We start from the raw sequence: 57,513 nt of genomic DNA, 5'->3' as shown, positions 1-57,513 counted from the left end.
TGACGCGCGCGTCGCTCACCAACACGTTCGAAGTCGCCATGTCCGTAGCGAGGGCGCTGGGCCTCGAATGCCACTACCTGACCGCACCCATTTACTGTTCCAGCCCCGAGAGCCTCGAGGCGCTGCTACATAATGACGAGATCGCCGATGTGCTGGCGCGCACCGAAATCGCCGACGTTGCGCTGATAGCCTGCGGCGACCTTCACGAGCGTTCGCCAATTCCCTCCCTTCGAGTGGTGAAGGACAATCTCGACGAACTGGTGCGTCTCGGGGCGGTCGGCGAGACGCTTGGCTATTTCCTGCAGGCGGACGGTGCGCTCGTCGACCATCCGTTAAACAGGTCGGTCATGGCGCTCTCCCTGGAGGCGCTGCGTCAGAAGCCGGTATCCGTGCTGGCGTCCGGCGGCCTCTACAAGGCACCGATCATCCGAGCCACGCTCGCCGGCGGCTACGTGAACCACCTGGTTACCGACGAAGCCGTCGCACGGGTTCTACTCGGTGCTTAGGAGATCTGAGTCTTCAAAGAACTGATGCGGCGCACGGAATCGATGCAGACGTCTGACCGTCGTACCACCGCTGGGGTCGACTGGTCCGCGAGCCGGCCCGCAACGGGGCGCACTGCCGGCACTTGCGTAAACAAGTGCCGGCAAAAGGTCCCTTCGCGGGCGGATCAGGCCTGCTCCAGCCAGACGTTCTGCAGATCCATTTGGAAGGTCTGATGAACGCCGTAATTCTTCACCTTGGAGTTGGTGTGGCTGTAGAGTTTCTGCCAGAACGGCTGGATGATCACGCCTGAATCCTGCAGGATCGTCTCAAGATCCTTCATGATTTCCCGCCTCTTGGCCGGATCGCTGATCGAGAGGGCCTCCTTCAGCTTGGCATCGAAGGTCGGGTCGGAATAGGCGCTCTCATTCCAGGCCTCGCCGGTGCGGTAGCCCAGCGCGAGAATTTGGACTCCGAGCGGACGCATGTACCAGATGGTCATCGAATAGGGGTACTTCGTCCAGTCGTTCCAGAAGGTCGACCCCGGCAGCACCGTCCGTTTCACTTTGATGCCGGCCTCGCGAAGTTGCGCGGCAATGGCGTCGCCGGTGTTCTTCTGCCAATCGTCCTCGATCGTGATCAACTCGTGCTCGAAGTCGGCCTGGCCGGCTTCCTCCATGAGCTTCTTGGCGCCGGCCGCGTCCCGCGTTTTCTTCGGTAGCGGATAGTATTCGGGATGGATGGGGCTGACGTGATGGTTTTCGCCCACGTCGCCGCGTCCGTTATAGCCGAGTTGCAGCACGACGTTGTTGTCGACCGCCATCTGCAGGGCGTTGCGTACCCGCTTGTCCCCGTAGGGCTTGTGCGTGACGTTCGTGCGCGCAACCAGCGTCGTCGCCGTCGCTACCTCCGACTTTACGAGACCCAGATTGTCCAGCATGTCGATGAAATCGGCCGGCGTCTCGAAATTCAAATCGATCTCGCCCGACTCGAAGGCGTTGACGGTTGCGGAGAAATCAGTTCCGTAGTCGATGAACTCGACGGAATCGAGCAGGGCTTCCCCGCCCCACCACTTGCCGTTCTCGCGCCGCTTGACGACGGCCTTTGAGCCGACTTCATAGGAGACCAACTCGAATGGCCCGGTTCCGATCGGCTTGGTGATCGGGTCGTCGCCCGTGAAGCTCCTATGGACGACAAGCGCCGGATAATCCGTGAAGTTCGGAATAAGCGAAATGTCGGGCGCGTTCAGCTTGAGCTTGACCGTATGGTCGTCGACCTTGGTGATTGCCCCATCCTTAGCCTTGCCGGTCGCCTCGTCGATCAGTCCCCCGACGCGGGCTGCCATCGAGTTGCCGGAAACGTCCTTCTCGCACCAGCGGGTCAGGTTATGGACGACATCGTCAGCGGTGAAAGTATCGCCATTGGTCCAGGCAACGCCCTTGCGTACGTGGAGGACGTACTCCGTAGCGTCGTCGTTGACCTCCCAGCTCTCGAGCAGAACCGGCTCGAATGTAAACTCTCGCGTATAGCGGACCAGCGGTTCGAGCCAGGTACGCGTAACGTTGGCAAGCTCAACCCAGTCGTAGTTGCGGGGATCTTTCTGGCCCTTCACGGCCATGGCGACTCTCAACGCGCCGCCTTTGGTTCCTTCTTGTGCCAGCGCATTCGAGGGAGCCGCCAGTCCGATCATGCTGTAGGCCAGCGCCGTCGATGCACCCATCGCGCTTGCGATCGCAAGAAACTCCCGCCGGTCCATACGCCCATGCCGAGCGTCGGAAGCCATCTTTTCGATCGCGTCCGGTACGCGATCGCCGTTGCTTCTGAAAAATCCCATTTGTTCTCCTCCCTGTGATTCTTATGTTGAACTCACCCATGTTCCATGTCGAGCCAGGACAGGTCTCTGCAATTCCTCTGCTACCGAATGTCCTTTTAGATGGCGTGGATGTTGGGCGATGCGACAGCGTCGGCGATGCGAAGGAGCGTAGCAAGCTTCGGGCTGTCGGCCCAGAAACACCCCGCCGCCATTGACCCGCGCGTTGCTGCTCAATTGACAGTATCCGGCAGCCGCTCCTCGCGCCGCGCAACGAAATCCTTGAGAGCTTCGGCGATGCCCTCGTCCAGCTTTGGTTCCTCATAGTCGCCGAGCATGGCGCGGGCCTTCTCGCGGCCACGCGTATCATGGTCCTTCGCCCCTTCGGCATTCCATTGTTCGAAGGAGTTGAAGTCCATCATGCTCGGCATGAAGAAGGCCGACTCGAAATGGTCGAGCGTGTGTTGGGTGCCGAGGAAGTGGCCGGCAGGACCGACCTCGCGGATGGCCGCCAGCGCTTCCTTGAAATCGTCGAAGGACAGCCCGCCTGCATATTTGTACCAGCCGACAAGCTGTTCGCAGTCGGTGGCGAATTTCGAGTAGCCGCAGGTCAGGCCAGCCTCGAGCCACCCGGCCGAGTGCCAGATGTAGTTGGCGCCCGCCAGTATGGCGGCATGCATCAGCATGTTCGACTCGTAGCCTGCCTGGGCGTCGTTCAGCTTCGACCCGACATGGAAGCCGGACGTGCGCCACGGTAGCCGGTATTTTCGGGCCAGCGCGCCCATCAGATACATCATCTGCGCGGCTTCTGGCGTGCCCCCCATGGGCGCGCCCGTCTTCATGTCGACGGTGACCATGAATTGGCCGTAGATCTGCGGCGAGTCGGGGCGGACCAACTGGGTGAACGCGACGCCCGCCAACGCTTCCGCGTTGACTTGCGCAACCGCACCCACGGCGGATGCAGATGTCGACGCTCCGCACAATGCAAAGGGCGCGAGGATCAGCGGCTGGTTGTGACGCGCATACACTTTCATCGCGTCGAGCATGGTGGCGTCCCATACAAGCGGCGAATTGCAGTTCGTGATAGAGACCAGGACCGGATTGTCCTTCACGAACTCCTTGCCGAAGACGATGCCCGCCATCTCCATCGTGTCTTCCGCACGGTCCTTGGACGTCACGATGCCCATGAACGGCTTGTCGGAATATTTTAGCGCCGAATGGATGATGTGGAGGTGGCGCTTGGGTACGGGTATGTCCATCGGCTCGCATATGATCGAACTCGACGAATGCAGCGGCGGCGCCATGTAGGCGAGCTTGTGGAAATTATTGAGATCCGCCAGCGTTCCGTATCGCCGGTTGTTGTCGAGATCGCGCACATAGGGCGCGCCGTACATCGGGATGAAGATGGAGTTGTCTCCTCCCACGCGAACTGTACGCTCCGGATTGCGCGCGTGGAGGGTGAACTCGGATGGCACCTTTGAAACGAGTTCCATCAGGAGGGCGCGGTCGATCCGCACTCGAGTGTCCGTAACGTCGGCTCCGGCGGCCTTCCAGATGGCGATCGCTTCGTCATCGCGGAACTCGCACCCTACCTCTTCTAGGATGCTCAGTGATTCCTGGTGAATCAGTTCCACTGCCTCATCCGGGACCATCTGGTAGACTGGTATCTTCCGAACCAGTGTGGGAAACGACAGCGTAGGTGCGCCGCGCAGCGCCTTTCGTCCCAAGCGCCCGCCGCCGCGGCGGCCGCCAATCGCCTGACCCGATGCTGTACCCGTTTCCGACATACGATGCTCCTCCCTACTCCCAGGGAAGGAACGTCGGCGAGCAGCCCGTTTCAAGCGAAAAAGTCGCTCAGCTCGGTTGAGTTGTACTCAATCGTCCAAGGATAGGAGCCAGCTTTTCAAGATCGTTGCCTGTTGGCTCAGGGGCCGATGCGCACTCCAGGTCACGAAATAGGATTGGGGTGCCGCAATCTCGGCATCTGTAAGTTGGACGAGATCGCCTGACTTGATCAACGGCCGGACCAGACTGGCCCAGCCCAGCGCCACACCCTGGCCGCTGCGAGCAGCCTGCAAGGCAATGACGTAGCTGTTGAAGCGTCTCTCATTGAGCCGCCGATGCCGCGCGCCGACTCTTTGCAGGAAGTCCGCCCACGTAGTCCAGGACGAATCGATCCCTTCAACGGAAAGGAGTTGTAGCGCCGCCAGATCGTCCAGCGAGGTCACGCGGTGCTCTCGGACGAAATCCGGGCTTGCCACTGCGAATATGCGGTCGTCATAGAGCTTGGCCGATTCTTCGTCCGGCCACTCGCCGCTACCGTAGCGGAGGCGAAGATCGATGTCGGGGCGATCGAGGCCGCGTGCATGGTCAGAAATGACATGATCGACGACGATGTTCTGATGCCTGTTCCAGAACGCTCCCAGCCGCGGCATCAACCAGAGCTGGGCAAACGCCATGGTGCTGCCGATCGTTACGCCGGACTTTCCCCCTGACGTTCTGACCTGCCGAAGCGTAGCCGAGATGCGTTCAAACCCATCGCGCAGGGCCGCTGCCATCGTCTCGCCCTCGCGGGTCAGTTCGAGCGCCCGATGCCGCCGGATAAAGAGTTGGCAGCCGAGTTCCTCCTCGAGCGTCCGCACGTGTTTGGATATGGCCCCGGGCGTGACGTTCAATTCCTCGGCTGCCTTGGTAAGGCTCAGGTGTCGCGCGGCGGCTTCGAAGGCGGCGAGTGCGTTGAGCGAGGGGAGACTGTAATAGCGGCGCACCATGGGACTACCGGTTCGGCTGAAACTGACGGCTGACGATGAGCCGCAGTGCTCCTGGTCGATCGGCGGCCGCCCCGTGGCGTCGGATGCTGAGGGTCATTGGCATGCTCGTTTCGATCATTGGGCCCAGTACTTACTCGTCGTGCAACAATCGCCTTCTTCCGCCCCATGTGCCAGCCTAGTCGTGACAGCAACTACAAGGACGTGACGGTTCGCATGGCATCCATCGGCACAGTTGATCCAGGGGAGGGGGCCATGACGGCGCAGGTCTTCAAGCGGTTGTTCACGCCGGTGGCGCTACGGGGCAGGATGCTGCGGAACAGGATCGTGTTTGGCGCCCATACCGCAAACATGGCGGTCGAGGGCCTGCCGACCGAACGGCACGCGGCCTATTATGCCGAGCGCGCCATCGGCGGAGCGGCAATGATCGTGGTGGAGCCGATGCCGGTGCATGCGGCCGCGGTGCTGACCCGCGGCAACTTCCGCCACTCCGACGACAGCGTCATTCCGCATTTCCGCAAGGTGACGGACGCGATCCGCAGCAACGGTGCGATCGCTATCCAGCAGCTTTATCATGTCGGCCAGCACAGCGACGCGGATAACTCGTTTCACGCGGGCTGGTCGCCCTCGGGCCTGCCGAGCTACCACGATTCCGACGGCTCGCACCGCATGACCGAGGCGGAGATCGAGGAAACGATCGATGGCTTCGTCCAGGCGGCGCGGCGCTGCCGCGAGGCTGGCTTCGACGGGGTTGAGGTCTGGGCGGCCTACCACTCGATGCTCGACCAGTTCTGGACGCCCTGGTCGAACCGGCGCGACGATCGCTGGGGCGGCAGCCTGGAAAACCGTACCCGCATGAGCCGTGAGGTCATGAGCCGCATCCGCAAGGAATGCGGAGAGGATTTCATCGTCGGCCTCGCGATCAATGACGAGCCGGAGGTCGAGGTCGCGCTCCAGCGGGAGGCGCTGGCCGAGATCATCGCCCTGCACGATCGCGATGCGCTGATGGACTACGTGACCTGCGGCTCCGGGAGCTATTTCGACTTCCACAAGCTGATGCCGACCTTCCTCTATCCGGAGAAGCTTGGCGCGGACCTTGCCAGCGTCCTGAAATCGGCCGTGAAACACGCGCTTGTGACCGCCGAAAGCCATATCCGGACGCCGGAGAACGCCGAGAGCGTGCTGAGCGAAGGCAAAGCCGATCTCGTCTCCATCGTGCGCGGACAGATCGCCGATCCGCATCTGGCCGCCAAGGCGGCCGCCGACCGGCCGCAGGACATTCGCGGCTGCCTGTCGTGCAACCAGATGTGCTGGGGCCGGCGCTCGCGCGACTACTGGATCAGTTGCGTCATCAACCCTTCGGCCGGGCGCGAATGGGAGTGGGGCGGCGACCGCTTCTCTCCGGCAGAGCGGCCAAAGCGCGTATTCGTCGTCGGCGGCGGGCCGGCGGGCCTCGAGGCGGCGCGCGTGGCGGCCGAGCGCGGACACCAAGTGGTGCTTGCCGAGGCCTCGGACCGGCCGGGCGGGCAGTTCCGGCTCGCCGGACTGCAGCCGCGCCGCGCCCAGATCGTCGATCTGATCGACTGGTACGAGCGCCAACTGAGCCAACTCGGGGTGGAGGTGCGCTATGGCGCGTACGTCGAGGCCGAGGACGTCGAGCGCGAAGGCGCCGACCATGTGATCGTCGCGACCGGTTCCCTGCCGCCCGAGGGTGCGTTTCAGAGAGCGCTGCCGCAATTCGATCAGATACCCGGGGGCGGGCGCGCACTGTCCGCGGAGGCCGTGATGGCCCGCGAAGCCAGGCCCGGAAAGCGCGTCATCGTGCTGGACGAGGGTGGCAACTGGAAAGGCTGCGGCACGGCCTGGAAGCTTGCCGAGGAGGGGCACGAGGTGACGCTCGTCACGCCCGACCCGCTGGTCGGCAAGGAACTCCAGCGCACGGCGGCGGATGTGCCGCTGCGGCGCAACTTGGCTCGGCTCGGCGTCCGGTTCGTCACCGAGAGCGCGATTGTCCATTGGGAAGGCGCAATCGCACGGGTGGCCTCGCTGCTCGATGGTAGCGAGAGGCAGATCGAGGCCGACGCGCTTGTCTTCGCCGCGACCAACATGGCCGAGGACAGCCTTGCTCTCGAACTCGCCGCGCGCGGCATTGCCTTCACTGCCATCGGCGATTGCACGGCAGCACGCCAGGCGGCCTATGCCATCCACGACGGGCGGAAGGCGGCGCTTGCACTTTAAAGCAACGGTGCGGATGTCCCCAGGGGCCTGCGGAACTGTGGCGCGGTGAGAGGCCGGCCGCTGAGCTAACCTGCGGGCGCGGCGGCCAGATCACGTTCCATCGAAACGGCTGCGCGCAGGGATTCACGGTCCCGTCCGACCGTCGCGACGGCAACCGTCTTTCCTCCTGACAGATAGCGCACGACAGCCTTTCCGGCCGCAAGGTCGCCCTCGATTTCCGTGGCGTCCCGGTTGCGGCCGTTCCCGACATACCTGATCGTCGTGTCGTAATGGGCGCTCCAGAAGAAGGGCGCATCCGAGAACGCCAGTCGCTCGCCCAGCATGTTGTAGGCCGCGACCTGTCCCTGCCGCTCGGCCACAACCCAATGCTCGATGCGCGTGCGCGCGCCGGTGATCCTGTCGGGCCACTCCGCCGCGTCTCCGGCGGCGAAGATTCCCGGGCTGCTGGTCTCCAGGCGCTCGTCGACCAGGATGCCGTCGGCGGTGGCGAGCCCGGCCTCGACGGCCAGGCTCTTGCGAGGCTTAACGCCGACGCCAATGATCACCAGGTCTGCCGGAAGCGCCTCGTTGCCTTCGAGTACGACGCGCCCCTCTTCAATGCTCGACACGGACTGCTGCAGGTGGAACCTCACGCTGTGGTCTTCATGGAGGCCACGGATAAAGCGACCCAGTTCGGGGCCGAGTACCTTCTCCAGGGGCTCACGATCCGGCGCGACAACATGGACCTCGATCTGCCGCGCCCGGAGCGACGCCGCAACTTCCAGCCCGATGAAGCCGGCGCCGATCACCACGGCGGTGCGGGCCGTCTTCGCCCGCTCGACGATGGCGCGACTGTCGGCCAGCGAACGCAGCGTGAAGACATGAGGCAGGTCCGCGCCGGGTAGCGGGAGCCTTACGGGTTCCGCACCCGGGGCTAGAAGGAGCCGATCGAACGCGAAGGATCGTCCGTCCTCCGTGAGAGCGATGCGCTGGTTAGGGTCGATTCGACTGACCGTCGTTGCGAGGTGCAGACCGATCTCCTTGCGTTCGTAGAATTTCGGCGAGCGCAGCGGAATCCATTCCTCGGGCGCGGAACCGGCGAGATAATCCTTCGAGAGGTTCGGCCTGTCGTAAGGGGCGTCGGAGTCGGCGCTCAAGATCGTGACGCTCCCGGCGAAGTTTCGTCGGCGCAGCATCTCGGCGGCGGCGAAGCCTGCCGCACCACCGCCCACGATCACGATGTCCTTGGGTTGCCCGGCTGCGTCTTGTGCGGAAGCGGGCGACGGTCGCTTCACCTTGCCGGTGACGAAGACGCGGTCGCCCCGTAGTTCGGTGGCCCAGCAATCGATCGGACTGAAAGCCGGCGCGCGAAGGGCCTCGCCGGTGCGGAGGCTGAAGCAGGCGTGGTGCCATGGGCACCGGACCGTATCGCCCTCCGCCAGGCCTTGGCCAAGGGGCCCGTTATAATGGGTGCAGGTGCCGCCGACGGCGAACACCTCGTCTTTGGAACGGACGAGGATCACGGTTTCCTCGCCGACATGGCCTTCGAGAATCTCACCGTCGCGAAGCATTTCCATCGCGACGCCTTGCGCCAGATCGGGCCCCACTGGCTCGGTCGATTTCCCACTCATGGTTCAATCTTCCTCGGATAGCGCCGGACTGCCCCCAGTATGCATTGGATGCAATGCGATGTGAAAGGTTCCCGTCCGGTGCCCGGTCACTTTGGCGGGAACTTCTGGGACGCTTGAGGTGCCGCGGCCTGAAGCGGGATCGATGCCCAGACCAACGGTTCGGGAAGTCCAATCGCCGCAGAGGCGGACGTGAGAGGGAGCCCCGCGGATTCCATTGCGCGTTCGGGCGTTCCCTTCGCCGTTGCCGCACAGTCTTTACCGGAAATTAGCCGCTGCCAACCGTATTTGCGGCAGGGGGGACGTATGGATAGGTCATATCTGCTTTCGGCTATTCTGCCGCTTCTTTCGGCGACACTTTCAGTAACATTCTTCGTCCTGTGGCACCGCCAACAGGAACGAATGCATGTGTTCAATTGGACGCTGGCCTACGCTTGCGCGACGCTTGGCACGTCGCTCGACTTCGCGCGGATCGTTCTTGCGAATCCAACCCCGTTTTCGTTCGTGGCGAACTTACTGCTGGTGGGGGTAGCCTTTTTTGCAGTCCGCGGCGCTGTCCTGCGTTATGCCGGGCACTCTTTCGACCGGATTCTCATCCCTGTTTTCCTTGCCACGGTCGTCTGCGGGATCTGGTTTGTCTTCATCGATCCCAGCATCTTCGGACGTGGCGCGACATCCAGTGCCGGGGCCGCAGCCATGTTCCTGATTGGCGCGTGGACGATCGCGAAGGCCGCACGGCAAGATGCTATCGATCGCCTGCTCTTCGCGACCTTCGCGCTGACCGCCGCCACGCTGATCGCCCGCCCGATCGTGACCTATGTCTACGAAGGTCCCCTTCAGGCCGAGGCGGAGGTAGCGGGCTCGCTATGGGTGGTCAGTTTCAAGGTATTTGCGATGCTGAGCTGGTTCGCGACCGCGATCCTGTTCCTGCTTCGCATCACCACGGACGTCATGAAGGATCTCGCGGCGCAATCTTTGACCGATCCGCTGACCGGTATCCTCAACCGTCGCGGCTTCTTCATCGTCGCCGAACCGGTTTTGCGGGATGTCCGCCCCGGCCTTCCGGCAGTGCTACTGATCCTGGACATCGATCAGTTCAAGAGGGTCAACGACACCTTCGGCCATCTGACGGGCGACAACGTGATCCAGGGGCTCGCAAACCTTTTGCGGCAGGCTTCTAAGGATTCGGGCTGCATCATAGGGCGCCTTGGGGGCGAGGAGTTCGTTGCGTTGCTCCCAGCGACCAATCTCATTGCTGGGCGGGCATTCGCCGAAGGGCTCCGGGCCGCCTTTGCCGCCGGCTCTCACGAAGGCGTTCCATTCTCCCATACGGTTACGGTGAGCATAGGTGTGGCCGAGTCGCCAGGCGGGGAAAGCATAGATTCCGTGATCGAGCGTGCGGACGGCGCGCTCTACCGGGCCAAGCGAGAAGGAAGGAATCGTACCCATATCGCTTCGGACGAGGCCTCCCCGGGCGTCGTCCCTCAGGGCACGGCAACCGGAACATGTCGACAAGCGTCAATGGCATTCAGACAGTCGATGCCCTGACTGCATCCGCTTACTGTCATGTGCCTAGCCACGGTCGTGCCTGCGGGTGACCCAGGCGGCCTGAGCCCCAGACCAAAAGAACGAGGCCGGGATTTGCATCCCGGCCTCGTTTTGCAGAGTTCGCGGAACGTTATTCCGCCGCGACGATGTTGCCGCCTTCCCACTTGAACATTGAGAAGCTCGGCGAGGTCAGATCGCCGCTTTCGCCGTAGGTCAGGCTGCCGATTGCGGTGGCGATCGGCTCACCCGTCTTGAGCGCGGCGGTGACGGCCGCCGGATCATCGGATGCGCCGGCCTTCTCGATGCCAGCCTTGAGCACCTCGACCGCCGCGTAGGCGTTGAGCGTAAATGCCTCCGGCGGGATGCCCTTCTCGTTGAGGATCTTGACCGCCTCGGCTGAGGCCGGGTTCTTCAGGGCATCTGCGGCGTTGGTGAACAGCGTGCCGGCTGCCGCATCGTTGGCAATCGCCCAGTATTCGGTGTTCGACAGACCCTCGCCGCCGATGATCAGGGCGTTGACGCCGTGGTCGCGCAACTGGCGGGCGAGAAGGCCACCCTCGGGATGGTAGCCGCCGAAATAGATCACCTCGACGTTGTCGTCCTTGAGGCGCGTGATCAGCGCGGAATAATCCTTCTCGCCCGGGTTGAGCGAACTGTACTGCACTTCGGTCAAGCCGCCGGCGTTGATGGCGGCCTTGAAGGCGTCGGCCAGGCCTTTGCCGTATGTGCCCTTGTCATGGATGACGGCGACGCGCTTGTCCTTCAGATGCTGCAGTACATAGGCGGCAGCCACTTCGGCCTGCTGGTCGTCGCGACCGCAGGTGCGTAGAACATTGGTGAGGCCGCGGGTGGTCAGTTCAGGAGCGGTGGCCGTCGGGGTCACCATCAGGATGCCGTTTTCGGCAAACACGTCGGAGGCAGGGATGGCGACGCCTGACGTGACTGGACCGACGATATACTTCACGCCCTCGCCAACCAGGAGATTGGCGGACGAGACCCCTTGCTTGGGATCGCCGGCATCGTCGGTGAGCTTCAGCACGACCTTCTCGCCGAGGATACCGCCCTTCTGGTTGATGGCTTCCACGGCCGCTTGCGCGCCGTTCTTGACCTGGTCGCCGTAAGCCGCCACCGGACCGGTAACCGGTGCGACGAGGCCGATCGTGATATCGGCGTGCGCCGCCGAGCCAAATGCAAACAGCGCAACAAGCGAAGCGCCTGCAAGGACTTTCATGTTCATGGCTATCTCCTGTAACCTGTCGGCCCGAAAGCACGACGGAGCTCCGAGCAGGACGCCGAAAAAGCGCATTCCGGCTCTGGCACTTGTGCATCGCTCGATACCGAGTCGAGGCATGGTTCGGGCAATACTCTTCCCGCGACTCGGCTGCAATCGGCTCAGCAGCCGAGACCGGCGTTTGATGGGCGTCAGCTAGCCCGGCAACTTGGCCATCAAAGCCAGTAGGTACGTCTGGCAGACCAGAGCGGGCCTCTGGCGGCGCGCTCCCTCGTGCAGCAATCGTTCCCTTCTCGCCCGTGTATGTCGCCAGATGAAAACGGAAGAGCGCCTTCCCCAACTTGCCTAGGTTGCACCGCAAAAATGCGCTACTTCTGAGCTCCTACTGGTCAAAAAAGTATCATCCGTGCCGCGGTAATGTGGTGGCGCCACGTTTTCACAGGGGCTAACCTCGTTGACAATGAGCCGCCCGAAGACGCGGCCGAAGGCAAAGTGTGGGTGCTGCGGCGCTCACGGGAGGAAGCAAGGTGGAACCCGATCTGGAAGTTGTCCAGATTAGACCCGGCGAGTCGTTCGCGGCGTGGTCGCACGGATACCCGTTCCGCACGGTGCGGTGGCACTTCCATCCTGAATACGAGCTTCACCTCGTAGTGGCGACGCGCGGCCGCTATTTCGTCGGGGACTTCATCGGTGAGTTCGAGCCCGGCAATCTGGTCCTGACAGGTCCGAACCTGCCGCACAACTGGGTCAGCCACATACCGAAGGAAACGACCGTGCCGCTGCGCTGCCAGGTCGTCCAGTTCAGCGAACAATTTATTGCTGGCGTTCAGGCGGCATTGCCCGAACTCGCGGCTTTGCAGCCACTGCTCGAGCGGTCGCGCCGCGGCGTCCTATTCTCCGATGAGACCAGCCGGCAGGTCGCGCCACTCATGCAGGAACTGATGGATGCGCAGGGCGTGCGCCGCATCGAACTCTTCCTTTCGATGCTCGGACACCTGAGCCGCGGTCAGCATAAGGCCCTCGCCAGCGCCAGCTACCTGCCCGACCCCTCGGGTTACATGTCGGTCGGCATCAACAAGGCGCTGGCGTTTCTGCGCGAAAACCTCACCCAACCGTTCACCGAAGCAGAGCTTGCGGCGATCGCGGGCCAGTCGACCAGCGCGTTCTCCCGCGCCTTCCGCAAGCACACCGGCATGACGCTCGTGCAGTATGTGAAGCGGCTGCGCATCAACCTCGCCTGCCAGATCCTGATGAGCGACGAGCAGGCGGCCATCACCGACATCTGCTTCGAAGTGGGCTTCAACAATCTTTCGAATTTCAACAGGCAGTTCCGCGCCGAGAAGGGCATGACGCCGTCGCAGTTCCGCCTGCTGAGAATGGACGAGCAGAAAGATCGCGGCAGCCGTCGGCGGCCAAGTCCCGAGAAGACAGCAGAGATCGACGGAAAGACGAGTGCGGGCTTCGCGGCCCGCGACAAGGATCGCTTTGCCCAAACACGGCGTCGCACGCCGGGCACGGCGGAGGACGGGCAGGCCGGCACCGCCACAGGGCCGGGCTGAGGAAATGACACTCGATCGGAGGAACAAGAGCATGAAGACTTCACACAAGACATTCACTGCAATCGGGGCGCTTGCGCTGGCACTCATGAGCAGCGCGGCATGGGCGCAGGAGGATGCCACGGTGGCGTTTCTGATGCCGGACCAGGCATCGACTCGCTATGAGCAGCATGACTATCCGGGCTTCAAGGCAGAGATGGACAAGCTTTGCCCCAAGTGCACGGTTGTCTATCAGAACGCCAACGCCGACGTTGCGCTGCAGCAGCAGCAATTCAACTCGGTGATCGCCCAGGGCGCCAAGGTCATCGTGCTCGACCCGGTCGATTCTGCCGCGGCAGCCGGTCTCGTCACCCTGGCGCAGTCGCAGGGCATCAAGGTTATCGCCTATGACCGGCCGATCCCCAACAAGCCGGCCGACTACTACGTCTCGTTCGACAACGAAGGCATCGGCAAGGCGATCGCGGAATCGCTGGTCCAGCACATGAAGAAGTCGGGCGTGCCGGAAGGCTCTGGCGTGCTGCAGATCAACGGCTCGCCGACCGACGCCGCCGCAGGCCTGATCCGCGATGGCATCCACAAGGGCCTCGAAGGATCCGGCTTCAAGACCTTGGCCGAGTTCGACACGCCGGACTGGGCGCCGCCGAAGGCGCAGGAATGGACCGCGGGCCAGATCACCCGCTTCGGCGCCGACATCAAGGGCGTCGTGGCCGCAAATGACGGCACGGGCGGCGGCGCCGTCGCCGCGTTCAAGGCCGCCGGCGTCAATCCGGTGCCTCCGGTGACCGGCAACGACGCGACGATCGCCGCGCTGCAATTGATCATTTCCGGCGACCAGTACAACACCATCTCCAAGCCTTCGGAGATCGTGGCCGCTGCCGCTGCCAATGTCGCGGTGAAGTTCCTGAAGGGCGAGACGCCGGAAGCGAAGACGACGCTCTACGACACGCCGTCCGAGTTGTTCGTGCCGGCGGTCGTCACGTCCGAGAACATCAAGGCGGAGATCTTCGACAAGGGCATCCAGAAGCCCGAGGAAATCTGCACCGGCGAGTATGCCGAGGGCTGCAAGAAGCTCGGCATCACTCAGTAGCCTCATCCGAGGTCTAGTCCGGCCGGAGCCTTCCGGCCGGGCTATTGGCACTAGCGAGGACAGGACCCACGGGATGACCGAAGGAACCGGGAAGGCCCCCGCAAGCGGAAAGCCGATCCTCAGCCTGCGCAACGTCAGCAAGAAGTTCGGAGCGGTCTCGGCCCTCACCGACATCGACCTGGACGTGCATGCGGGCGAGGTGGTCGCGCTGGTCGGCGACAATGGCGCCGGCAAGTCCACCCTGATCAAGATACTGGCGGGCGTGCATCAGCCGACTTCGGGCACCATCGAGTTCGACGGCCGGGAGGTGACGCTCAGCAATCCCGGTACTGCGCTGAACATGGGCATTGCGACGGTCTTCCAGGACCTTGCGCTTTGCGAGAACCTCGATGTCGTCGCCAATCTGTTCCTCGGCCACGAACTGTCTCCGTACCGGCTGGACGAGGTCCAGATGGAGGTGCGCGCCTGGACGCTGCTGAAGGAACTGGCGGCGCGCATACCATCCGTGCGCGAGCCGATCGCGTCTCTCTCGGGCGGCCAGCGGCAGACCGTGGCGATCGCGCGTTCACTGCTCCTCAGCCCCAAGATCATCATGCTGGACGAGCCGACGGCGGCGCTCGGCGTGGCCCAGACGGCGGAGGTCCTCAACCTGGTCGATCGGGTTCGGGACCGCGGTCTCGGCGTCATCGTCATCAGTCACAACATGGAGGACGTTCGGGCGGTCGCCGACCGCATCGTCGTCCTGCGGCTCGGCCGCAACAACGGCATCTTTACGCCTGAGACCTCCAACCAGGAACTAGTCGCCGCCATCATGGGGGCGACAGAGAACGCGGTCTCGCGCCGACAGGATAGCAAATCCGTCCACGAGCAGGCCCTGGAGCAGCACCCATGAGCAGCAAAGACGGTGCAGCCACGCCCGCGCTCGACCGCAGCGACGTGCGCGTACGGCATGAAGAGGGATTGGTCGACCTGTTCTGGAGCTTCGTCGATCGGGTGCGATCGGGCGATCTCGGCATGCTGCCGGTTTTCGTCGGCCTGGTGCTGATATCCGTCGTCTTCTCCAGCCTCAACCCGGTCTTCCTGGCTCCGAACAACCTCGTCAACCTTCTCTTCGACTGCGCCACGGTCGGCGTCATATCGCTGGGCATCGTCTGCGTGCTGATGCTCGGCGAGATCGACCTCTCCGTCGGCTCCATGAGCGGCTTTGCCTCCGCCCTGGTCGGGGTACTGTGGGTCAACAGCGGCTGGCCGGTGGCCGGTGCGATCCTCGCGGCGATCGGTTCCGGCATGGTCGTCGGCTTCGTCTACGCATTCCTCTACAACAGGCTGGGCATGCCGAGCTTCATCGCCTCGCTCGCAGGCCTGCTCGCCATCCTCGGCATGCAACTCTACATCCTCGGCCCGACGGGCTCGATAAACCTGCCCTATGCCTCGGCGCTGGTTTCGTTCGGGCAGATCCTGATCATGCCCGCCTGGCTGTCGCACACGCTGGCGCTGATTCCCGGCCTGGTCCTGGTCCTGTCCGGATTTTCCGTGATGCGCCGCCGGCGCGCGGCCGGCCTGACCGCCGCCCCGATGACCTTCCTCGTGGTCAAGGCGCTGGCCCTGACCGCCCTCCTGGAGTTCGGGGTCTACTATCTCAACCTCGGCCGCGGCGTGCCGTGGATGTTCGGCTTCTTCGTCCTTCTGGTCGTAATCCTCGACTACGCCCTGACGCGGACGAAATGGGGCAGGTCCATGTTTGCCGTCGGCGGCAACCGCGAGGCGGCGCGCCGCTCGGGCATCAACATCCGGCGCATCTACACCTCGGCCTTCGTGCTGTGCTCGACCTTGGCGGCGGTCGGGGGCGTTCTGTCGGCGGCCCGGCTGGCGACGTCCAGCCAGCAGGCGGGTACCGGCGACGTGAACCTGAACGCGATCGCCGCTGCGGTCATCGGCGGAACCAGCTTGTTCGGCGGTCGGGGCAGCGCCTATTCCGCGCTGCTCGGAATCATCGTCATCCAGGCGATCTCGAACGGACTGACGCTGCTCAACCTGTCGTCGTCGCTACGCTACATGATCACCGGCGCGGTCCTGGCCATCGCGGTGATCGTCGACTCGCTGGCCCGACGCTCCCGCGTCAGCCACGGGCGTGCCTGATTTAGTCTAGTGCATTGGAGTTCTGGAATGTCCGCTTCCCTCGAAGGTAAGGTCGCTGCTGTCACCGGCGCGGCATCCGGCATCGGCCTCGAATGCGCGCGACACATGCTGGCCGCAGGGGCGAGTGTGGTGCTGATTGACCGCGCCGGGGATCGCCTCGAGGCGCTTTGCGCGGAACTGGGCCCGAAAGCGTTTCCTCTGGTGCTGGACCTCATGGACGGCCCGCAAGTCTCCGGCATGCTGCCGCGAATCCTGGAGATGGCCGGAGGGCTGGACATCTTCCACGCCAATGCCGGCGCGTATGTTGGTGGGGCGGTCGCGGAAGGCGATCCCGATGTCTGGGACAAGGTTCTCAACCTGAATGTGAACGCCGCGTTCCGATGCGTGCACGCGGTGCTGCCGCACATGATCGCTCAGAAATCGGGCGACATCGTCTTCACCAGTTCGATCGCCGGCGTCGTGCCCGTGGTCTGGGAGCCGATCTACACGGCGTCCAAGTTTGCCGTACAGGCTTTCGTGCATTCGACCCGCCGCCAGGTCTCCCAGCACGGGGTGAGGGTGGGCGCTGTGCTTCCGGGGCCTGTGGTGACGGCGCTCCTCGACGACTGGCCCAAGTCCAAGATGGATGAAGCGCTGGCCAATGGCAGCCTGATGCAGCCGAATGAGGTCGCGGAATGCGTGCTGTTCATGCTAACGCGTCCGCGCAACGTGGTGGTGCGGGACCTCGTCATCCTGCCCAACAGCGTCGACCTGTGAGGCTTCCATGGCCAACTACTTCATAGGCGTCGACGTCGGCACGGGTAGTGCGCGAGCGGGCGTATTCGACGCAGCCGGCGGCATGGTCGCCTCGGCGAAGGCCGACATCCGCCTCTGGCGCGAGGCCGGCGACATAGCGGAGCAATCCAGCAACGACGTCTGGCGTGCGGTCTGCGCCTGCGTTCGCGACGCGGTGGCCGCGGCCGGCATTTCGCCTCGTTCGGTGGCTGGCCTCGGCTTCGACGCGACATGCTCGCTGGTCGTGCTGGGCGAGGGCGGCGCGCCGATTGCGGTCGGCGCTTCAGGTGACCCAGAGCGCAACATCATAGTCTGGATGGACCACCGCGCGATCGACCAGGCCCAGCGTATCAACGCCAGTTCGCAGCCGGTGCTGAGCTATGTCGGGGGCACCATCTCGCCCGAGATGGAGACGCCGAAGCTGCTTTGGCTGGCCGAAAACATGCCTCGGACATGCGCCTCGGCATGGCAGTTCTTTGACCTGACCGATTTCCTGACCTGGCGGTGCACGGGAAGCCTGGCGCGCTCCGTCTGCACGGTCACCTGCAAGTGGACCTATCTGGCGCATGAGCAGCGCTGGGACGAGGCCTATTTCCGGGCCGTCGGCCTCGGGGCGCTCGCCGACGAGCGGTTTGAGCGGATCGGCACCGAAATCGTGCCCGGCGGCACGCCGCTCGGAGCCGGCCTGACGGCACAAGCCGCAGCAGAGCTCGGCTTGGAGCCGGGGACGCCTGTGGCGGCCGGCCTGATCGACGCACATGCCGGCGGCATCGGCACGGTCGGGGCGCGCGGCGGACCCGGCGATGTGTTGACCCGCATGGCCTATGTCTTCGGCACCTCGGCCTGTTCCATGACGACGACACGAGAAGCCGCGTTCGTGCAGGGTGTCTGGGGACCCTATTTCTCTGCTATGGTCCCGGGGCTCTGGCTCAACGAAGGCGGACAGTCGGCGGCTGGGGCCGCGATCGACCATCTGGTGCGGATGCATCCCGCAGCGGGCGAGGCAGAGCGCCTAGCCGACGAGCAGGGTGTCAGCCTCGGCGCATGGCTGGCCGAGAGGGCGGCCGAAAGCGGCGGAGCGGCGGCCGTCGAGCGGCTGGTTGGCGCCTTGCACGTCGTTCCCGAGTTCCTCGGCAACCGAGCGCCCTTTGCCGATCCGACCACGAAGGCGCTGATCGCCGGCATCGGCATGGATGCCAGTATCGAGAGCCTCGTCGGCCTCTATCTCGCGGGGCTCTGCGGGCTCGGCTACGGCGCGCGGCAGATCATCGACGCCCAGCGCGCGGCCGGCATCACCACCGACACCATCGTCATCAGCGGCGGCGCCGGGCAAAGCCCCCTCGTCAGGCAGGTGCTGGCCGATGCGACGGGGCTGGCGGTCGCTGCCTCGACATCACCCGAGCCGGTGCTGCTCGGCTCGGCGATACTGGCCGCGGTCGCGGCTGGGCACTATGGCGACGTCACGACCGCGATGTCGGCAATGTCCGAACTCGGGGAAGTCTATAGGCCCAATCCTGCTGTCGCGAACTGGCACGACAAGCGCTTCACCGCGTTTGGGAAGCTGCAGGCGATCGGCCGAGAAATAGCAAGTTGATCGCCCTTCGCGAGCCGGTGCATGACATATTGAGCCGACTTGCTCCGAATGGCTGCATCGGGCTCAATCGAACTGCTGTGCTCCTTCCCTACGACTGCAGAGAGTAGGGAAGGAGCCGTTCGCCAACCCGCTGTTCATGTCCGCTCTTGGGCGCGGAGCGGCGACGTGTGGCGGCTCTGCGCCTAAGCGCCTTTGTCTGATCGGCGGAGCGGATAGGCATCCGCTTCGGGTGCATTCGCCCAGCTCTGCAGGGTCTGGCCTCCGTCGAGCAGCCAGTCGACGCCGGTGACGTGACGGGCATCGTCCGAGGCCAGGAAGGCGACCGCTGCCGCCACGTCCTCCGGCTGCCCGATCCGGCGAAGCGGGATGCGGTCGGCGAAGCGCTCGATGCCCTGGCGATAGGCATCCAGGTCGGCAGCAGGCACGCCGAGCGTCGTCTCGATCACCCCCGGGCAGATGGCGTTCACGCGAATGCCGTAGGGCGCGGCGTCCAGTGCAGCGATGCGGGTGAGGCCGACCACGCCGTGCTTGGTCGCGGCATAGCCCGCCCCGCCGGCCAGCACGTCCCAGCCCGCCATGGACGAGCCCGTATTGACGATTGCGCCGGCCACTTTGTGTTCGATCATCGAACGCAACGTTGCCCTCAGGACGAGGAACATGCCGCGCAGATTGATCCGCACAATGGCATCCCAGTCATCGATCGCAAGTTCATATACCGGAGCGACCACGCCGGAGATGCCGGCATTGTTGAACAGGACGTCGATGCGCCCGAAATGCTCGACCGCCCGGGAAACAGCGTCGGCCGCCTGCCGCTCGTCGCCGACATCGGCCTCGATCGCGATCGACCCGGCGCCAAGCTCGGCCACGATGCGCGAGCCCGCCGCCAGATCGCGATCGACCACAGCGAGACTGGCGCCTTCCTCCGCAAAGCGCCTCGCTGCTGCGGAGCCGATGGCGCCGCCGCCACCAGTCACCAGAACGATCTTGTCCTTGAAGCGTGCAGTCATGCCATTTCCTCGTTCGCATAGTCCCGCCACGAATGGCGCGGCACGAAGCCGAGCTCTTCCTGTGCGAGACGGGTGCTTATCAAGCCGGTGAACGCGTCCAGCGGCTGCAGCAGGGGTACTCCCGGCAGGCCACGCTCCAACGCGGAGGCGGTTTCCTCTTCGAGATAGGTGTCCGCCGCCGAAAGGTAGGCGCGCAAATGACTCTCGCCCGGCCAGTCGAGCGCCAAGCGGAAGCCCTCGGCGGCATCGCGAACGTCGATGTAGCTCCACAGGTCACGCACTGCATCGGTAGTCTTGCTACGCGGGCCGATCTGCGCGGCGAAGGTTTCGGGCGACTGCACCCAGGGCAGGCGCAGTGAAACCGCGGACAGGCCGCCCCCGCGCACCGCCGCCTCGACGATCTCCTCGCCGAGCCATTTCGACAAGCCGTACGGGTCCTGAGCGTGGGTGGGATGCTTTTCGTCTACCGGCAGCGATTGCGGAGGAACGAAAGGCTCGCCGAACGGATAGCCGAGAACGCTGAATGAGGAGGCGTATACCAGGCGCGGAATCCGTGCCAGCCGTGTCGCCTCGACCACATTGAAGGCGGCGCTTACATTGGTGTGGAAGACGTCGCCCGCCGTGCGCCCGGTCGGCCGCGGGATTGCCGCGATATGAACCACAGCCTCGGCGTCCCTCACCAGTTCGAAGGCGGCGGCAAGGTCGGTCAGATCGGCCGTCACATGCGACCACCCGTCGAAGCCGGGTGGCGGGGGGCTGACGTCCACGCCGCGAACCGCATGGCCGGACCGCACCAGATGCCCGGCGACATGGCGCCCTAGAAAGCCGCTCGAACCGGTGACAATGACTCGCATGTACGATCCTTAAGTTCGTCCGGCAGCCACGCCGGGGGAGGGGGATTGTTTGTGCTCAAACAATTCTCACCCGGAAAGCCGGCTTGTCAACAGAGCTGCTCGGTGATCGCCTCCGACGGATGCAACGCGGGATTGACTTCTATCGCATATGGTTTTTGTATGAGTTCAAACAATCTCCAAATCGAGGTGAAGCAGTGACCGACGACGTGTTCTCCGCTCATCGCAATGCCGAGACGATCCATCTCGATGCGCGCCGCGCGGCGGTGATCGTGGTCGACATGGTCAACGACTTCTGCAAGCCCGGCGGCGCGATGGTGCTGCCCGGCTGCGAATCACTCGTCGAGCCGCAACTCGCGATCATCGAGGCTGCTCGCGCCAGCGGCGCACCGGTGGTGTGGGTGCATGACGAACACCGTCGCAACATGCGCCGGGACCGCGAATGGCTGAAGCGCACGCCGCATTGCGTCGAGGGCAGTTGGGGAACCGAGATCATCGAGGAACTGGGCGCCCGCGACGACGAGATCCATCTCGTCAAGCGTCGCTACTCGGCCTTCTTCGCAACCGATCTCGACCTGACACTGAAGGACATGATGGTCGACCAACTCATCGTCATGGGCGTGGTGACCAACATCTGCGTCCGCTCGACGGTGCATGACGGTTTCTTCCTGGGCTACGAGATCGCGGTGCCGCGCGATGCCTGCGCAGCCACCGGCCCGCGCGAACAGGAGAGCTCGCTTTACGACATCGCGACCCATTTCGGCGTTGTCAGCGATGCCCGTTCGGTTGCACGGGCCCTGCGCGAAGGCGTCGAGGTCGTCAATCTTGAAATGGCTGCCTGACCCGTCTTGAAGGATTGGCTCATCCTGTGACTGATTCGTCATCTGAACCCGGCCCACCTCTTGCTGAGGGCGCCTCTGTCGCCTCCGAAGAGCGGACCGGCCATGCGGAGGAGCCGATGTTCGACCGGAAGGCGCAGGAAGCCGCCTATCGGGAGAGCGGCTATGATCTCGCAAACCATCCCGCCCATCTGGTGCGCCGCGTCCACCAGCGCGCCACGCTCTGCTTCCAGCAGGTCATGGCGGGCGAATCCCTGTCGCCGACCCAGTTCGCGGCATTGGCCACGCTCCTCAAGGTGGGCGAGATATCGCAAAACCATCTCGGCCGGCTGACGGCCATGGATCCCTCGACCATCAGCCTGGTGGTACGAAAACTGCTGAAGGAAAAGCTGGTCTATCGCAGCAGTTCCGACACCGACCAGAGGCTGACGATCCTCCGGCTCACGGACAAGGGAGCCCGCTACACGATAGACAGGCTGGGGCGCAGCGCGGAGGTGGGCCAGCGGCTCCTCGCGCCGCTTAACAAGGCGGAGCAGGCGATGCTGCTCGACCTTCTCGGTCGTATCGCCGACCGCGACGTCGACCCGGCTTAGCGGGTCTCCCCGACTTTATTCAGGAAATTCACAGGCAGGAGCCGCTCATGGCAGAACCAGCAACCGCCGGCTCGACGGCCGGCAGGCTCGCGATCCGGAACATCGGATTGCTGCTCAGCGGCGACATCAGCCGGCCGATTCTCGATGCCGACGCGATCCTCGTCGAGGACGGCATTATCCGTGCGGTCGGCAAGGAGGGTTCGATCGAATTCGGCACGGTCGACCGCGAGATCGACGCGCAGGGCTGCGCGGTCACGCCGGGCCTGATCGACAACCACGTGCATACGGTGGCCGGTGACTGGACACCCCGCCAGAACCAGATCGGCTGGATCGAGTCGACGCTGCATGGCGGCGTCACCACCATGATATCGGCCGGCGAGGCGCACTATCCCGGACGGCCGAGGGATGTCGTCGGTATCAAGGCACTGGCGATCGCCGCCCAACGCTCGTTCGCTACGTTCCGGCCGGGCGGCATGAAGATCATCGCCGGCGCGCTAATCCTGGAGCCGGGGCTGACCGAGCGCGATTTCGGCGAACTGGCTGAAGCTGGCATCACCATCATCGGCGAGGTCGGTCTCGGCGGCGTCAAGGACGGTCCGACCGGCCGCCAGATGATTGCCTGGGCTCGCTCGCACGGCATGACCTCCATGACCCATACCGGCGGCCCGTCGATCCCAGGCTCGGGCCGGATCGGCGCCGACGTCGTGATCGAAGTCGACGCCGACGTGGTGGCACATGTGAACGGCGGCCCGACCGCGCTGCCGTTCGATGAGTTGCGCCGCATCACGGAGGAAAGCAGTCGCGCACTGGAGATCGTGCATAACGGCAACCTGCGTGCCGGCCTCTATGTGCTGGACCTCGCCAAGCAGCGCGGTGAACTCGCACGTGTCCTCCTGGGAACGGACGGACCGGCCGGTTCCGGCGTGCAGCCGCTCGGCATCCTGCGCATGATCACTATGCTGGCTTCGCTATGCGACGTCTCGGTGGAGACGGCGTTCTGCTTTGCGACCGGCAACACCGCCCGCGTGCGCGGCCTCAAAGACCGGGGCATCGTCGAAGCTGGCCGCGCGGCCGACCTCGTCTTCATGGACCGCGCCGCCGGCGGCGCGGGGGAGACGTTCCTGGAAAGCCTTGCGCTCGGCAACCTGCCGGGCATCGGCATGGTGATGGTCGACGGGGTGCCGCGCACGGCACGCAGCCGCAACACGCCGCCTGCCGACAAAGTGCCCGTTATTGTGAAAGGGTGTGCCGGCGACGGCTTCGGGGAGGTCGGCCTCCGATCTCCCGAGGCTGGAGGCTGAAAGGATACTATCGGCCATAATCTTTGACCGACGGTGCCGCCCCTCATCTGCCTGCCGGCAGTTTCTCCCCGCATGCGGGGAGAAGGGGTTGGTCGCTACACCAAAGCCTACCTCTCCCCGTTCTTCGCGGGGTGAGGGCCAGGATTGTCGGTGAATGCTTGCTGCCGTTGGTATGAAATGCCGTGAGTGAGTGCCGGCGGGCTGGCTCAGGTCAGCCCGTCTTCGCCCTTGACCTGATCCAGGCGTAGGCCGCCGACGCGCGGATGGGGACGGCCGCCATCGGTGACCGCAATCGCCACGGCGATCTCGTCCTCGCGCGGGGCGTCGGGCACGATCACTTCCATGCCGTCGAAATGGCTGCGCACCTTGGCGGCATCCTTGTGGCCGAGGGGAATATCGAAGGGGACGCCCGGCCCCCCGCGCTTCTTGGAAGACGGAATCAGCGCTGCTCCCTTGCCCAAGACGACCCGGAATGGCGCGCCGAGTTTCGGGTGCAGGATGGCCGCGGCGTGCTCGAGTTCGCCTTCGGCGCCCACCGCAGCGGCCTTGCCGAAACTGTGGACCGATTCACCAGCAATGCCGAGAGCTTCGACCGCGCGCCGCGGGAGCAGGGCGCCCAACTCCTCGCCGACCGACATCAGTTCGGAGAGGTCGTCGACGTAAGCGCCAGCATACGGATTGCGGATCACCGCGATCGCTGCGGCGCGACGAACCGGCGTTTCCACCGGTTTGCCGCCTTCGATCAGCGTCTCCTCGACGATCGTCACGATTCGGCGAATCTCGGCGCTCATCGCAAACCATCCTCGCCCTTGATCTCCGAGGCCTGGAGGCCGCCGGCGCGGTTGTGGATGCGCGGCCCGGTGGTCATGGCGAGGATCACGACGATCTCGTTGGCGCGCGGCGCGTCGTTGATGCCGACCTCGATCGCGTCGAAATGGCTGCGGACGTAGGACGCATTGATATGCGTGATCGGAATGTCGATTCGAATCCCAGGCCCGCCGACCTTCTTGGTCGAGGGAACAATGGCCTTGGCATCGCCCAGCACTTCCCGCATCGCGTAGCCGCCCGGATTGTGCCAGAGCGCGCCGTGTTCGAGTTCGCCAGCCGTACCGACGACGGCGCCCTTTCCATAGCCCTCTATGACGCTGACATCGTCGCCCAGCGCCTTCAACAGCCGCTGCGCCATCTCGAGCCCGAGCGGCCGCAGGTCATCCATGAAGGGCTGGATATCCTCGACGTAGCGGCCCGCGAACGGATTCTCGACTACGGCGAGGACGGCACCACGCCTTTGCGGCTGTGCCGGAGGCGGTCCGTTCTCGTGCAGCACCTCATCCACGACGGTAACGAATTTCCGTACTCGAACTTCGGCCATGGCGTCTCTCAGGCTCCCGAAACAAAATCAATGTTTGTTTGAATACAAACAATCCTCTGCACGTTCGCCTGTCAAGGTCGCTCGCGACAACCGAAGCCCATCGAGCGAGGTATCCAGCCATGCTGGCCGACCACTTATTGGTTCGAGCGCGGGCCCCCTATAAATGGAATCGAACTAGGGGCGTTTCCGGCGTCATTGTTGACGAGAGGGCCGCAAGTAAGGGGGTAATGACCATTATCGGTTCGGCAAAAGTTACCGCCACTGTCGGTTGATGTGTCCCGGCGCGCCTGAGTGCCGTCGACTTGGGCCGAACCCTCGACCGCGCGATACGCTACGGAAGAGAGAGAAAGTGTCGCGCCTGTTCGTACTCCAGCGGAGCGGATTGACAGCCCCCCAAGGTCGCTCATAAAGTTGTTTGACCATCAACAATCTGAAACCGGTTGGAAAGCCGGGCTGCATGGAGAGGGGTTCAGTTTTGTTCAGGAATTTCGTCAACGGTCTAATGGCTGGCGCTGCGCTGCTCGGCTCGGTGACCGTAGCTTCGGCGCAGGACAAGGTTTCGGTTGCCGCCATCTCCGGCTACTTCGCCCAGGGCTTCGGCATCTCCATCGTCAACGGCCTCAACAAGGCCAAGGACGAGTTCGGCATCGACCTCAAGCTGGTCGACACCGGCAACCGCGCGCTCGATTATGAAGAGCAGTTCGCCAATCTTGCCAAGGACGGCCAATACGACCTCATCTTCGTCATGGGCTGGGAGTTGGTCGACGCCCTTCAGAAGGCAAGCGCCGCCTATCCGAACCAGCGCTTCATCTTCATTGACGGCGTCCTCGATAGCCCGAACCTGATTTACGCCAGTTTCGCTGAAGAGCAGGGTTCCTTCATCGCGGGCGCTACGGCAGCCTTGATCGAGGCCAAGGGCTCGGATTTCGAGAAGGTAGGCGACGGCAAGGCGATCGGCTTCGTCGGCGGCCGTGACATCCCCGTGATCCGCAACTTCCTCGGCGGCTACGAGCAGGGCGCCAAGGCGGCTGCTCCCGACATCAAGGTGAACTCCGTCTTCGCCGGCACCTTCGACGATCCGGCCAAGGGCAGCGAGCTCGCCATGGCGCTCTACGGCCAGGGCAACGACATCGTCTACAATGTCGCCGGCCCGACCGGCGAGGGCGTGATGCAGGCGAGCGCGGCTGCTGACAAATATTCGATCGGTGTCGACATCGACATGTGTGGCACGGCCCCTGGCAATGTGCTCGGCTCCATGCTGAAGCGCGGTGACATCGCCGTCTACACGCTGGTCAAGGATGAGGTGGAAGGCCGCAAGATCACGCCGGGCACCCGCACCTTCGACCTTGCTTCCGGCGGCGTCGAATTCAAGGTCTGTGACGACATTGCGCCGAACATCCCAGACGACGTGACCGCCAAGGTCGAGGAGCTCAAGAAGGGCGTTCTCGACGGGTCTATCCAGGTCACCAAGGCGAAATAGGGCGTTCTGCGCCCTGACCCGCGCCGGCCCACCTCCCAAGCGGCGCGGGTCCTGTTCTCAGCAAGGAGGCTTTCCTTGGATCCCGTTTCACGCCCGGCCACCGAGCCGGCCGCGGACTACGCGGTCGAGTTGCTCGGCATCACCAAGCGCTTTGGCGCCTTCACCGCCAATGAGGGGGTCGACCTCAGGGTCCGGCGGGCCGGCATCCACGCGATCATCGGCGAGAATGGCGCCGGCAAGACCACGCTGATGAACGTCCTGTTCGGGCTGCTGCAGCCTGACGAGGGTGAGATCCGCGTCGACGGAAAGCCTGTCGTCGTGACCGATCCGTCCGTCGCCATCCGCGCCGGGCTCGGCATGGTGCACCAGCACTTCAAGCTCGTACCTTCGCTCACCGTTGCCGAGAATGTCTTCCTCGGAATGGAGATCCGCAGGAACGGGCTGATCGACCATCGCGCCCAGGAAGAGAAGACCCGTGAGCTCTCGGAGCGCTTCGGGCTCGCCGTCGATCCTACCGAGCGTGTTGGATTGCTGTCAGTGGGCATTGAACAGCGGATCGAGATCCTCAAGGTGCTGGTGCGCGGGGCACGAACCGTGATCCTCGACGAGCCGACCGCAGTGCTCACGCCACAGGAAAGCCGCGAGCTCTTCTCCACCCTGCGCGGCTTTACCCAGGACGGGATGACCGTGATCTTCATCTCCCACCATCTCGAAGAGGTGATGGAAGTGTCGGATACCGTCACCGTGCTGCGGCGCGGCAAGGCGGTTGCGACACGGCCGACCTCCGAACTCACCAAGGCCGAGATGGTGCGCCTCATGGTCGACCGCGACGTCAGTTTCGAACGGCCGGCGCGCGCCGCGACTGCAGGACAGAATATCCTTTCAGTGCGCGGCCTTTGGGCGCGCGACGACCGCCGCCATCCGGCGCTGCGCGACGTGAGCTTCGACGTACGCGCCGGCGAGATCGTCGGCATCGCCGGCGTCGCGGGCAACGGCCAGACCGAGCTCGCCGAGGTGCTTTCTGGCCTGCGTCCGGCGAGCCACGGCAGCGCTTCCCTCAACGGCCAGGACATCGTCACCTTGTCGCCGGCCGGCGTGCGCGCTGCCGGCCTCGCCCATGTGCCGGGCGATCGCATGGTTCGCGGCGTCGACGGCAACGCATCCATCTCAGCCAATCTGATCATGGGCCGCCAGAACCGCGCCCCTTGGAAGAAAGGCCCGAGGCTCGACTGGAAGGCCGCGGCGAACGAAGCCGCCAAGATGATCCAGCGATTCGACATCCGGGCGAGGGGGCCTGGCGATACGGTGCGCCGGCTCTCGGGAGGCAACATCCAGAAGGTGGTGCTGGCCCGCGAATTCACCAACGAGGCGCCGTTTCTTCTCATCGACCAGCCGACGCGTGGCGTCGACATCGGCGCGCAGGAAGCCATCCATGACGAAATCATGCGTCAGCGCGCCAAAGGCGTCGCAATCCTTGTCATCTCCGTCCAGCTCGATGAACTCATGAAGCTCGCCGACCGAATTCTTGTGATGTTCAACGGCCGGATCATGGGTTCGGTCGACGGCGACACCGCCGACGAGGACCAGATCGGCCTGATGATGGCCGGCATACCCCAGGGCTCGGTGGAGGCCGCTGCATGAGCCTCCGCCTTCGCGCCATACTCGGCCAGGTGATCGCCGTCGCCTTCGCACTTGCCCTCGGTTCGATCGTTATCCTGCTGATCGATGAAAGCCCCATCCGCGTCTTTACGACCCTCCTGCGCGGCGCCTTTGGCGACCCGGGCAAGGTCGCCGGGACACTCCTTCAAAGCACGCCGATCCTGATCAGTGGCGTCGCCGCGTGCATCGCGCTGCGCGGCGGCATGTTCAATGTCGGCGTCGAGGGTCAGCTCTTTCTTGGCGGCTTCGCGGCGGCCGTCGTCGGCTTCGGGCTCGACCTGCCGACCGGCCTGCACATGCTGGTCGGGCTTGCTGCGGCGATCCTCGCCGGCGCGGTCTGGGTGGCGATCCCGGCCTATTTCCGGGTGCGTTTCAACACCAACGAGGTGGTGTCCACGATTCTGTCGAATTACGTCGCGATCCTGCTCACCTCCTATTTCACGATCTTCCTGTTCAAGCGTCCTGGCGGCTGGTCCGAGACGCCGCCGATCCTGACATCGGCCCATCTGCCGGAGCTCTTCGACTTCTCGCGGCTGAACTGGGGGCTGGTGATCGGCCTGGTGCTGGCGCTCCTCACCGCCTGGTATTTCCGAAACACGCCGGGCGGATACTCGGTCTCGATGACCGGCTCGGCGCCGCGCTTCGCCGAGTATGGCGGCGTGGACATCAAGAAGCGCGGCTTCTGGGTGCTCATCGCGTCCGGTGCGGTCGGCGGGCTCGCCGGCGGCGTCGAGACGCTCGGCGTCCACCACCGCTTCATGGAAGGCTTCGCGCCGGGCTTCGGCTTCGACGGCTTGATCGCCGCGCTGCTCGCCAATGGCTCTCCGATCGGCACGATCCTGACGGCTCTGTTCTTCGGTGCGCTACGCTCGGGTTCGCTGCTGCTCGAAACGGACACAGCCGCCTCGCGCGAGATCATAACGGTGATCCAAGCGCTTATCATCCTGAGCGTCTCGGCTCAGGTTCTCCTGCGTCGCCGCGGCGACGCACAAGGCGGAGAGCGTCGATGGAAGTTCTGACAAGCCTCTTCAACGTCGCGCTGCTCGTCGCGATGCTGCGCACCACCGCGCCGATCCTTCTCGTCGCGATGGGCGGCTCGTTCACGACGAAGGCCGGCATCTTCAACATTGGCCTGGAAGGCCAGATGCTGGTCGGCGCCTTCTTCGCTGTGCTCGGCTCGATCTGGACCGGCTCAGCCTGGGGCGGCGTTCTTTGCGGCGTCGCGGCGGCACTCGTTTTTGCGCTGATCTTCGCGCTCCTCGTCGTCACCTTCCGTGCCAACGAGGTTGTGGTCGGCCTTGCGCTCAACATCTTGGCGGGCGGCATGACCATCTCGCTGATGAAGGCCGTCTTCGGCACGCGCGGGTCGATCGTCGGCCAGGGCATCGTCGGCCTGCCCAAGGTTCAGATCCCGTTTGCGCGCGAGATGCTGGGTTCCTGGGCGCCGCTGATCTCGGGTTATACGCCTCTCGTTTATGTCGCCTTCCTGGCGGTGCCGCTGCTTGTCCTCTTCTATCGCCGCACGAGGCTCGGCCTGCATATCCGCGTCGTCGGCGAGAAGCCGGAGGCGGCCGAGGCGCTCGGCATCTCCATCACCCGCATCCGCTACACGTCCTCGCTGCTCTGCGGCCTGCTCGCCGGGTTGGCGGGCGCGCATCTGTCGCTCGGCTACATCACCATGTTCACCGAGAACATGTCCTCAGGTCGCGGTTTCATGGCGGTGGCGATCCTGATCTTCTCCAACGGCGATCCGTTGCGCGTGCTTGCGGGCTGTCTGCTGTTCGGTTTCGCCGACGCCTTCTCGCTGCGGCTGCAGACCTTCGGCTACCCGTCCTACCTGATCCTCGCCGTGCCATATCTGGTGGCACTTGCCGCGCTGTTTGCGCTTTCCTACCGGGCCCGGCCCAAGCTGATCCGCGAGACGGCCGAAACCATGCGCCGCTTCCTGAGCGCCGAGCCCGACAAACCCTCCAATCCCCGCCCTCAGTGACGAGTATCCATGGAACGCATCATTCTTGACGTGGACTCGGCAGGCGACGACATCCTTGCCGTCCTGTTTGCCGCTGCCCACCCTGACATCAAGCTCGAAGCCGTGACCACGGTGACCGGCGCCGCCGGTCCCATCGAGCAGGTCACAGACGTCGTGTTGAACACACTGTCCGTTGCCGGCCGGGACGACATCCCGGTCCATGCCGGGGGGTGGCGCCCGATTGTCGGCAATTCCAAGGAGGACATGGAAGCGCCGGTGCACTTCGAGAAGCGGCTCACTGCCCGCTTCGGTGAGCGGCTGAAGAAGTTCAACCCGCCCGCGCCCGCGCCGAAGCGCCCCGCGACATCCGGTCATGCGGTCGACGTGATCCTGCGCACCGTGCTCGACAATCCCGGCGAGATCACCCTGGTCACAACCGGCCCGGCCACCAATGCCGCGATGGCCTTTCTCCAGGAGCCGAAGCTCGCCGGTGCGCTGAAGCGCATGCTGGTGCTTGGCGGCAACTTCGTCACGCCCGGCAACATCACGCCGCTCTCCGAATACAACATCTGGGCGGACCCGGAGGCCGCGCGGATCGTCCTGAACGCCGAGGTCGACAAGATCCTCGTCCCGCTCGACATCTGCGAAGACAATCGCGTCGCCGACTCCATGCTGACGCGCGACGACATCTCCGACATGCAGGCCGCCGCGAAGAACAATCCGGTTGTCGACATGATCGCCGACACTTTCCCGATCTATATCGACATCTGGCGCGAGTTCTTCGATCTCGTCGGCTTCCCGATGGACGACGTGATCACGCTGGCGCTCGCCATCCAGCCCGATCTGGTCGGCACCACCCCACCGCTGTTCGCCGACGTGGTGATCGAAAAGGGCGTGGCGCGCGGACAGACGGTTGCTCATCGCGGTCGTCAGTTGCTTCCCGTCAGCGGCCCGAAGACCACGCGCATCGCCCAGACGCTGGACGGCAAGCGCTTCCTGAAGATGTTCAAGGACACGATGGCGCTCTACGAGCGCGGGAACTGACCCATGCCCACACCTATTCTTTTTGACTGCGACCCCGGCCACGACGATGCGATAGCCCTCGTCATGGCGCATCGTTCTCCCGACATCGAACTGCTCGGCGTCACCACCACCTGCGGCAATGCCGAACTCGAGAAGACCACGACGAACGCGCTGCGGATCCTCGACTACCTTGGTGCGAACGTGCCGGTCGCGGCCGGCTGCCACCGCCCGCTTGCCCGTCCGCTCGTGCTCGGCACGGCCGATGGCCCGAGCGGTCTGGAAGGCTCGCCATATCTGCCGCAGGCGACGAGCCGGCCGATAGCTCAGCATGCGGTCGATTTCCTGGCGGAGAAGCTGCGCGCCAGCCCCGAGCCGCTCACCGTCGTTGCCACCGGGCCGCTCTGCAACATCGGCCTGATGATCCTGAAGCACCCCGACGTGCTGCCGAAGATCAAGCAACTAATCTGGATGGGCGGCGCGTTCTATCGCAAGAGCGAGATCATCACGCCGACCGAGTTCAATGCCTACTGCGATCCGGAAGCACTGAAGATCGTGCTCGACAGCGGCGTCGATATCCTCATGGTCGGGCTCGACGTGACCATGCAGGTTCTGATCGAGAAGGAGCAGTTCGACGAACTCGCCACCATCGACACGCCTCTCGGCCGCCTCGTGAACGACTGGCTGCGCTTCTATGAGAAGCTCCACCGCAACTCGATGGGCGTGGGCGGCGCGATGCACGATCCGCTGGCACTGGCGCTCGTCATCGACCCGACGCTGGTGCGGACCCGTCCCGCCCATATCGGCGTCGATCTCGGCGGCACCTACGCCTTCGGCGCGACCGTGGCCGACTTCTGGGGCGAACGCGGCGAGAAGGACAACGCCAAGATTGCCTATGAGGTGGATGCCGACAGGTTCTTCAAGCTGATGTTCGATCTGCTGCGCGATTGAACTAGGACGCGGTACGGCCGCCCCCAAATTCCGTCGCTACCCCGGCCAGTAATAGCGGCCGGGGTGGTCACCCGAGGCAGACTCTGTCGACGTATCCGTAACATAGTGCTGTTCAGCGGCGCCTGCGCCAGTTCCGGCATCGCTCCTCCCAAAGCGGACGAGAGACGCTTCTAAGAGCGTACAGCGATTCCCTGTGCCCCCAATTCTCCATCGGTTCGGGAAGGCGACGTCTCCGGACATTTCCCCCTTTCTACGGCAGGCGGAGAGATTATTTCCTGACTGTTGGCTGCGGCAGAAAACGGTCCTTTGCCGAGCGCGCGTGGATTGGCGAGATTGCCGGCGAGCGTCGCGATGCCGAAGCTCTCAATGCAAAGGAAAGGTCCCATGTCTGAACCCAAGAACCCGCTGTCGACCATCTCTTCAGCGGTGATCACAAGAAGAGCCGGCCTTTCCGCCCTGTTGGCTTCGGTCGTGGCCCTGGGCTTCCTTTTCGAACCCGCGATGGCGCAGGACAAGACCTCGGTGAAGGTAGGCATCATGAGCGGCGAGGACGAGGATGTCTGGCGCGTCGTGGCGCAGGAGGCGGCGAAGCGCGGGCTGACCGTCGAGCCGGTCGTGTTCAACGACTACACGCAGCCCAACGAAGCGCTGGAGCGGGGCGAGATCGACGCGAACGCTTTCCAGCACGGACCCTACCTGGAGAACCAGATTGAGCAACATGGCTATCACATCGTGGTGGCCGGCTACACCGCCATCTGGCCGATCGGGCTGTATTCGAAAAAGCACGCAAAGACCGCCGAATTGCCGGAGGGCGCCACGATCGGCGTGCCGAACGACCCGTCGAACGAGGGCAGGGCGCTGCTCCTGCTGCAGACCGAGGGGATCATCAAGCTGAAGGACGGCACCGGAATCCTCGCAACGATCGCCGACATCGAGGAGAGCCCGAACAAGGTCGAGATCAAGGAACTCGACGCCGGCATTGTCGGTCGCTCGATCGACGACCTCGATGCGGCAGTGGTGAACACCGACTGGGCTCTGAAGGCTGGGCTCACACCGGAGAACCGCATTGCCCAGGAGGCGGTCGCCGACAATCCGTACCGCAACTTCATCGCGGTCAAGGCCGAATCTGAGAACGAGCCTTGGGTGAAGAAACTGGTCGAATCCTACCAGAACGACGCCGTGAAGGCCGAATTCGACCGCGTCTACAAGGGAACCGGTCTGAGCGCCTACTAAGCGCGGTTTCGCGCAACCAGGGGAAATGCACCGGCTTGCCGAACCCGCGAGCCGGTGCAGCCGTTTGGTGCTCGATGCAGGCAACTGGACATTCTGGGGAATACATGGCCGAGGTTCTCGCAGCACGTTCTGCTGCGCCATCTGACGAGGTAGGTGCCGACGTCGGACCGGTCTTCGAGACGATGGACACGGTCTGCAGCGCGCCGGCGGAGGCGGTGGTCCGGCTCATCGAGCTGAAGCGCAAATTCGGCACGACGGCCGCCCTCGACGGCGTATCGCTGACCGTACGCAAGGGCGAGATCCTCGGCATCATCGGCCGCAGCGGTGCGGGCAAATCCACGTTGATTCGTTGTTTGAACGGGCTTGAGCGCCCGGATTCCGGTCAAGTCCTCGTCGAGGGGCGGGATCTCGCCCGGCTCAGCGAGCGAGAGCTGCAACCGCTGCGCCGGCGGATCGGCATGATCTTTCAGCATTTCAACCTGCTGTCGGCGAAAACGGTCGAGGACAATGTCGCGCTTCCCCTGAAGATAGAGGGAAGGGCAAAGCCCGAGCGCCGGCAGCGGGCGGCCGAGCTTCTGGACCTCGTCGGCCTTGCCGAGAAGGCGAAGGCCTATCCAGCTTCGCTTTCAGGCGGACAGAAGCAGCGCGTCGGCATCGCCAGGGCTCTCGCGGCCCGGCCCGCTCTCCTGTTGTCCGACGAGGCCACATCGGCGCTCGATCCGGAAACGACCGCCTCGATCCTTGCACTCCTCAAGGACATCAACCGGCGGCTTGGTCTCACTATCGTTCTCATCACCCACGAGATGGAAGTTGTTAGAACGATCGCTGATCGTATCGCCGTCATCGATGCCGGCCGGATCGTTGAGGAAGGCCCGGTGTGGAAGGTTTTTGCGGAGCCCCGCTCGGAGGTGACGCGCAGCCTTTTGGGCACGATCCGGCCACGTCTGCCGAGCGAGATCGCAGCCCGTCTCTCGCAACAGCCCGGCGGCGAGGCCATCCTGCGCGTCGAAGCTGCCGGGGAGGGGGCACGCCAGCCATTCCTGGCCGAACTCGCCACGGCCGCTGGCCTGCCATTCCGTCTGATCCATGGCGGCATGGATCATATCCAGGGCCAGCCGGTAGCGAGCCTCTTCCTTGCGGTGCCGGCACGCGATGCAGGAGCGGCCGGCCAGTTTCTGGATGCGCACGGTATAAAGACGGAGGTGCTCGGCTATGTCGCCGGTGATGCTTGATCTTTTCCTGCGCTCCATTTGGGAAACGCTGCTGATGACCGGGGCCTCCGGTATCATCTCGCTTGTTGCCGGCCTGCCGCTCGGCCTGGCGCTTGTCGCGACGGGCCGGGGCGGTATCGCGGAGAACGTCTGGGTCAACCGCGTCCTCGGCGCCATCATCAACGGCTTCCGCTCGGTGCCCTTCATCATCCTGCTGGTAGCGCTGATCCCGGTGACGCGGCTGATCGTCGGGACGTCCCTTGGCACGTGGGCGGCGGTCGTGCCGCTGTCGATCGCGGCCACGCCCTACTATGCGCGCATAGCGGAGGTGTCGCTTCGCGAAGTCGATCGAGGCCTGATCGAGGCGGCACGCGCCATGGGCGGCAACCGCTGGACTATCATCCGCGAGGTGCTGGTTCCGGAGGCCTTGCCGGGGCTCGTGGCCGGCTTCACCGTGACCCTGGTGACGCTGGTGGGCGCGTCCGCGATGGCCGGGGCGATCGGCGCCGGCGGGCTTGGCGATCTTGCCATCCGCTACGGATATCAGCGCTTCGAAACCACCGTGATGATTGCCGTCGTTGCCGTCCTGATCGTGCTGGTGTGCGGCATTCAGTGGATCGGCGACCGCATCGTCGCCACACTCGATCACCGAAAGGCCTAAAGCAATCGGTATCTGAAAGCGGCAGGCAGTGTTGACTGCCCTACATACCTTACGAGAGATTTCGCCATCGGTCCCGGAGATTGGTGCCATGAACGCATCTCATTCTGAAATGCAACGGCTCTCGACCTTCTCGCGCCTGCAGCCACCCTTTGCCTCGGTACTCAACCTGATCGGGCAAACCCCCGTGGTCGAGCTCACGAAATTCGACACCGGGCCGTGCCGCCTCTTCGTCAAGCTGGAGAGCCACAATCCGGGCGGCTCGATCAAGGATCGCATCGCGCTTTCCATGATCGCCGAAGCCGAGCGGCAGGGCAGGCTCGCGCCGGGTGGAACGATCGTCGAGGCGACGGCCGGCAATACCGGGCTCGGGCTCGCGCAGGTCGGCATCCCGAAGGGATACCGCATCGTGCTCGTCGTGCCCGACAAGATGTCGCGTGAGAAGGTGCAGCACCTGCGCGCTCTCGGCGCCGAGGTACGCCTGACGCGGTCGGATGTCGGCAAGGGCCACCCCGACTACTACCAGGACATGGCGGAGCGGATTGCGGCGGAAACGCCCGGCGCCTTCTACGTCAACCAGTTCGCCAATCCGGCCAATCCCTACGCCCACGAGACCACTACGGCCCCCGAGATCTGGGAGCAGCTCGGCCAGGATCTGGACGCAGTCGTGGTGGGCGTGGGCTCGGGCGGAACCCTCACCGGTCTCGGCCGCTTCTTCGCAAGCGTCTCGCCGAAGACCGAGATGATCCTCGCCGATCCAGTGGGATCAGTGCTCGCCCACTATGTGAAGACCGGCGAGTTGTTGGAGGCCGGAAGCTGGACCGTGGAAGGCATCGGCGAGGACTTCATCCCGCCCAATGCCGATCTCTCGCTGGTGAAAAAAGCCTATTCGATCCCGGACCGTCAAAGCATGGCGGCCGCCCGCGATCTCCTTTCGAGGGAAGGCATACTGGCCGGTTCCTCCTCCGGGACGCTGCTGGCCGCCGCCTTGCGCTACTGCCGGGAGCAAAGCACCCCGAAGCGCGTGCTGACATTTATCTGCGACTCCGGCAACAAGTACCTGTCCAAGGTCTTCGACGATTTCTGGCTGGCCGAACAGGGTCTGTCCGAGCGCGAGCAGCACAGGGATTTGCGCGACGTGGTCGCCCGCTCGCATCGGGAGGGCGGGACGGTCTTCGTCGGACCGGAGGAGACGTTGCTCAACGCCTATGGCCGCATGCGCCGGGCGGATGTCTCACAACTGCCGGTCCTCGATGACGGCAGGCTGGTGGGGATCATCGACGAAAGCGATATCCTCAAACGAGTGGAAGGCCCTTACGACAGCCGTTGGCAGCGCTTCAACGAGCCGGTTCGAAACGCCATGACCGAGGAGTTGCATACGCTGCAGGCCAGCCAGACGCTCGATGCGCTCCTGCCGGTCTTCGACCGTAACGAGGTGGCGATCATTTTCGACGAGGACGAGTTCATCGGCCTGATCACCCGCATCGATCTCATCAACCATTTGAGGCGCACCAGCAGATGACCATCACAGGGAAGAACCGACTCGCCTTCGCCACCAGGACCATCCATGGCGGCCAGAGCCTTGATCCGACTACTGGCGCCGTCATGGTGCCCATCTATGCGACGTCCACCTACGGCCAGGAGAGTCCCGGCGTCCATAAGGGTTTCGAATACGCGCGCAGCCAGAACCCCACCCGGTTCGCCTTCGAGCGCGCGGTGGCCGATCTGGAGAGCGGTGCCGCGGCCTTCGCCTTCGCCTCCGGCCTAGCCGCCATCGCCACGGTTCTGGAACTCCTGGATACCGGCGCACACATCGTCGCGACCGACGACATCTATGGCGGCACTTTCCGCCTCCTCGAAAGGGTGCGCAAGCGCTCGGCCGGCCTCAAGGTCGACTTCGCCGACTTTACCGATCTGGCCGCGGTGGAGGCCGCGATCCAGCCGGAAACCCGGATGCTCTGGGTCGAGACGCCGACCAATCCGCTGCTGAAGGTGGTCGATCTGGAAGCCATCGCGGCGCTGGCGAAGCGCCGGGACCTGATCACAGTGGCCGACAACACCTTCTGCAGCCCCTACATCCAGCGGCCGCTGGAACTCGGCTTCGACATCGTCGTGCACTCGACCACGAAATACCTGAACGGCCATTCCGACATGGTCGGCGGCGTGGCGGTGGTATGCGAGGAGGGCGATTTGCGGGACCGCCTGAAGTTCCTGCAGAACGCGGTCGGCGCCATTTCCGGGCCGTTCGACAGCTTCCTGGCCCTGCGCGGCATCAAGACCCTGGCACTGAGGATGGAGCGGCATTCGTCGAACGGCATGAGAATAGCGCGCTGGCTGGAAGGCCGCCGGGACGTGCGCCGCGTCATCTATCCGGGCCTGGAGAGCCATTCGCAGCATGAGATTGCCAAACGGCAGATGCATGCTTTCGGCGGCATGCTCTCCGTCGATCTCGACCGCGACCTCGCGGGGACCAAGCGATTCCTGGAGCGGACGCAACTGTTTACGCTGGCCGAAAGCCTGGGCGGCGTGGAAAGCCTCATCGAGCATCCCGCCCTGATGACCCACGGCTCCATTCCCCCGGCCAAGCGGGCGGCGGGTGGCATCTCGGACTCGCTGGTACGCATCTCCGCCGGCATCGAGGACGCGGACGACCTCATCGCGGATCTCGAGCAGGCGCTTGGCGGCTGAAGGGGCTCCTCGCCATTGATAGCCGTGGGCCAGTCGCCCGAGAGCTACAGGCGGCAACTCTAAACTGAATGTTGAAGAGTGATTCCCGTAAACGGCGCAACTTGCAGTTGTAATACTTATGGTATCCTAGCATATGCCAAGTAGCGTATAGATTCTTAACCGCAATTAATGCAATTTATCCACAGACTTTAAGCAGCTGGGCAAAAGTGGGTGGGGAGCTGCCGTATTGGCAACGCCGCCAGATCGCGGCGGGGTACGATCTACTCTCTTCAACATATTCTATGGAGTATGTGCGGCACTCAGCCAAATATATTCCGGAGCATGGCCGAGAGAAGTGCCAATCGGTCCCAGAAAAAACGAAAGCAACGTGGCGAGGGGGCAAAGGAGTGTGGGTAGATGGCTTACTTTCATACGTCAGATTCTTGGAGAGAGTCCGTCCAGCCGGTGAGCAGTGAGTTTCCGCTGGACCAGGGTACTTTGAGTTCACTCAGCCCTGGCGAACCTCTCGCGAGCAAGAGTCTCATCATAATCGTAGACAAGCGCGCCCTGGAGCGGGAATGCCTCGCTAGAGGGCTTGTCGAACACAATCCCAGCTTGGACATCACCGCAGTGGGATCCCTAGACGAATTGCGAAGCGTTCCGGCCGAGTTCGAAGCCACGGCGGTGCTGGTCGTGATCGTCGGGCGGAAGCTCACGGACAGCAGTGTTCGAGCCGAACTGGCGAGTTTTGTCTCCGATATGGGTTCTGTCCCGTTGATCGTGGTGGCGGATTCCGACGAGCCAAGCGAGATCCTGGCGGCGCTCGAGGCCGGCGCCCGCGGCTACATACCGACCAGCGTGAAAGTCAGGGTGGCCGCCGAGGCGATCGCTCTTGCCCGGGCCGGAGGGATCTTCGTTCCTGCCAGCAGCATCCTCGCCTTGCGCGAACTGATCCATGCGAGCGCGACCAGCGCGCGACCGCTGTCGGGCATGTTCACGGCGCGCGAGGCGGCGGTGGCGGAGGCCCTCCGAAGGGGCAAGGCCAACAAGATCATCGCCTACGAGCTCAGTCTTTGTGAGAGCACGGTCAAGGTTCACATTCGCAATATAATGAAGAAGCTCAAGGCGACGAACCGCACCGAGGTTGCTTACAAGCTGAGAGAAATGGTCCTTTAGCGCAGAGTCGCCTCCCAAGGACCATTCCGGTTTCGGGTTGAACCTTCATGCCGTGATTGTGAACGAGGCTGCTTTGCAGCCTCGTTCATGGGAAGGGCGCGATCCTGCGCAGGGTCTTCATCCACGCTCTCGCTTCTGATCCGGCTCTCATCGTCGAACAGGATTCCATCTGAGGCGAGGAAGCCGTAGGCCTCGCGGTAGACTGCGGGGTCCTCATCCCGCGAGATCTCTGGACCTTGCCGAAGATTGGGGAGATCGATCCGGCAAGTGCCACACTAGTCCGCGAACATTGTACCGCTTGTTCAACAGCAGTTCACTGACCAAGCCCAGCCTGGCCCGTGGCGCCGACGAAAGGAACGGCCTTGCCGTCGGTGAGACCATTCACTTGTGCCAGATCTCCGCGTCGACCATGTATCCGATGTCGCCGTCTTCGAACCGCACGCCGCGATATGCAGATTCCGCTGCCTTGAGGCCTGCAACAAGCTTGCAGACGGGGAGATGCGGCCCTAGCGCGTGGAGAGGTAATCCCAATTGGCCGCGGCCCGGTCGCTTGGGGGGCCAGATCCGAAGGCCGAAATAATTGGCGGCAGAGCGGTCGACCTCGCCGCTGAATTGCACCAGCAGAGCTTCCCCAGCGGTTTCGAAGATGTGGGCGAGAGCGTTGATGTTCATCGGCGGCCGTGCGGAAGGGCGCATCGCAGCGACAACGACGTCCCAGTCGCTGCGCGTCAGGAGCGACGGATGCGGAAAGACATTCACGGTGGCGCCGCGTGAACTGAGGGCGAGCTTGATGAACGGGGCCATGGGCGTGTCGCAGATGACGGCGATCAGACTGTCGCCGAGTGGGGCGCCCGCTTCCTCGATCAGCGTGCAGCACAGTTGCGCGAGCTCGTGATGCACGACCAACTGCGGATGATTGTAGTTGGGAGCGGCGATCTTGATGCCTGCGCCAATGCAGGCAGTTATATCCACCGCCCCTACCGCCAGTTCCCATGGCTCGGCCATGAGTGCGATAACCGCACGGGGAGACAGCAGTTCGATGATGGATCTCGAGATCGGCGCAATCTGTGCGCAATTGACCACGATATCGGCAGCCTGCCATTCCCAACTGGCCACGTGATCCACGATTTGAATGCGGTCCGCGACGCTCGCCGATCTGGCGAATCCCGCGGTCGCCTTGGCCGCCTCTGTACCGCCTGTCGGCTTGGCAAGCGCGACAACTTTCTGAGCACCTGCCATCACAGCCGCCGACGCGACAAAAGCCTGCTGTCCCTCGCCCGCTCCCGCGACCACGGCAAGCCCGGAAAGATCAAGGCGCAGGGCAATTATCTGCTCCCGGATGATCTGCAGCGTCGCGCCTTCGATGTCACCGACCTGCGGTCGGCTCGATCTGGCATTCGCCTTGGTTAAGCCTGGCTCCTCCATTGCCTGCTCCGATCTGCTCCCGCACCCTTCCCGCGCGGCGGACATAAGCCAGTAGAGCCCGTTTCATCCGGGCTGCCATCATGGCAATCGGGTGGGGGTAACCTTCTGGGGCGGATGAGTTCAACAGCCGAAAGGACTATGTGTTAGGTCCAACCCTGCCGGCGCATTGATCGAACGGGTGACACGCCTGCATTCGCGCGCTCCTCTGCTCGGTCAATGCGTCGTCCGCCGGGGGTGGCATCAACCGGTGTTGGACCTCCCGCGGTGCTCTCTACATTCTCGCAGAACCAGCGATAGGCATCTTTGAGGCCTGTTGGGAGAGCGATTTTCGGATGCCATCCCATCTTGAACAGGCGGCTCACGTCCATGAGCTTGCGCGGCGTCCCATCGGGCTTTGAGGGGTCGTTGCGGATCTCGCCTTCGAAGCCAACCACGGACGCCACCAAGGTCGCGAGTTCGAGGATCGAGATATCCTCGCCCGAACCGACATTCACATGCCCGTCACCCGAGTACGACTTGAGGAGATGTACAATCGCGTCGGCGGCGTCGTCGACGTGGAGAAACTCCCGGCGCGGTTTTCCCGATCCCCAGATCGTCAGATGCTTTTCCCCGGCATTCTTCGCCTCATGCGCCTTGCGCAGCAGCGCGGGAACGACGTGGCTCTTCTGAAGATCGTAGTTGTCGCCGGGCCCATAGAGATTGGTCGGCATGGCGGAAATGTAGTCTACACCGTGCTGACGGCGGTAGGCCTGGCAGAGCTTCAGGCCAGCGATCTTGGCGATGGCGTACCATTCATTGGTCGGCTCTAGTTCTCCAGTCAGAAGCGCCTCCTCCGGAATCGGCTGCGGCGCGAGTTTCGGATAGATGCAGGATGAACCGAGAAAGATCAGCTTCTCGACCTCGCTGCGGAATGCGCCTTCGATGACATTGGTCTCGATGACGAGGTTGTCGTAGAGGAAATTGGCCGGATAGGTGTCGTTCGCCAGGATGCCGCCGACCTTGGCTGCAGCGAGTACCACCGCATCCGGCCTGCGATCTGCAAGCCAGCGGCGGACGCCGGCCTGGTCGCGCAGATCCAGTTCATCGCGGGAGACCACAAGGATCTCGCAATTTTCCGTCTCCAGCCGCCGCACGACGGCGGAACCGACCATGCCGCGATGACCGGCTACGAAGACACGTTTGTTTTGCAGCGGATAGGCGCTTTCCATGCCTTGCCCTCCGTCAGGCCGAGCGGTCGTTGCGCCACGCCTCGCGTTTGGCAAGTTCGATATCGGAGCTCACCATTTCCGCGACGAGTTCACGGAAGCTCGTCTGATGCCGCCAGCCGAGCTTGGCTCTGGCCTTGGATGCATCGCCGATCAACGTGTCGACCTCGGTGGGGCGGAAGTAGCGCGGGTCGACCCGCACCAGAACCTTCCCGGTCCTGCTGTCGCGCCCGACTTCGTCGACGCCGGTGCCTTCCCAGACGATGGTGCGGCCAGCTTCCGAAAAGGCAAGTTCCACAAATTCGCGTACGGGGTGCGTCTCTCCAGTAGCCAGAACAAAGTCGTCCGGTTCGTGATGCTGCAGGATGCGCCACATGCCCTCGACGTAATCGCGGGCGTGACCCCAGTCGCGCCTGGCGTCGAGATTGCCGAGATAGAGCGTTTCCTGCAGCCCGCTTCTAATCCCCGCGACAGCGCGCGTGATCTTGCGCGTCACGAAGGTCTCGCCGCGTGTCGGCCCCTCATGGTTGAAGAGGATGCCATTCGACGCGAACATGCCATAGGCCTCACGGTAATTAACCGTGATCCAGTAGGCATACAGCTTCGCCGCCGCATAGGGCGAGCGCGGATAGAACGGCGTCGTTTCCCTCTGGGGCGCTTCCTGAACCTTGCCGTAGAGTTCCGAAGTCGAGGCCTGATAGAAGCGCACGGTCCTTTCCATGCCTAGGATGCGGATCGCCTCGAGCAGGCGCAGCGTTCCGAGCGCGTCGGAATTGCCGGTATATTCCGGGGTCTCGAAGCTCACCGCCACATGGCTCTGGGCTGCGAGGTTGTAGATTTCCGTCGGCTGCGTCTCCTGGACGAGCCGGATCAGATTGGTCGAATCCGTCAGGTCGCCGTAATGCAGGAAGAACCGGACCTCCTTATCGTGCGGATCAACATAGATGCCGTCGATCCGCTCCGTGTTGAAGGAAGAGGAACGACGCTTCACGCCGTGGACGATATAGCCTTTGCGGAGCAGCAGCCGAGCGAGGTAGGCTCCGTCCTGTCCCGTAACGCCCGTGATCAGCGCTGTTTTTTCCGCCATCAATCTCGTTCCGATTTTTTACGGGCAAGACTTTTCTCGTGTCTTTGGGCGGCACGCGCGTTCGGGTGCAACACGGTCAAGGAGCCGTTATCGAAGTCACGCAGATAGGCACGGCCGCTTCTCAAACCGGCCAGCCCATGGGCAGAGGGCAACTGATAATGGGGACCGTATACGAGGCGCCAGGCTGAACTCGCAGGAATGTTCCCCAGCATTTGCACCTGCTCGCGCATGCCATGTCCTTCTGCTACTCGAGAGGACAGAAACAGGACTTGGAACCTCCTTCAATATCGTCTTTTTACTTACACATGGTCGAAATCCCGGGCATCAAAGGTTTATTCCCCGCTGCTTTTATGCCTACCTCTTGTTTCCATCATGCCCTTGCCCGCCCACTACTGGTAGTAGGACAAGCCGAAGGCGACGGCCCTGAAGGAGCACAGGTCCGAAGAGACCGCGGTTACCATTCACTCGATGGAGGCAAAGTTCGATGCAGGAGCCATCCTCGCCCAGCAGGCCGCTGCGATCGAACTGCGCGAAACTGTGCGAAGCCTTTAACGCAAGCTGAACCAAGTGCAGCAGACGATACTCGCAGATACGATTGAACAACGGCTGAAGGTAGTCCAGGGAGCCTCCCAAGATGAGATCCTAGTCTAGCAACCTACGCTGCGCGCGCGTGCCGTCGGGCGGTGTGATTGGTGGACTTGTTCAACCGTTGCGGTGGATCGCCTGTTTCGATCGATCAACGCATTTATGTTTTAGCCGCGGTCGGCGCGAAAACCTTCGGCGCATGCGAGCTTTGCCCGCTCACCATCGTGACCGCGACATCCTCGATCGCCGTCATGCAGGCGCTGCTTGATCGAGGTATCGCAACTCGTCGTGGAGTGATGAACATACTTGGTGGAGGTGTTTGCGGTGGACCGCTCGCGACCTGATCGCCTTCAGCCTGAGGCCGCCGTTTCTGTGGGCTTGCGAGATCGTGGCCGGAGGCGAGGGGGCACGAGTTCGACTAGAAGGAACCGCACCAACAAAAGTCTCAACGAGTAGAGGCCGGTCAGGACGGTGGTCAAGGCGCCAATCGTGAAGGCGGCCGATGGCGGCAACGTCCAGTAGCCGAGCAAGACCAGCGCAGCTGCCGACAGGAAGGCTAATCCGAGTCGGAAATTGGTACGGGACCAGCGAAAGCCACTGAGCCGGCGGACCAGTGCATAGATCAGAAGCCCGTGCCAAACGTATAGCGCAAAGAATGCCATGCCCGCACCGGTCAGACCGACAAACCTCACCAGAAGCAAAGTCAGCGAGACGTATACGGTCGCAGCAATGACTTCGGTCCAGAAGAAGATTTTCTGCGCGTTTTTGGCGAGTACGATGAAGCCCATCGGCCAGGCGATGACACGCAGCATCATGCCCAGGCAGATCCAGCGCAGCAACTCCACCGCCGGTTGGAATTCGGCCGTATAGAAGACTGTGATAAGCCATGGCGCCAATGTCAGCGTCGCAAGCAGCCCGGGTCCGGCCAAAAGAATGCTGACATGCGCCTGCTCATTGACGAGGCGATTGCATTTGGGATTGTCGTTCGCAATTGCGGTGAGGCGTGGATAGAAATCGGTGCCCATCGCCTGGAGAATGAACCCTGCATAAAGCGACGCGAATGCCCAGGCGGCTTGGTAGAGACCCGCTCCCACTACGCCAACGTGCTGGATGACGATAACTCGTACGGCATAGCCCGCACCTGTCATCAGAATTGCGCTCGCAGCGAAGACCAGGCCAAGCCTGAGCATCGCCACTGCTTCCGGCCCGGGAAAGGCGGAAGGGACCATCACACCTCCGAGGCCCGCCTTTCGGACGTACCACCAGGAGGTGACCATTGTCGCTGCGGCTACAACGACTATCGCTGGGGCGATGCCGTGTACCTCGAGAAAATACACGAGAGGCACGGAGATCGCGGTCCCATAAATGGCCGAAAAAACGTTGAAGCGCGCTATGTCGCCAATCCGCCGAAGGCCCTGGATAAGCGCGACTTGCGCACCGGAAACCAAGCGGAAGAACACCGCGGCCGCGAGCAGCGCCACGGCGGCCGAATGTGCCGTGTCATTGAAAGTGAAGGATGCGATCGGAGCGGCGAACACAAACAGGCCCAGCGCCCCAGCCACACCCAGCGCGAGCGAAAGAAATCGCAAGGCGGCCGCCGTCCGTATCAGCCGATTTTTGTCCTCATTGCTCGCGGCCTCTGCGATCTGACGCACGCCGCTACCTTGCACTCCTCCGCCCGCGAGTGTTTGCGCTAGGTCCAGAACGGAGCCGTAAAGCCCCATGAGTCCGATGCCGTCTGGTCCCAGCAGGACCGCGAAGGCCTTGTTTCGGATGACGCTCAAGCCCACGTTGACGAGCGAGGAACCGCCCATCAGGGCGGTTGAGCTTAGGATTTGCCTGTATGAATCGCCTGCTCCTTCTCCTTCTCTGGAAGGCTGTTCGACAGGCGCTGCCTGAACCGTCATGAGAAGGTTCGCAGGATAGCAGGAGCATCATCGGCCGCCCGCCTCTCGGCGAGCCGTCGCAAATATGACGCGTACTCGGTTCGTCCCAGCATTTGCGCGCGCCGCAATACATTCTCCGGCGTCACCCAGTTATGATCGAGCGCGATTTCCTCAGGGCAAGCCACCTGAATTCCTTGGCGCCGCTCGACCGCCCGTACGAACGAAGACGCGTCATAGAGGCTGTCGCAGGTTCCGGTATCGAGCCAGGCATAGCCACGCCCAAGTTGTCGGACGTGAAGGGTGCCACGCTCGAGATAGGCGCTGTTGATGGCGGTAATCTCGAGTTCCCCGCGCGCGGAAGGCTGGATCGACGCGGCGATCGTGGTGACGGAGTTGTCGTAGAAATAGAGGCCAGTCACGGCCCAACTCGACTTGGGGCATGCTGGCTTTTCCTCGATCGCGATCGCCCTGCCGGATCGGGGATCAAAGGTTACCACCCCATACCTGGCCGGATCCTCTACATGATAAGCAAATACCGTCGCGCCCTCGAGCCGGGACGCCGCCTCGCGGCACACCTCTGGCAACCCATGCCCGAAGAAAAGGTTATCGCCTAGTATCAGGGCGACGTTGCTGCTGCCGATGAAGTCACATCCAATGATGAACGCCTCTGCGATTCCGTTCGGCTGCGCTTGCTCAGCATACCGAATGTTCAAGCCAAACTGGGAACCGTCGCCCAATAGTCGTTGGAAACTTGGAAGGTCCCAAGGCGTCGAGATGAGAAGGATGTCGCGAATGCCCGACAACATGAGGACGCTCAATGGATAGTAGACCATCGGCTTGTCGTAAATCGGCAGGATCTGCTTTGACACTGCAATGGTCAGCGGATAAAGCCGCGTGCCGCTTCCGCCTGCCAGTATGATCCCTTTCATCTCGGTATCACCTCGCCCAGAAGACAGCATTTTGGTCAGGAAACGGAATGGGAGAGAGTGCCATGCGGCTCATCTGGGATTCATGCCGGCCGACGCCAATCCCGACGCCGGCGGGTCGCCACTGACCTTATCGCTCTTGGTATCCGCGTAAGTTACGTCCAACACGTCTCCCGGCTCCAAGAGGGTGCGGTCCTCTGCGGCGATCGTCGTCGATCTCCCCTCCACGTCTCTCCTGATGGTGAAGGACACTCCATTGCCGCCTTTCGTCGGCTCCGGCGACAGAGCGTCCACAAGGAGTCTTTGCGTGAGATCCCGCTTCAACCTGTTCTGGACCAGTGCCGCCTGCTCGGTCTGCAATTCGAGAGCGACCTCAGTGCGTCGCCGAGACTTGATCCCTTCGAGATTCCGAGTTGCCTCGGCCATGCCCTGACGCGCGCGCATGATCTCCGTTGCGAGGTCGAGTTGATCCACACGCCGGTCGGCTAGTGCGCGCTCCAGGTCTGATTGCCGTGACGCAGCAGCAAAGCCCTTGGCGATCAAGGACTTCACGCCGGTGAGTTCCTTGTCTGTCGACTTAATGCTATTTTCCAGGGCGGCGCTCTTTTCTTTCAATACCTCTATCTCTGACCCGAGAAGGGCACGCAGGTCGGATAATGAAGCAGTTTGGCGCTCGATCTCTTCAGCGCGGGCGGAAAAAATCATTCTTTCTTGGTTGATTATGCTCGCCGTTGCGGTGCTATCGCTGTGATCAAGAGCAGGAAAGCGGATCTCTTTGGCGCCCGTACTCTCGGCCTCCAGCCGCGCTATGCGCGCCATGCGGCGCATCGCTTCGTCCTCCAGCGCCCGTAGTTCCCCGGCGAGGCGGATCTCGTCCGCGGTCTGCTGGGCCCGTCGTTCTCCGCCGCTGAGCGCCACGGCTTGCAGAACGGTCAATCCGTCCCGGAACCTGTATTCGCCCGGCTTGGCCACGTCGCCGAGGACATAGAAGGGGGGGTATTCGACCACTTCGACGGATACATCCGGCTTCTTCACCAAGCCCGTTTTCTCCTGCAGGCGCTTGGCAATATCTTCGGCCAGGGCGGCATTATCCATCTTGGCGATGGGTACCAGACCGATGACAGGCAGCGCGACCTCGCCGTTTCCGGGCACAATGAACTCGCCGCCGAGTGCCGACCATTCCTCGTAGGCTCCCTTAAGGGGCAACCATTGAATGACCTTCACACGAAACTTCGTTTGGGGGACTAATTGCGTGGCCGTTGCTTCTAGGGGCATCGAGAGCAGCAGCCCCAACGCGCCCGCCACGATAAGGCGCGGCCGAAATCGTCCCATTGAAGTTCCTGTCTCTAGCCGCATCGCGGCGCTCCGGAGATTGGGGACACGGGAGGTTCGAAGGTTAGTCGCAGGCAGAGTCCGCGAGAAAGCAGCCTTTTGTAAGGGGAGAGTGCCTCATCCAATTGGCTCTCCACGACGGGACAGATCGTCCATAAGGTGTTCTGGCGGTGGTACGATATGACCATTAGCGAGGCCGCCCTTGCTTTTTCGGCCGAAAGGCGGACCCGTGTTACGGTGGATATTGCTTTGGGATGACTGTAGCTACTCGAGCTCACCAAAAAGGTGAGTATCTACGCACTATGGCTTTATCGCGCGAGCATCATCGCGTGCCTATCCTGGCGAGTGGATGACAACTTGAAGCGCCGTCATGCAAATCATCAGGCAACGCATTGATGGGGTCTTCGTCATAGAACCCTCTGCGATCGTTGACGCGCGCGGCTTCTTTTCGGAGATCTGGCACCAAAGAATTCTTTCAGAGAATGGTATCGATGTGGATTTCGTGCAGGAGAACATGTCGCTGTCGATATGCGCCAACACAGTTCGAGGGCTGCATTTTCAGTCTGCGCCGCACGCCCAGGCAAAGCTCGTGCGTGTCAGCAAGGGCCGCATCTTCGATGTGGCTGTAGATCTCCGACCCGGTTCGGCAACATATAAGGAGTGGATCGGGGTCGAGCTTTCCGCCGAAAACAAGCGGCAATTGTTCATCCCCCAAGGCTTTTTGCATGGCTTCGTCACACGCGAACCTGACACCGAGGTGATCTACAAGTGCTCCGATTACTACAGTCCGGAATGCGAGGGCGGAGTGCAGTTCAGCGATCCAGATATTGGCGTTGACTGGGGCATTCAGGCGAAGGAAGCCATACTCTCGCCAAAGGACGCGAAGGCGCCCAGATTGCGAGAGCTAGTCACATTCGCCGCTCAGGGGACGGCAGTATGACGAGACTGCTTGTCACGGGAGGGCAAGGCTTCATCGGATCCGCGGTCGTGCGGCAGGCCGTCGCCGATGGCCACGAGGTCGTCAGCGTTGACGCCATGACCTATGCCGCGTGCATGGAGAACGTTGCTCCCGTGGCGAATTCGCCCCGCTTTGTTTTCGAACATGCGGATATTTGCGACCGCGCCGCGATGGACAGAATATTCGCTCACCACAAACCTGATGCTGTCATGCACCTGGCAGCCGAGAGCCACGTGGACCGGTCGATTGACCGGCCGAATGCGTTCGTAACGACCAATGTGCTCGGCACCTGCTACCTTCTGGAGACCGCTCACGGGTATTGGATCTCACAGAAGCGACCGGCGGGATTTCGCTTCCATCACATCTCCACCGACGAGGTTTACGGATCCCTGGGAGCAGAGGGCCAGTTCAGCGAGAACACGCCTTACGCGCCCCGCAGCCCCTATGCGGCATCGAAAGCTGCCTCGGACCATCTCGTGCGCGCCTGGGGCGAGACCTATGGGCTGCCGGTCTTGATAACCAACTGCTCGAACAATTATGGCCCCTATCAGTTTCCCGAGAAGCTAATTCCGGTGGTGATCCTAAATGCGCTAGCGAAGGCACCGATCCCAGTCTACGGCACCGGCGATAACGTCCGCGACTGGCTCTATGTCGAGGATCATGCAAATGCGCTGCTACACGTCTTGCGGAAGGGGAGCCCGGGCCGAAGCTACAACATAGGCGGCGAGTCCGAAGCGAGAAACATCGACCTGGTAGGGATGATTTGCGCTGTGCTGGACAGGCTTCGCCCCTGGTCGGCTTCCTACGCGAAGCTCATCCGGTTCGTGAGTGACAGGCCCGGACACGACCAACGCTACGCCATTGACGCGACGCGCATTCGGACCGAATTGGGTTGGCGTCCTACCGTTTCCTTGGCGGAAGGTCTGGAGAGAACCATTCGCTGGTATCTTGAAAACGAGAGATGGTGGCGAGCCCTGCAGGAGCGCGATGGCGTCGGCATGCGGCTGGGACTGACGCGTTGAAGATTCTGATGTTCGGTCGAACCGGACAGGTCGCGAGGGAACTCGCCCTCCGTGCTCCGGATGGTGTGATCGTGCAGACGTTGGGACGCGCGGAAGCAGATCTGCGCGATCCTGCCCGGTGCGCGGGCGCCATCTTGGAGTCCGACGCCGACATCGTCCTCAACGCGGCAGCCTATACCGCCGTGGACCGTGCCGAAGAGGAAGAGGAGGTGGCTAGGGCGGTCAATGCCGTCGCCCCCGCGGCGATGGCGAAGGCGGCGGCGACGCGGGGGCTGCCTTTTATCCACCTCTCATCCGATTACGTTTTTGACGGCAGCGGCAACACCGCATGGGCTCCGGATGCCGCCACTAGGCCGATAAATGCATACGGCCGCACGAAACGGGCAGGCGAGGAGGCTGTGATCGCTTGCGGAGGACGCACCGCCATCCTGCGCACTTCCTGGGTATTCTCTGCGCACGGGAACAATTTCGTCAAAACGATGCTCCGCCTTGGGGGCGAACGGGACCGCATCAAGGTGGTCGGCGACCAGATCGGCGGGCCGACATCAACTGCGGATATCGTCGACGCTTTGCTCGTAATGGCGCACGTCCTTCTCCGCGGAGGCGAATGTTCCGGTGTCTATCATTTTTCCGGCGCGCCGGACGTCAGTTGGGCGGGTTTTGCGCGCGAAATCTTCAGGCAGGCGGCGCTGCCGGTGGAAGTTGACGAGATCCCAACTGCGTCCTACCCGACTCCAGCGCGCAGACCGTTGAATTCACGCCTCGACTGCGGCGCCTTCACTAAAGTGTTCGGCATTCGCCGGCCCGATTGGCGCGTCAGTCTGTCGCCGGTGTTGCGTGCCTTGCGTGCAGAGGCACTGGTCGTCCGCAACTCGGGACAGGGGCCGATTTGTTTGCAGTAACCAAGCCGCCGCCGCGCCCGGAAGATACGGACGGAGGCGTCGCCAATGGCGGTCGCAACAGAGATAGACTCTCCGGCAAATTGGGTGGCAGGCCGGCCGTGTCGCGCAATTTGGCGGCATCGCTACTTGCGGTTCGCCGAGTTCACGCACGCGCCATCAAGGCTGGTAGCCATAGATCTCGGGAGCATACCAGCATTTATTCAAAACCACCCCGAGCATGTTGGTCTTGGAGGAGATGTCTTCCTCGCACGCATCTATTTCGCTTAATTTGCTAGATCCGGCGGCGACTACCAAAATCGCGCAGTCCACACTCGGCAGGAAAGCCAAAACATCGTCACCACACAGTAGAGGAGGTAGATCGAAGAGAACGACGTCCGGTTCCAGCTTCTGCTTCATGTCTTCCAAGACCTTTGCAGTTCCAGCGCTTTGTAACAGCTCCGCTGCAAACCCGACCGGAAACCTATTCGCGCCGATGGCAAGATTCTCGCTAAAACGCAGAAAAACGTCCTCGACATTGCTCCTCCCGTTCAGGAAGTTTTCCATGCAAGGCGCATCCTGCACCCCAAGAAGCTTACTTGTCTGCGGGCGCCGGAGGTCCAGATCGAGCATCACAGTCCGGCAATCCTTCTGATGGGCGAGACTGAACGCCAGGTTCAGAGCGGTAACGGTCTTTCCACAGCCAGGGGAGGGCGAGGTTATGGCGAGCGACGTCCATTTGTTCTGCCGCAAAACCTGAAGGATCCTGGTGCGCATCACGTCGAACGTGGCATGTGCCGGATCCGACCGATGTGACGTCACGATCCGGTTCCTGGCAAGGAGTTGGTGATCCGGCTGCCGAGTACGCAATCTCGTCCAAAGCTCATTGCGCCGCGAGCGAGCCGAGGTAAGCAGGGCTTCGGGGGAACTCGCGAAGCTATCCTGTTCCTTGGCCATATCCAGAGCCTCCAAGGCCTCTTGCCTGGTGCCCTCGGAGCGCGCAGCTCTCGTTACTGCCCAAGTTGCCATGTCCTACAATCCCGATCCGCGATGGAAGGCGGTGAAGAGCTTGTCAAAAGCGGGCGAGATGGGTGCGTATCGGTACTGAACAGCGACCAACAACACTGCCACGATGCTCGCCGCCAGTGCGAACCCACCGGCCAATCTGATTTTTTTTAATCGCCTTTCGCCGTCGGTCCAAATATACGGAATTGTGGCCAATGGCTTGGTCTGCAGAACCAGCATGAGGTCGGTTGGCCGGCGGACACTGCCATCCAAGAACTCGATCAACACGACGACGCCGATCCCGAGAGCGATAGCGCCTAAGATGCCCACGCCCGCGATCTTGAGGCGGTTCGGCCTGACTGGGTTCTGAGGCGGCGTGGCAAGCTCCACCACGGAGAAGCGTTCACCCTTCGAGCGGATTTCGATTTGCTCGCCCGTGGAGGCCTGCGCCGAACGCGCAACAGCCGCGTTGTACTGAGCCTGGATGTTTTCGCGGTTCCTCTCCAGCGCCCTCAGCACCGTGTCGTTGTTGGCGGTGGCGGCGATTGATTTGTTCAGTTCAGCAAGCTCCCGAGATATCGCGGCCTTCTCCTGGTCGATGTAACTCAACCGGGCCTCGATCTCGGCCACTTGGACCCCGTATTCGGAAGTTACCTTATTGCCGGCGGGCCTCTTTTCGGTCGCGGTGTCGGTCTGCATCTCCTTCTGCAGGGACCCGATCCGAGCGCGAAGCGCCACTATGTTGGGACTGCCGTCGGAAAAGATGGAGAGTTGGTCAGCCAGCGCCCGCTTCATGTCCTGGAGCATCTGCTGCTCCGGGGTGAGTGGCGTCGCCGATACGAGCCCCGTGGATCCGTATAGCTGAATCAGATTATTCCGCCTAACGCGAAGGGCGGCCTCTTCCCGTTCCAGCAACTGGAGCCTCTCCTGCTGGCCAGCCTGCTGCGTGCGACGGAAATCGAGGCTGTCCGGGAGCGCGCCTTGGTTGTCATTCTTGAACTTCAGGATTTCCGCTTCGATGCGCGTTAGCTCCGACGAAAGTCTTGCGACCTCCTGTTCAAAGAACTGCATCGTCTCCCCGGCGGTGTCGGTGCGCTGCCTCATATTCTTCTTGAGAATGAGTTCGACCACCTCGTTGACGACCTTGGCCGCAAGGTCAGGATCTGCTGCCTCGAACGAAACGCTGAAAACCGTGGCCCCCTCACTTCGCGATGAGGCCAGATCCAATTGCTCGAATGCTGTGCGCGACCGCATGTCCTCGACGACATCGGCATCTGAAAGTTGCGCCCTTTGGTCCTTGTAGACCCGAAGACGTTCGGCGAGTGCCAGAAGGTTCTCGTGGGTCGTGATTTGCTGCTCGATGATCTGCAACTGTTCAATCGCGTTCGTCGGCACCGTAGAACGGGCGAGGTCCGTAGGGATCTGCGGTTGCTCGACGAGAATCTTGGCACTGGCGCGATAGACCGGTGGCAGGAAGTAGGCAACGGCCACGCCGGCTATGCCAACAGCAGCTGCAATCACCAAAACCAGAGGTAGTCTTCTCAGGAAAACCGCAAGGTAGAAGCGGACATCCGCATGATCCATCGTTCAGGTACCCGCATCGCCTCGTCGGCCCAAAGAGCGGCCATTGTCAAACCGCTGCGGAACGTGCGGTAGACCGCCGATGGTGGCATTAGGAGCGCGGACCACACGACCCACTACGCCTATTGTCCAACCGGCTCACCCGAAGATGTAACCGGCGAGTTCCCCGGACTCGGCATAGCCCCTCAGGCGCATATGCCTTTACCGTCAGGCTTGGATGCCCGACTGAGCCTATCGGCCGAATTGCCTGAAATCCAGTATTTTGGCCACCTTTTGCCGCTCGGCACAGCCTCTACCTTCGCGAGACTGCACAGCCGCAGAACAGCAATAGCCATTCGTCCCGTGTCCGCGGGCCATCTACATCAGGAGATTTCCATGCATGGAGATTTCTCTAGGTCGCATACGCGCGACCTGGTGGTCCAAAGCTCGCCGCAACACCGGGAATTCAGTGCTCTCGCCCGCTACTCCATCGTTAAGCGCAGCATCGACTTGATGGCCGCTTTGCTTCTTGCGTTACCCGCGCTCGCGATCATCGCTTTTCTAGCCCTGCTGATCCAGGCAAACGGCGGCAGGCCTTTCTACGGGCAGCGGCGTTTGGGCAGGGGCGGCGAAATATTCACGATGTGGAAGTTGCGAACGATGGTACCCGACGCAGAGCAGCGGCTGCAGCAGCACCTGCAACAAGATCCGACGGCGCGCCTGGAGTGGGAGAGGACGCAGAAGCTACAAAGCGACCCCAGGATCACGAAGCTCGGCTGGTACATGCGCAAATACTCGATAGACGAGTTGCCGCAGCTCTGGAACGTCCTGCTCGGGCAAATGAGCCTCGTAGGACCTCGTCCCATGTCTCTTGAGCAGAGGATCCTCTATCCGGGCAACGCGTATTTCGACATGCGCCCAGGAATGACTGGACTTTGGCAGATCAGCGAGCGGAACCAGTGTTCCTTTGAAGAGCGCGCCAGATACGACACGCATTACAGCAGCATCCGATCCCTGAAAACGGACTTCCGCATCCTGCTGATGACAATCATGGTGGTGTTTCGCGGCACAGGACTATAGGAGGCCGATCGGGGCGAATTGTCCGGTCATGGCGGTGAGGCACAAGCGGCGGAGATAGAGGCCAGAAGCGGCCTTCCGCCTTCGGACTGAGACCTCTTCCCTCCCCAAGTGATCTATCTCCTACTCCGCCAGTAAAGTCATATCGTGCTTCCCACTGGCAAACATCAAAGGAGGTGATCGTGTCCGGCTTTCGAGAGCCTTCATCACCGCTGCACTTTGCATGATGGCAGCATCCCCGGCCTTTGCCCAACAATCTCCGGATAGAGGTCCGACGCCTGGCCTTGGTTATGGTTCGGGCGGCAACAAGGGCCTAGCCACGCCTGGTCCTATCGCAGGGGGCGGCCTTCTGTCTTCGCCGTCGTCGGCGGCGTAACCGGGACAGGCCGCGCAATACACGCGGGCACCGGGTCGAACGCGCGGAAGGCGGGTTCTACAAGGCTTACTCTGCAAAGGTTCTGATTCGGGCAAGAATTACCGAATTGAGGCCAAACAACGCAGCCTAGACTTAAGTGGACCATATTTTGGACATGAACGGTCCAAAATCAGGCTATGTTTGATTGAATCTTGGCGAAATTGCTGACTCTTCGTGTCAATATTACAGGTTTAACAAAATGTTAACTTTCGTGAATTGCGGGATATAGATGCCCCCTTTAGGTGAGGCCCTCGCCAAGGCCGGCTTGCTCATTGCTCTGCTGGTCCTTGGAGTCGACTGGCAAAGCGGGGCCGGGGGCTCACAAGAAGAAAGGTTACTAATGGCTATTGATCCGGCGCGCTTCGGCATGCCCGATGCGACCACGACCGGCGTTAAGCCCGGTACTGTGCTCACTCCTTATACAGGGCCGATGACCATCACGACGGATGGTGCCGTCATCGAGAACGCCATCATCGACGGAATGCTGACGGTCGCGGCAGAGAACGTTACGATCAGGAATTCTGTCCTTCAGAATTTCTCGACCTGGGGAATCCAAGGGGAAAGTGCCCCTGGGCTGCGCGTTGAAAATAGCGAATTCGACGGCACCGGCTCGACCCGCACGTCGGCCATGCTCATCGGAGGGGATGGAGCCGCAGCGATTGGCAACAACATTCACGGCATGGTCATCGGCATCCAACTGGCAGGCTCGGCCGAGATCAAGGATAACTACATCCACGATCTGGCCGATACATCATCGAATCCCGATGATCGCCACTTTGACGGAATCACCCTCTTCACTGGTTCAAACTACCTGATCGAGAACAACTCGATCCTCATGCCGGAAGGTAATGGTGGTACGGCCGCTGTCTTCATCGACGCCAAATTCAGCCCTGTCGACGATGTGACGGTCAGAAACAACCTGATGACAGGCGACCCTTCCTACACCGTCTATGCGACGACAGGTGGGACCCACGAACTCTCCAACGTTCGTATCGAAGACAACTATGTGGAGAAGGGTGGGTACGGTTATTTCAATATCCTGGGTAACAGCCCGACTCTTAGCAACAATGTCCAATGGCAGGAGGGCGTAGACCCGACACCCTACCCCACTGCGGCGCCCAATCCTACGCCGGAGCCGCAGCCCACGCCTGAGCCGCAGCCCACGCCTGAGCCGCAGCCCACGCCTGAGCCGGAGCCTGCGCCTCAGCCGGATCCTGCGCCTGAAACGCAGCCCACACCTACGCCGGAACCTGCGCCGACGCCTTCGGATAGCCAGGTTCTTAATGGCACCGCGAGCGGCGATACGCTGGTGGGCGGTGACGGCAACGACATCATCACCGGCTTCGAAGGCAGGGACGTGATGACGGGCGGCAATGGCGCCGACCGCTTCGTGTTCACCAATGCTTCCGATGCCGGCTCCGGTTCCAGCAGGGATGTCATCACCGACTTCCAGAAGGGCCTCGACAAGATCGACCTTTCAGCGATCGACGCGAATGGCTCAGACCCTGGGCACGGTACTTTCCACTTCATTGCGCAGGAAAACGCAGCGTTCGACCGGACGCCGGGCGCCTTGGCCTGGCGGCTCGAGAACGACCATACCGTGATCCAGGGTGATATGAACGGCGATGGCGGGCATGACTTCGAGATGGAGTTGACGGGGCGGGTCAATTTGAGCGCAGACGATTTCATTCTGTCGGCCACATCCACGCCGGAACCGGCGCCTACGCCGGAACCAGCGCCTACGCCGGAACCTGCGCCTACGCCGGAACCTGAACTGCAGCCCACACCTACGCCGGAGCCTGCACCTTCGCCTTCGCCATCTGGCCAGGTCCTCAACGGCACCTCCAGGGGCGATACGCTGGTGGGCGGTGACGGCAACGACGCCATCACCGGCTTCAGAGGCAAGGACGTGATGACGGGCGGCGATGGCGCCGACCGTTTCGTGTTCACCAAGGTTTCCGACACCGGCTCCGGTTCCAGCAGAGATGTCATCACCGACTTCCAGAAGGGTGTTGACAAGATCGACCTCTCAGCGATCGACGCGAATGGCACGGCGCGCGGCAACGGCGCCTTCCACTTCATTGAGCAGGAAAACGCTGCGTTCGATCGGAAGCCGGGCGCCTTGGCCTGGCGTCTCGAGAACGACCATACCGTGATCCAGGGTGATATAAACGGCGATGGCGGGCATGACTTCGAGATAGGGTTGACGGGGCAGGTCAATCTGAACGCCCAGGATTTCATCCTGTAGGACGTTTCACGCCAACAAGGGCCACGGCCCAATGCTACGCTTACTCGAGGGCGCCAAGGCGCCCTCGAACTTTTTGGCCTCTCCGTCGAGACCATGTTGTGTGCTCCGTTTCCGACGAAGCGAGAGGAGGCCGTCCTTCGTCCGATCAGGGCACCGGGAGATGAGGCAATATCCCGCCGCTCAAAGATGGGGGCGGTAAGCATCGTTCCAAGGCCCACGACCCTGCAAAGCCTCCCCCCATGCGCCTCCGCCCAGGCTAACCACTATCTGTCCCAAGCGCACGCCGGACGCCTGATCAACAAGGCAAGGACCGAGCGGTGCGCGGTCGCGCGCTGGAGCGAGCCGTAGCTCTTCGCTGGCTCGCAACGCTGCGCCGATCGCGCTTCGCTACCAAGCACAATGACGGCGACCTGCACTTTCGCCCCGACGACTGCTTGCGCCAATCGCCGGCACGCTGCAGAGCCGGGGCCGGCCATGCCGTTGGAATGAGCGGCGGGTTACGGCGTGGATACACGGCGACAGGGTTTGGCAATCGCGCAACCGCCAACAGCAAACGGGGGTAGGGTCATTGCCTCTTTTGTTGAGGTACCGCCAAGCGCCGAGCAGCGTTAGACCGAAGTGGATCAACAGCCGCCGACGTTAATTTCCCGAGCCGAGCGCAGTCTTGAAGAATAGGCGATGACAAAGATTCGCATCCCCAATTGCTCCACCAACGCCGCGAGCCATTAGAACATGTGTGGCATTGCCGGATGGATAGGGCCGCCGGCCGACATTCGCCACCTGCAGGATATGACGGGCGCTCTCCAACATCGTGGACCCGATGGCGAAGGATTGAGGGTTCTGCCACTTTCTGACGGATCATTGGCCGCGTTTGGGCATCGTCGACTATCCATCATCGACATTTCTGGCGGCGGCCAGCCGATGACGAGTCATGACGGTCGATACACCGTCGTCTTCAACGGAGAAATATACAACTACATCGAACTGCGGGACGAACTTCTGGCGCGTGGCGCCAGGTTCACGACCCGGTCCGACACCGAAGTCATTCTCGAGGCGTGGCGCCTCTGGAAAGCGGATTGCCT

General features: G+C 62.6%; 48 protein-coding genes and 1 pseudogene (2 of these 49 running past the window's edge). 31 read left to right on the top strand and 18 right to left on the bottom strand.

Translation table 11 applies throughout. The annotated features are described in order from the left end of the window. On the top strand, positions 1–506 hold the 3' portion of the coding sequence (locus HUI96_RS12735) for a sugar-binding transcriptional regulator (protein ID WP_337918287.1). It extends 463 nt beyond the left edge of the window; only the last 506 of its 969 coding nucleotides appear in the window; the start codon falls outside the window, past its left edge; it ends in the stop codon at positions 504–506. A 164-nt stretch (positions 507–670) separates the two neighbouring features. Here HUI96_RS12735 and HUI96_RS12730 read toward each other — a convergent pair whose 3' ends face one another. The 3 genes from HUI96_RS12730 to HUI96_RS12720 all read right to left on the bottom strand — a co-directional run bounded on the left by HUI96_RS12730 (position 671) and on the right by HUI96_RS12720 (position 5,064). Further along, a complete protein-coding gene (locus tag HUI96_RS12730; protein ID WP_188255034.1) occupies positions 671–2,317 on the bottom strand; it encodes an ABC transporter substrate-binding protein in 1,647 nt (548 codons plus the stop codon). A gap of 209 nt (positions 2,318–2,526) precedes the next feature. Further along, the gene (locus HUI96_RS12725; RefSeq protein WP_188255033.1) at positions 2,527–4,080 is read right to left on the bottom strand and encodes a trimethylamine methyltransferase family protein; all 1,554 of its coding nucleotides are present in this window, start codon (positions 4,078–4,080) and stop codon (positions 2,527–2,529) included. Between the two features lie 87 nt (positions 4,081–4,167). After that, positions 4,168–5,064, bottom strand: a complete 897-nt coding sequence (locus tag HUI96_RS12720; RefSeq protein WP_188255032.1) for a LysR substrate-binding domain-containing protein — start codon at positions 5,062–5,064, stop codon at positions 4,168–4,170. Between the two features lie 252 nt (positions 5,065–5,316). On the opposite strand from HUI96_RS12720, the gene HUI96_RS12715 reads away from it, so the two are divergent. Then, positions 5,317–7,299 (top strand): FAD-dependent oxidoreductase, encoded by a 1,983-nt coding sequence (locus HUI96_RS12715; protein WP_188255031.1) that lies wholly within the window; start codon positions 5,317–5,319, stop codon positions 7,297–7,299. A 65-nt stretch (positions 7,300–7,364) separates the two neighbouring features. Here HUI96_RS12715 and HUI96_RS12710 read toward each other — a convergent pair whose 3' ends face one another. After that, positions 7,365–8,909 (bottom strand): FAD-dependent oxidoreductase, encoded by a 1,545-nt coding sequence (locus HUI96_RS12710; protein WP_188255030.1) that lies wholly within the window; start codon positions 8,907–8,909, stop codon positions 7,365–7,367. A gap of 399 nt (positions 8,910–9,308) precedes the next feature. Here HUI96_RS12710 and HUI96_RS12705 point away from each other — a divergent pair, with 399 nt between their 5' ends. Beyond that, a complete protein-coding gene (locus HUI96_RS12705) occupies positions 9,309–10,454 on the top strand; it encodes a GGDEF domain-containing protein (RefSeq protein ID WP_188255029.1) in 1,146 nt (381 codons plus the stop codon). 130 nt (positions 10,455–10,584) lie between these two features. On the opposite strand, the gene HUI96_RS12700 is transcribed toward HUI96_RS12705, so the two are convergent. Then, the gene (locus HUI96_RS12700; protein WP_188255028.1) at positions 10,585–11,691 is read right to left on the bottom strand and encodes an ABC transporter substrate-binding protein; all 1,107 of its coding nucleotides are present in this window, start codon (positions 11,689–11,691) and stop codon (positions 10,585–10,587) included. A gap of 521 nt (positions 11,692–12,212) precedes the next feature. On the opposite strand from HUI96_RS12700, the pseudogene HUI96_RS12695 reads away from it, so the two are divergent. The 6 genes and pseudogenes from HUI96_RS12695 to HUI96_RS12670 all read left to right on the top strand — a co-directional run. Next, positions 12,213–13,067: pseudogene (locus HUI96_RS12695) on the top strand (AraC family transcriptional regulator); the annotation flags it as partial. A gap of 208 nt (positions 13,068–13,275) precedes the next feature. Next, a complete protein-coding gene (locus HUI96_RS12690; protein ID WP_188255026.1) occupies positions 13,276–14,328 on the top strand; it encodes a sugar ABC transporter substrate-binding protein in 1,053 nt (350 codons plus the stop codon). Between the two features lie 73 nt (positions 14,329–14,401). Continuing rightward, on the top strand, positions 14,402–15,220 hold the full coding sequence (locus HUI96_RS12685) for an ATP-binding cassette domain-containing protein (RefSeq protein WP_188255025.1): 819 nt from the start codon (positions 14,402–14,404) through the stop codon (positions 15,218–15,220). Next, a complete protein-coding gene (locus HUI96_RS12680; RefSeq protein ID WP_188255024.1) occupies positions 15,217–16,467 on the top strand; it encodes a sugar ABC transporter permease in 1,251 nt (416 codons plus the stop codon). The genes HUI96_RS12685 and HUI96_RS12680 overlap by 4 nt, the downstream gene beginning before the upstream one ends. A 27-nt stretch (positions 16,468–16,494) precedes the next feature. Then, entirely contained in the window at positions 16,495–17,223 is a 729-nt protein-coding gene (locus HUI96_RS12675) for an SDR family oxidoreductase (protein ID WP_188255023.1), read from the top strand. Between the two features lie 7 nt (positions 17,224–17,230). After that, positions 17,231–18,835, top strand: coding sequence for an FGGY-family carbohydrate kinase (locus HUI96_RS12670; RefSeq protein WP_188255022.1), 1,605 nt, complete (start codon positions 17,231–17,233; stop codon positions 18,833–18,835). Between the two features lie 182 nt (positions 18,836–19,017). On the opposite strand, the gene HUI96_RS12665 is transcribed toward HUI96_RS12670, so the two are convergent. Beyond that, entirely contained in the window at positions 19,018–19,842 is an 825-nt protein-coding gene (locus tag HUI96_RS12665) for an SDR family NAD(P)-dependent oxidoreductase (protein WP_188255021.1), read from the bottom strand. After that, entirely contained in the window at positions 19,839–20,696 is an 858-nt protein-coding gene (locus HUI96_RS12660; RefSeq protein ID WP_188255020.1) for an NAD-dependent epimerase/dehydratase family protein, read from the bottom strand. The genes HUI96_RS12665 and HUI96_RS12660 overlap by 4 nt, the downstream gene beginning before the upstream one ends. Before the next feature lie 194 nt (positions 20,697–20,890). Between HUI96_RS12660 and HUI96_RS12655 the strand changes: the two genes are divergently transcribed. From HUI96_RS12655 to HUI96_RS12645, 3 genes are all read left to right on the top strand, one after another. Beyond that, a complete protein-coding gene (locus tag HUI96_RS12655) occupies positions 20,891–21,535 on the top strand; it encodes an isochorismatase family protein (protein ID WP_188255019.1) in 645 nt (214 codons plus the stop codon). A gap of 116 nt (positions 21,536–21,651) precedes the next feature. Continuing rightward, positions 21,652–22,125 carry a MarR family winged helix-turn-helix transcriptional regulator gene (locus tag HUI96_RS12650; protein WP_188255018.1) on the top strand — a complete coding sequence of 158 codons (474 nt, stop codon included), beginning with the start codon at positions 21,652–21,654 and terminating at the stop codon, positions 22,123–22,125. A gap of 47 nt (positions 22,126–22,172) precedes the next feature. Continuing rightward, positions 22,173–23,426 carry an amidohydrolase family protein gene (locus HUI96_RS12645; RefSeq protein ID WP_188255017.1) on the top strand — a complete coding sequence of 418 codons (1,254 nt, stop codon included), beginning with the start codon at positions 22,173–22,175 and terminating at the stop codon, positions 23,424–23,426. Between the two features lie 206 nt (positions 23,427–23,632). Here HUI96_RS12645 and HUI96_RS12640 read toward each other — a convergent pair whose 3' ends face one another. Both HUI96_RS12640 and HUI96_RS12635 read right to left on the bottom strand, forming a co-directional pair. Beyond that, positions 23,633–24,217: an amino acid synthesis family protein gene (locus HUI96_RS12640; protein WP_188255016.1), complete on the bottom strand. Its 585-nt coding sequence runs from the start codon at positions 24,215–24,217 to the stop codon at positions 23,633–23,635. Then, entirely contained in the window at positions 24,214–24,798 is a 585-nt protein-coding gene (locus tag HUI96_RS12635) for an amino acid synthesis family protein (protein WP_188255015.1), read from the bottom strand. The genes HUI96_RS12640 and HUI96_RS12635 overlap by 4 nt, the downstream gene beginning before the upstream one ends. 457 nt (positions 24,799–25,255) lie before the next feature. Between HUI96_RS12635 and HUI96_RS12630 the strand changes: the two genes are divergently transcribed. The 12 genes from HUI96_RS12630 (at position 25,256) to HUI96_RS12575 (ending at position 38,822) form a co-directional block, all read left to right on the top strand. Further along, positions 25,256–26,278, top strand: coding sequence for a BMP family lipoprotein (locus tag HUI96_RS12630; RefSeq protein WP_237684116.1), 1,023 nt, complete (start codon positions 25,256–25,258; stop codon positions 26,276–26,278). A 75-nt stretch (positions 26,279–26,353) separates the two neighbouring features. Next, on the top strand, positions 26,354–27,919 hold the full coding sequence (locus HUI96_RS12625; RefSeq protein ID WP_188255014.1) for an ABC transporter ATP-binding protein: 1,566 nt from the start codon (positions 26,354–26,356) through the stop codon (positions 27,917–27,919). Continuing rightward, positions 27,916–28,956, top strand: a complete 1,041-nt coding sequence (locus tag HUI96_RS12620) for an ABC transporter permease (RefSeq protein WP_188255013.1) — start codon at positions 27,916–27,918, stop codon at positions 28,954–28,956. The genes HUI96_RS12625 and HUI96_RS12620 overlap by 4 nt, the downstream gene beginning before the upstream one ends. Next, positions 28,944–29,927, top strand: a complete 984-nt coding sequence (locus HUI96_RS12615) for an ABC transporter permease (RefSeq protein ID WP_188255012.1) — start codon at positions 28,944–28,946, stop codon at positions 29,925–29,927. The genes HUI96_RS12620 and HUI96_RS12615 overlap by 13 nt, the downstream gene beginning before the upstream one ends. A gap of 9 nt (positions 29,928–29,936) precedes the next feature. Next, positions 29,937–30,950, top strand: a complete 1,014-nt coding sequence (locus HUI96_RS12610; protein ID WP_188255011.1) for a nucleoside hydrolase — start codon at positions 29,937–29,939, stop codon at positions 30,948–30,950. A gap of 3 nt (positions 30,951–30,953) precedes the next feature. After that, a complete protein-coding gene (locus HUI96_RS12605) occupies positions 30,954–31,877 on the top strand; it encodes a nucleoside hydrolase (RefSeq protein ID WP_188255010.1) in 924 nt (307 codons plus the stop codon). 384 nt (positions 31,878–32,261) lie between these two features. Then, complete coding sequence (locus tag HUI96_RS12600; protein ID WP_188255009.1) at positions 32,262–33,110, top strand: MetQ/NlpA family ABC transporter substrate-binding protein; 849 nt, start codon at positions 32,262–32,264, stop codon at positions 33,108–33,110. Between the two features lie 182 nt (positions 33,111–33,292). Further along, positions 33,293–34,342: a methionine ABC transporter ATP-binding protein gene (locus HUI96_RS12595; RefSeq protein WP_188255229.1), complete on the top strand. Its 1,050-nt coding sequence runs from the start codon at positions 33,293–33,295 to the stop codon at positions 34,340–34,342. After that, positions 34,323–34,982: a methionine ABC transporter permease gene (locus tag HUI96_RS12590; RefSeq protein WP_188255008.1), complete on the top strand. Its 660-nt coding sequence runs from the start codon at positions 34,323–34,325 to the stop codon at positions 34,980–34,982. The genes HUI96_RS12595 and HUI96_RS12590 overlap by 20 nt, the downstream gene beginning before the upstream one ends. Positions 34,983–35,070: 88 nt before the next feature. Beyond that, entirely contained in the window at positions 35,071–36,501 is a 1,431-nt protein-coding gene (locus tag HUI96_RS12585; RefSeq protein WP_425299215.1) for a pyridoxal-phosphate dependent enzyme, read from the top strand. After that, on the top strand, positions 36,498–37,667 hold the full coding sequence (locus HUI96_RS12580) for a trans-sulfuration enzyme family protein (RefSeq protein WP_188255007.1): 1,170 nt from the start codon (positions 36,498–36,500) through the stop codon (positions 37,665–37,667). The genes HUI96_RS12585 and HUI96_RS12580 overlap by 4 nt, the downstream gene beginning before the upstream one ends. 396 nt (positions 37,668–38,063) lie before the next feature. Next, on the top strand, positions 38,064–38,822 hold the full coding sequence (locus HUI96_RS12575) for a response regulator transcription factor (RefSeq protein WP_188255006.1): 759 nt from the start codon (positions 38,064–38,066) through the stop codon (positions 38,820–38,822). Between the two features lie 381 nt (positions 38,823–39,203). Here the strand turns inward: HUI96_RS12575 and HUI96_RS12570 are convergent, their stop codons facing one another. The 4 genes from HUI96_RS12570 to HUI96_RS12555 form a co-directional block, all read right to left on the bottom strand. Further along, positions 39,204–40,247, bottom strand: a complete 1,044-nt coding sequence (locus tag HUI96_RS12570) for a hypothetical protein (protein ID WP_188255005.1) — start codon at positions 40,245–40,247, stop codon at positions 39,204–39,206. 143 nt (positions 40,248–40,390) lie between these two features. Then, positions 40,391–41,455, bottom strand: a complete 1,065-nt coding sequence (gene fcl / locus HUI96_RS12565; RefSeq protein WP_273033179.1) for a GDP-L-fucose synthase — start codon at positions 41,453–41,455, stop codon at positions 40,391–40,393. Between the two features lie 13 nt (positions 41,456–41,468). After that, complete coding sequence (gene gmd, locus HUI96_RS12560; protein WP_188255004.1) at positions 41,469–42,539, bottom strand: GDP-mannose 4,6-dehydratase; 1,071 nt, start codon at positions 42,537–42,539, stop codon at positions 41,469–41,471. Next, entirely contained in the window at positions 42,539–42,769 is a 231-nt protein-coding gene (locus HUI96_RS12555) for a hypothetical protein (RefSeq protein WP_188255003.1), read from the bottom strand. Before HUI96_RS12555 ends, gmd begins: the two co-directional genes overlap by 1 nt. Before the next feature lie 462 nt (positions 42,770–43,231). Here HUI96_RS12555 and HUI96_RS12545 point away from each other — a divergent pair, with 462 nt between their 5' ends. Next, positions 43,232–43,468 (top strand): hypothetical protein, encoded by a 237-nt coding sequence (locus HUI96_RS12545; RefSeq protein WP_188255002.1) that lies wholly within the window; start codon positions 43,232–43,234, stop codon positions 43,466–43,468. 6 nt (positions 43,469–43,474) lie between these two features. Here HUI96_RS12545 and HUI96_RS12540 read toward each other — a convergent pair whose 3' ends face one another. From HUI96_RS12540 to HUI96_RS12530, 3 genes are all read right to left on the bottom strand, one after another. Continuing rightward, a complete protein-coding gene (locus HUI96_RS12540; RefSeq protein WP_188255001.1) occupies positions 43,475–45,031 on the bottom strand; it encodes an O-antigen translocase in 1,557 nt (518 codons plus the stop codon). After that, positions 45,028–45,939 (bottom strand): glucose-1-phosphate thymidylyltransferase RfbA, encoded by a 912-nt coding sequence (gene rfbA, locus HUI96_RS12535; protein ID WP_188255000.1) that lies wholly within the window; start codon positions 45,937–45,939, stop codon positions 45,028–45,030. Before rfbA ends, HUI96_RS12540 begins: the two co-directional genes overlap by 4 nt. 69 nt (positions 45,940–46,008) lie before the next feature. Further along, positions 46,009–47,292, bottom strand: coding sequence for a polysaccharide biosynthesis/export family protein (locus tag HUI96_RS12530; RefSeq protein ID WP_188254999.1), 1,284 nt, complete (start codon positions 47,290–47,292; stop codon positions 46,009–46,011). Positions 47,293–47,638: 346 nt separating this feature from the next. Here HUI96_RS12530 and rfbC point away from each other — a divergent pair, with 346 nt between their 5' ends. From rfbC to rfbD, 3 genes are read left to right on the top strand one after another with little or no spacing between them, the layout of a single operon-like run. Further along, a complete protein-coding gene (gene rfbC, locus HUI96_RS12525; RefSeq protein ID WP_188254998.1) occupies positions 47,639–48,208 on the top strand; it encodes a dTDP-4-dehydrorhamnose 3,5-epimerase in 570 nt (189 codons plus the stop codon). Continuing rightward, a complete protein-coding gene (gene rfbB / locus HUI96_RS12520; RefSeq protein ID WP_188254997.1) occupies positions 48,205–49,248 on the top strand; it encodes a dTDP-glucose 4,6-dehydratase in 1,044 nt (347 codons plus the stop codon). The genes rfbC and rfbB overlap by 4 nt, the downstream gene beginning before the upstream one ends. An 8-nt stretch (positions 49,249–49,256) precedes the next feature. Beyond that, the gene (gene rfbD, locus HUI96_RS12515; protein WP_237684114.1) at positions 49,257–50,150 is read left to right on the top strand and encodes a dTDP-4-dehydrorhamnose reductase; all 894 of its coding nucleotides are present in this window, start codon (positions 49,257–49,259) and stop codon (positions 50,148–50,150) included. 156 nt (positions 50,151–50,306) lie between these two features. On the opposite strand, the gene HUI96_RS12510 is transcribed toward rfbD, so the two are convergent. Continuing rightward, positions 50,307–51,083 carry a CpsD/CapB family tyrosine-protein kinase gene (locus HUI96_RS12510; protein ID WP_188254995.1) on the bottom strand — a complete coding sequence of 259 codons (777 nt, stop codon included), beginning with the start codon at positions 51,081–51,083 and terminating at the stop codon, positions 50,307–50,309. Positions 51,084–51,158: 75 nt separating this feature from the next. Next, the gene (locus HUI96_RS12505; RefSeq protein WP_188254994.1) at positions 51,159–52,715 is read right to left on the bottom strand and encodes a GumC family protein; all 1,557 of its coding nucleotides are present in this window, start codon (positions 52,713–52,715) and stop codon (positions 51,159–51,161) included. Positions 52,716–53,087: 372 nt separating this feature from the next. Here HUI96_RS12505 and HUI96_RS12500 point away from each other — a divergent pair, with 372 nt between their 5' ends. From HUI96_RS12500 to asnB, 3 genes are all read left to right on the top strand, one after another. Beyond that, a complete protein-coding gene (locus tag HUI96_RS12500) occupies positions 53,088–53,771 on the top strand; it encodes a sugar transferase (protein WP_188254993.1) in 684 nt (227 codons plus the stop codon). Positions 53,772–54,448: 677 nt separating this feature from the next. Further along, positions 54,449–56,431, top strand: coding sequence for a M10 family metallopeptidase C-terminal domain-containing protein (locus HUI96_RS12495; RefSeq protein WP_188254992.1), 1,983 nt, complete (start codon positions 54,449–54,451; stop codon positions 56,429–56,431). Between the two features lie 732 nt (positions 56,432–57,163). After that, on the top strand, positions 57,164–57,513 hold the start of the coding sequence (gene asnB, locus HUI96_RS12490; RefSeq protein WP_188254991.1) for an asparagine synthase (glutamine-hydrolyzing). The gene runs 1,519 nt beyond the window's last position; 350 of the gene's 1,869 nt are visible here — the first part of the coding sequence; the start codon lies at positions 57,164–57,166; its stop codon lies off the right edge, out of view.

It is taken from the genome of Pseudaminobacter soli (ex Zhang et al. 2022) (assembly GCF_014595955.1).
Taxonomy (GTDB): Bacteria; Pseudomonadota; Alphaproteobacteria; order Rhizobiales; family Rhizobiaceae; genus Kumtagia; species Kumtagia pseudosoli.
The sequence above is the reverse complement of the archived record's forward strand: the minus strand, read 5'-3'. Positions and strand labels throughout refer to the sequence as shown.

Coding starts and splice junctions, on each gene's coding strand:
- HUI96_RS12555 (WP_188255003.1), bottom strand. CDS start 42,769: ATGCGCGAGCAGGTGCAAATGCTGGGGAACATTCCTGCGAGTTCAGCC.
- gmd (WP_188255004.1), bottom strand. CDS start 42,539: ATGGCGGAAAAAACAGCGCTGATCACGGGCGTTACGGGACAGGACGGA.
- HUI96_RS12630 (WP_237684116.1), top strand. CDS start 25,256: ATGGAGAGGGGTTCAGTTTTGTTCAGGAATTTCGTCAACGGTCTAATG.
- HUI96_RS12540 (WP_188255001.1), bottom strand. CDS start 45,031: ATGACGGTTCAGGCAGCGCCTGTCGAACAGCCTTCCAGAGAAGGAGAA.
- HUI96_RS12575 (WP_188255006.1), top strand. CDS start 38,064: ATGGCTTACTTTCATACGTCAGATTCTTGGAGAGAGTCCGTCCAGCCG.
- fcl (WP_273033179.1), bottom strand. CDS start 41,455: ATGGAAAGCGCCTATCCGCTGCAAAACAAACGTGTCTTCGTAGCCGGT.
- HUI96_RS12730 (WP_188255034.1), bottom strand. CDS start 2,317: ATGGGATTTTTCAGAAGCAACGGCGATCGCGTACCGGACGCGATCGAA.
- HUI96_RS12640 (WP_188255016.1), bottom strand. CDS start 24,217: ATGAGCGCCGAGATTCGCCGAATCGTGACGATCGTCGAGGAGACGCTG.
- rfbC (WP_188254998.1), top strand. CDS start 47,639: ATGCAAATCATCAGGCAACGCATTGATGGGGTCTTCGTCATAGAACCC.
- HUI96_RS12665 (WP_188255021.1), bottom strand. CDS start 19,842: ATGACTGCACGCTTCAAGGACAAGATCGTTCTGGTGACTGGTGGCGGC.
- HUI96_RS12645 (WP_188255017.1), top strand. CDS start 22,173: ATGGCAGAACCAGCAACCGCCGGCTCGACGGCCGGCAGGCTCGCGATC.
- HUI96_RS12700 (WP_188255028.1), bottom strand. CDS start 11,691: ATGAACATGAAAGTCCTTGCAGGCGCTTCGCTTGTTGCGCTGTTTGCA.
- HUI96_RS12705 (WP_188255029.1), top strand. CDS start 9,309: ATGCATGTGTTCAATTGGACGCTGGCCTACGCTTGCGCGACGCTTGGC.
- rfbB (WP_188254997.1), top strand. CDS start 48,205: ATGACGAGACTGCTTGTCACGGGAGGGCAAGGCTTCATCGGATCCGCG.
- HUI96_RS12680 (WP_188255024.1), top strand. CDS start 15,217: ATGAGCAGCAAAGACGGTGCAGCCACGCCCGCGCTCGACCGCAGCGAC.
- rfbD (WP_237684114.1), top strand. CDS start 49,257: ATGTTCGGTCGAACCGGACAGGTCGCGAGGGAACTCGCCCTCCGTGCT.
- HUI96_RS12580 (WP_188255007.1), top strand. CDS start 36,498: ATGACCATCACAGGGAAGAACCGACTCGCCTTCGCCACCAGGACCATC.
- HUI96_RS12615 (WP_188255012.1), top strand. CDS start 28,944: ATGGAAGTTCTGACAAGCCTCTTCAACGTCGCGCTGCTCGTCGCGATG.
- HUI96_RS12675 (WP_188255023.1), top strand. CDS start 16,495: ATGTCCGCTTCCCTCGAAGGTAAGGTCGCTGCTGTCACCGGCGCGGCA.
- HUI96_RS12530 (WP_188254999.1), bottom strand. CDS start 47,292: ATGCGGCTAGAGACAGGAACTTCAATGGGACGATTTCGGCCGCGCCTT.
- HUI96_RS12570 (WP_188255005.1), bottom strand. CDS start 40,247: ATGGAGGAGCCAGGCTTAACCAAGGCGAATGCCAGATCGAGCCGACCG.
- HUI96_RS12620 (WP_188255013.1), top strand. CDS start 27,916: ATGAGCCTCCGCCTTCGCGCCATACTCGGCCAGGTGATCGCCGTCGCC.
- HUI96_RS12500 (WP_188254993.1), top strand. CDS start 53,088: ATGCATGGAGATTTCTCTAGGTCGCATACGCGCGACCTGGTGGTCCAA.
- HUI96_RS12505 (WP_188254994.1), bottom strand. CDS start 52,715: ATGGATCATGCGGATGTCCGCTTCTACCTTGCGGTTTTCCTGAGAAGA.
- HUI96_RS12685 (WP_188255025.1), top strand. CDS start 14,402: ATGACCGAAGGAACCGGGAAGGCCCCCGCAAGCGGAAAGCCGATCCTC.
- rfbA (WP_188255000.1), bottom strand. CDS start 45,939: ATGAAAGGGATCATACTGGCAGGCGGAAGCGGCACGCGGCTTTATCCG.
- HUI96_RS12605 (WP_188255010.1), top strand. CDS start 30,954: ATGCCCACACCTATTCTTTTTGACTGCGACCCCGGCCACGACGATGCG.
- HUI96_RS12725 (WP_188255033.1), bottom strand. CDS start 4,080: ATGTCGGAAACGGGTACAGCATCGGGTCAGGCGATTGGCGGCCGCCGC.
- HUI96_RS12650 (WP_188255018.1), top strand. CDS start 21,652: ATGTTCGACCGGAAGGCGCAGGAAGCCGCCTATCGGGAGAGCGGCTAT.
- HUI96_RS12600 (WP_188255009.1), top strand. CDS start 32,262: ATGTCTGAACCCAAGAACCCGCTGTCGACCATCTCTTCAGCGGTGATC.
- HUI96_RS12720 (WP_188255032.1), bottom strand. CDS start 5,064: ATGGTGCGCCGCTATTACAGTCTCCCCTCGCTCAACGCACTCGCCGCC.
- HUI96_RS12690 (WP_188255026.1), top strand. CDS start 13,276: ATGAAGACTTCACACAAGACATTCACTGCAATCGGGGCGCTTGCGCTG.
- HUI96_RS12715 (WP_188255031.1), top strand. CDS start 5,317: ATGACGGCGCAGGTCTTCAAGCGGTTGTTCACGCCGGTGGCGCTACGG.
- HUI96_RS12595 (WP_188255229.1), top strand. CDS start 33,293: ATGGACACGGTCTGCAGCGCGCCGGCGGAGGCGGTGGTCCGGCTCATC.
- HUI96_RS12660 (WP_188255020.1), bottom strand. CDS start 20,696: ATGCGAGTCATTGTCACCGGTTCGAGCGGCTTTCTAGGGCGCCATGTC.
- HUI96_RS12610 (WP_188255011.1), top strand. CDS start 29,937: ATGGAACGCATCATTCTTGACGTGGACTCGGCAGGCGACGACATCCTT.
- HUI96_RS12590 (WP_188255008.1), top strand. CDS start 34,323: ATGTCGCCGGTGATGCTTGATCTTTTCCTGCGCTCCATTTGGGAAACG.
- HUI96_RS12670 (WP_188255022.1), top strand. CDS start 17,231: ATGGCCAACTACTTCATAGGCGTCGACGTCGGCACGGGTAGTGCGCGA.
- HUI96_RS12585 (WP_425299215.1), top strand. CDS start 35,071: ATGAACGCATCTCATTCTGAAATGCAACGGCTCTCGACCTTCTCGCGC.
- HUI96_RS12510 (WP_188254995.1), bottom strand. CDS start 51,083: ATGGCCAAGGAACAGGATAGCTTCGCGAGTTCCCCCGAAGCCCTGCTT.
- HUI96_RS12635 (WP_188255015.1), bottom strand. CDS start 24,798: ATGGCCGAAGTTCGAGTACGGAAATTCGTTACCGTCGTGGATGAGGTG.
- HUI96_RS12710 (WP_188255030.1), bottom strand. CDS start 8,909: ATGAGTGGGAAATCGACCGAGCCAGTGGGGCCCGATCTGGCGCAAGGC.